This is a genomic window from Photobacterium marinum (assembly GCF_000331515.1).
GTDB classification, from domain to species: domain Bacteria; phylum Pseudomonadota; class Gammaproteobacteria; order Enterobacterales; family Vibrionaceae; genus Photobacterium; species Photobacterium marinum.
The window spans coordinates 57672-115342 of record NZ_AMZO01000002.1 but is presented as its reverse complement, the minus strand read 5'-3'; the positions used below and the strand labels follow the sequence as shown (position 1 = coordinate 115342).

The window sequence follows — 57671 nt, the reverse complement described above, 5'->3', positions numbered from 1 at the left end:
ACTGCCAACAACCTGAGGCTCAATACACATGCCGGTAAGAACAGGGAGAACACAAGAGCTATGAAAATCGCACAATCTGTCATAGTGATCACTGCCGCCGGCAGCCCGATTGGCAAAGCCATATCACTTCATTTTGCATCGTTGGGTGCAAGCCTGGCTTTAATCGATATTGAACAGGAACGATTACAGGAAACCCATAAAGCCTGCCTAAAAACAGGCGGTAACTCTCAACCATTCTTCCTGGACAGCCAGAATGAAGCTGCAATTTCGCATATCATTCAGGATGTACATAACCATTATGGCGCAATAGATATTCTGATTAACTACTGGCTGGGTTCTGATTTACCAAGATTATTAAGTCCGGCTTCCGTTGATAAGTTCTACCGTTCAATGGCTGAAGGCGCGACCCCCTTCTTCACGTTTGGCAAACAGGCGGCAAACTATATGCGGGAACATAATCACACAGGGTTAATCATCAACCTTGCCGCTAATCAGGCCAATCCTCATCAATTTATCAATAACGGTGCCAAAGCCATGCTCGCCGGATTAACCAAAAGCTGGGCCAAAGAACTGGCTGAGTTCGGAATCCGGGTTGGCGGCATAGTCCCACTTGCCATTGATTATGATGATGACCAGGAATCCCACACCACGTTTAGCCAAACCTTACTCTATGAAATAGTCCGTAGCGCAGAATATATCATTAGCAATGATACCTTTAACGGGAGAATGATAGAGGCGGAAGTGGAATAGAGCTTAAAAGTTCGAAAAGAATAACTCGTAATAGCAATGAGTTCATACAAAGAAAAAGCCCGCCAAATTGGCGGGCTTAATAATTTACTTCGAAAGAAGTGCGCTAGCTATAACAATGATTATGCTTTAGCTGTTTCTTTCTTAGCTTTAGGCGCTTCTTTAGCTGCTACCTGGTCAGCTTTCTTCTTGATTACAGTAGTACCTTCGAAAGTTTCACCTTCAACGAAAGCTTTACCGTAGTATGAAGCAATCAGAACTTCTTTCAGCTCAGAGATTAGTGGGTAGCGTGGGTTCGCACCAGTACACTGGTCATCGAACGCTTCTACAGACAGCTCATCAAGTTGAGCCATGAAGTCCGCTTCAGCAACACCTGCAGCCTGGATAGACATTGGGATATCAAGGTCTTTCTTCAGCTCATCCATCCATGCTAGAAGACGTTCAATCTTCTGAGCAGTACGGTCACCTGGCTGAGACAGACCTAGGTGGTCAGCAACTTCAGCGTAACGACGACGAGCCTGTGGACGGTCGTACTGAGAGAATGCAGTCTGCTTAGTTGGGTTGTCGTTAGCGTTGTAACGAACAACGTTAGAGATTAGCAGTGCGTTCGCCAGGCCGTGTGGCAGGTGGAAAGCGTTACCAATCTTGTGCGCAATTGAGTGACACACACCCAGGAATGCGTTAGCAAATGCAACACCAGCGATAGTAGCTGCGTTGTGTACTTTCTCACGAGCGATAGGGTCGTTAGCACCATTTGCGTAGCTTGAAGGTAGGTATTCTTTCAGCATCTTAAGAGCTTGCAGAGCCTGACCGTCAGAGTATTCGTTCGCAAGAACAGATACGTAAGCTTCCAGTGCGTGAGTTACTGCGTCGTAACCACCGAATGCTGTCAGCGACTTAGGCATGTTCATAACCAGGTTCGCATCTACGATAGCCATGTTTGGCGTCAGCTCGTAGTCAGCTAGTGGGTATTTAGCGCCAGTAGTGTCGTCGGTAACAACCGCAAACGGAGTAACTTCAGAACCAGTACCAGAAGTAGTTGTGATACATACAAGCTCAGCTTTCTGACCCATTTTAGGGAACTTGTAGATACGCTTACGGATGTCCATAAAGCGCATAGCCAGCTCAGAGAATTCTGTTTCCGGGTGCTCGTACATAACCCACATAATCTTCGCAGCATCCATTGGTGAACCACCACCAAGAGCCAGGATTACATCAGGCTGGAAGCTGTTCATTGCAGCCGCACCTTTCTCAACTACAGACAGTGTTGGGTCTGCTTCTACGTCAAAGAAAGTCTGAACTTCCATGCCCTGCTCTTTCAGCAGACGAACGATTTCATCAGCGTAACCGTTGTTGAATAGGAAACGGTCAGTTACAAGGAACGCACGCTTCTTACCTTCAAGGTCGCCAAGAGCAACTGGAAGGCTACCACGACGGAAGTAGATTGATTTAGGTAGTTTGTGCCACAACATATTTTCAGCTCGCTTCGCTACTGTCTTCTTGTTGATCAGGTGCTTAGGACCTACGTTCTCAGAGATAGAGTTACCACCCCAAGAACCACAACCAAGAGTCAGAGAAGGTGCTACGTTGAAGTTGTAAAGGTCACCGATACCACCGTGAGTAGTAGGGATGTTTACAAGGATACGAGCAGTCTTCAGTTTGTCACCAAAGTACTTGATACGGTCTTGGTTAACGTCCTGGTTTGTGTACAGACCAGATGTGTGGCCGATACCACCGATTTCAACCATGCGTACAGCCTGGTCTACAGCGTTTTCGAAAGAAGACGCACGGAACATACCAAGAGTTGGAGATAGTTTCTCATGAGCGAACTCATCATCGTAAGAAACTTCACCCAGACCTTCACCAACAAGGATCTTAGTATCAGCAGGAACTTTAACACCCGCCATTTCAGCAATAGCTGTAGCTGGCTGACCAACGATCTTCGCGTTCAAGTTGCCGTCGATAAGCAGTACTTTACGTACTTTATCTGCTTCAGCTTTGCTTAGTACGTAGCCTTTGTGAGAAGCAAAACGCTCTTTAACTTCGTCGTAAACTTCGTCTACTACGATAACTGCCTGCTCAGAAGCACAAACTACACCGTTATCGAAAGTCTTAGACATCAGAACAGAAGCAACTGCACGCTTAACATCAGCAGTTTCATCGATAACTACAGGAACGTTACCTGCACCTACACCGATAGCTGGCTTACCAGAAGAGTATGCCGCTTTAACCATGCCTGGACCACCAGTTGCAAGGATAAGAGCGATACCTTCGTGCTTCATCAGCGCGTTAGACAGTTCAACTGAAGGCTCATCGATCCAACCGATGATATCTTTTGGTGCACCAGCTGCGATAGCTGCGTCAAGAACCAGTTTAGCTGCATCGTTAGTTGAGTTCTTCGCACGTGGGTGTGGCGAGAAGATGATACCGTTACGAGTCTTCAGAGAGATCAGAGATTTGAAGATTGCAGTAGAAGTTGGGTTAGTGGTTGGTACGATACCACAGATGATACCTACAGGTTCTGCGATAGTCATCGTACCCATGCTGTCATCTTCTTCCAAGATGCCGCAAGTTTGCTCATCTTTGTACTTGTTGTAGATGTACTCAGATGCGAAGTGGTTTTTGATTACCTTATCTTCCACAATGCCCATGCCAGATTCCGCTACCGCTTGCTGCGCTAGAGGGATACGAGCCTGGTTAGCTGCCAGAGATGCTGCTCGGAAAATTTTGTCTACTTGTTCCTGAGAAAAAGTAGCAAACTCTTCTTGTGCTTTCTTAACACGAGCAACCAGAGCATCCAGTTCAGCCAAATTAGTTACAGGCATAGTTAACTCCTAACTTAATATTGAAAACTTTTTAGTAAGAATATGTCTTCAATCCTTACTGTTACTGTTATTGAGCAATCCCACTCTTACATTCCAGTAACACACACACTTAGTAAATTGCTTTCAAAACTGATTATATTATTTCACAGCCTGAAAAAAATTGATTTAGATCACCTGTACCACTTTAGTAGTGTTTTTTGTCAATTTTAGATCTCTGACATGTAAAAACAAAAACTTACAAGCGCATTTTGTGACCAGAGCGATTGAATCAGCTCCACAAAACCAAGTTTTGTCATACTCAACGGCATTGAATTTTACGTAATAAACCTACACATTTAATCACATTAAGCATCAAATGTGACAGTGATCACGAAAAATCTTTCATCAATAATCGGTTTTGTTGCATATTATGAGGCACATTAATTACTCCTAAAGAGTAAACTAAAACCTGAGACCTTTACAGCAACATAACAAATGTTTAATGGATAACTAGAAATATCATTAGCGATAATATTTTTTAATTGGTGCATTCATCTTCTTTGGCTTAAAGTAACGCCGATTAACAAATAGTTATATTAAATCTGACACTACCCCTCCCCCATGCAACCGCTGCCTTCGGCTCCGGACGCTGCTTATGCTCAGAAATGTCACTGCTGTTTGTTAACCCAAGGAGGAAGCCTGCTTCCAGTTGTTCACCTAATACTTAGATGACTCTGAAATGCCACCAATTGAATTTGCTATTTTCTTACAATTCTTTGTCGGTTTGATTGCGGCCGTCAACCCAATAGGCATCATGCCTATTTTCGTTTCACTCACCGGGCACATGACGATTGAGGAAAGGAATAAAACGGCTTATACCGCGGCCATTGCAGTCGCAGTTATACTGACAGTCTCGCTACTTGCCGGCCAGTTCTTGCTGGATATGTTCAGTATCTCACTGGATTCATTCCGTGTCGCAGGCGGCTTACTACTACTGACTATCGCCTTTTCTATGATGGGCGGTAAACTGGGTGAAGATAAACAGAACAAACAGGAAGAGTCAGAATCCATCAGCCGTGAGCAAATCGGCGTTGTGCCACTAGCTATGCCGTTAATGGCGGGTCCGGGTGCGATAAGTTCCACTATTGTCTATGGCTCCCGTTACCCTGGCATGCACAGCACTTTGGGGATTGCCGCAACAATTGCTATCTTCGCCCTGTTTTGTTGGACGCTGTTCCGCGTAGCGCCAATCATCGTGCGTTTTCTGGGCCAAACAGGCATCAACGTCATCACCCGTATCATGGGTCTGATCCTGGGTGCCCTTGGTATCGAGTTCATTGCTAACGGTCTGAGAGTGCTGTTCCCAGGCCTTGCCTGATTCACACCCCTCATAATATTTTTGACGGGTAACACGCTTGTTACCCGTCAACTGGCATCACCGTCCTTACTCCACTATCCTATCTGCCAAATTATCTATTATTAAATTCAGGAAGTTATGGCCAAACTATCAACACGGCAACGGCTATATCAGGTTATATTCGGAACAGATACCAAAGCCGGGCAATATTTTGATATAGCCCTTATCATCACTATTCTTTGCTCCGAACTAGTTCTTATTATTTCTTCAATCAAGAGCTACGAACTTCAATACTCCCGTATATTCTTCTTGCTGGAATGGGGATTTACCCTACTCTTCACCGTTGAATACATTGTCAGGCTTTACTGTTCTCCCCGCCCCATGGCATACGCACGTAGCTTCTATGGAATAATCGACCTGATTGCTGTTTTACCCAGCTACATCTCTTTCCTATTTCCGGGAACTCAATACCTGCTTATCGTACGACTACTGCGAGTCATGCGTATCTTCCGGATCCTGAAACTGGCAAAATTTCTTAAAGACTCCAACATCCTGTTACGCTCACTACTGATGGCTCAAGGAAAAATCCTGGTATTTTTCAGCACGGTAGCCATTCTGGTCACCGTTCTTGGTTCTCTGCTATTTGTAATAGAAGGGCCGGACAACGGCTTTACCAGTATTCCGGCCAGCATCTACTGGGCAATCGTCACGATCACAACAGTGGGTTATGGCGATATCGTTCCCCAAACCGATCTCGGCAAAGCACTGGCAGCCTTTACCATGTTGCTGGGCTACTCAATTCTGGCAGTACCCACAGGCATTATTACTGCAGAGCTAAGCCGTGAAATGAAGACACAACGAGAACTGGTCCGCTGCCCGAACTGCTCTGCCAGCGGCCATGAAACCGATGCCAGTTACTGCAGAAAATGCGGCGCAGCTCTGCCTGAAAACCTGTGAGCCAAACTTTATTTTCTTCCTTGTGTCTCGCTAATTCTGTGTAAACCAGATTCTGTAAAGACAAACAAAAACGGCACCTGATCTGGTGCCGTCTTTATTAGCAGATAAGTTCTGGTTATTTCTTATTGTGCAAGAAATTTACTGCGCGATCCGGGAAGTCAGTGAAGACACCGTCGACATTCGCAGTGTTGTAGAAAATATCCAGCATGTCATTAAAGTCATTAGCATAAGCCGGAATACGACCAGTATCAGCTCGGAATGTGTATGGATGAACCTGCATACCTTGCGCATGAGCAGCATTTACCAGACCTGTCAGCTTGATATTGCCTTTAGTTGATTCATCAGAAACCACCATTGGTTTCCATGGACCGATACCATCAGCATACTTCGCGACTTTTTCCATACCGCCCTTAGCAAACATCCAATCATAGCTGTATGGCTGAGCCTGTCCCTTACTGTCGTAAACCATAGTTTCGTTCCAGTCGGTATAAGCCATCAACTGAACCAGTTTCACATCCATGCTCATTGCCGGCATCAGCTCGTCATGAATGCGCTTCAACTCATTGAAGTCAAATGTCTGAAGGAAAACTTTGCTCGCCTTATCGGTATAACCATAGTTTTTCAGGACCTTAAGCACAGCTTTACTGATGTCCTTACCTTCATGGCGGTGGAACCAAGGTGCTTTAATCTCTGGGTAAATACCGATGTCATAACCTAAGGTTTTATTCATACCCTGGATCATTTCAATTTCTTCTTCGAAAGTAGGCACTTTGAAGTCTGACGTCCACATAGGATAACGCTCAGGGAATCCCTGAACCTGTTTACCATCTTTGATATTGAAACCTTCAGTGACGCTCAGCTGTTTGATTTCATCCAAGGTAAAGTCAATCGCATAGTAACGACCGTCTTTGCGCGCACGATCCGGGAACACTTCAGCGACATTGGTGACACGATCCAGATAATGGTCATGCAGAACCACCAGCTTATCATCCTTGGTCATCACCACATCCTGCTCAATAAAGTCAGGTCTCATGGCATAAGCCATCGCCTTGGCAGGTAAGGTATGTTCAGGAAGGTAAGCTGAAGCACCACGGTGGGCGACTACAATTTTACTGTTATCGGGAGCTGATTGCGCAAATGCAGAAGATGCTAGCAGTGTGCTGCCAATGGCAGCGGCAAGCCATAGTTTTTTCATTATTATCATCCTTAACAATCAGTGCTTTAGTTGGGGAACGAAGCACTGCTGGTTTATACATCAGGAAGCATAATAATCAGTATCTGTTACACATTTTTGATTTATTACTCTAAATGTGATCGTTTTCGTTCGATATGGAAATATTCGTTTTCGAATAGTGACAGGCAGTCCATTTTTAATTTGTGGTAAAAACATTCCGGCAGATAACTCCAAATATAAAAAAACCGGAGCAATTGCTCCGGTTTCTCTGTAATACAGGAAGTCTTACTTACGACGCCAGGTTGTACCCTGCGGGCCGTCTTCCAGAATGATGTCCATAGCCATCAGCTTATCACGAGCAGCATCAGCAGCAGCCCAGTCTTTCGCGGCACGCGCATCCAAACGCTGCTGAATCAGTGCTTCAATTTCAGCCACATCATCTGCTTCACCGGCACCGCCCTGCAGGAAGGCTTCTGGCTCCTGAGTCAACAGGCCAAGAACATCAGCCAGTTCACGCATACGTGCACCCAGAGCTGAAGCTGTCGCCAGATCATCAGTTTTCAGACGATTGATCTCACGCGCCATATCAAACAGTACAGAGTATGCTTCCGGCGTATTGAAATCATCGTTCATCGCATCTTTAAAGCGAGTTGTGAACTCTTCGCCGCCTTCCGCTTTCGCTTCAACATTAAGACCACGTAGTGAAGTGTACAGGCGCTCAAGAGCAGAACGAGCCTGCTTCAGGTTGTCTTCGCTGTAGTTCAGCTGGCTACGGTAGTGACCAGACATTAGGAAGTAGCGAACTGTTTCGGCATCGTAATGCTCAAGTACGTCACGGATAGTAAAGAAGTTACCCAGAGACTTAGACATCTTCTCACGGTCAACCATCACCATACCGCTATGCATCCAAGTATTTACGTACTGGGAACCAGTTGCACAGCAAGACTGAGCGATTTCGTTTTCGTGGTGCGGGAACTGAAGATCCGAACCACCACCGTGGATATCAAAGTGGTCACCCAGAATCGCAGAGTTCATTGCAGAACATTCAATGTGCCAACCCGGACGGCCAGGACCCCATGGTGATTCCCAAGTCGGTTCGCCCGGCTTGGACATTTTCCACAGAACGAAATCCAATGGGCTGCGTTTTGCTGTTTCAATATCAACACGTGCACCGGCCTGAAGCTGCTCAAGGTCCTGCTTAGACAGCTTACCGTATTCATCGAATTTGCTAACTTCGAACATCACGTCGCCGTTGTCAGCAACATACGCAAAGCCGCGCTCAATCAAACGCTCACACATCGCGATAATTTCAGCAATGTAAGCTGTCGCACGAGGCTCGATGTCCGGACGCTTCATACCCAGCGCATCAAAGTCAGCATACATTTCCTGAATCAGACGCTCAGTCAGCGCTTCACAGCTTTCGCCGTTTTCCGCAGCACGCTTAATAATTTTATCGTCGATGTCTGTGATGTTACGTACGAAAGTCAGGTCATAACCCAGGTAGCGCAGGTAACGAGAAACCACATCGAACGATACGAATGTACGACCGTGGCCAATGTGACATAAATCGTAGATGGTAACCCCACAGACGTACATGCCTACTTTACCAGGCTGGATGGGTTTGAATTCCTCTTTCTGTCTAGTGAGTGAGTTATAGATCTTTAACATGTCTCGTATTTACTCATTTTATGGGGTTACGTTTAAGAGGTTAATTACACCTCTTATGACTATTGAAGGCAAGGAAAAATACGTGATTTCACGGGTTCCGAAGCTCATCATCAGCATAATTCCCTGCTGACATAGTAAAAGCATCATCCCGTTAGTGCAGCCATTCCCTTTTCCTCCTCTATTAACCTATAGTTATACCTGACAGAACCGGATAGGTTTAATGGCAAAACAGGCTAAATAACACGCTTATTCCAACTTAGGCTGATTATGACTGGGAATCATGTTGACGCCTTGCCTTAGTAAGATAAAATCCAACGTTTAAAGCAATATACATCCATTAAAGGACAAGCTCATGGTAACGCTTCACACAACTTTTGGTGATATCAAAATCCAACTAAACACAGAACAAGCGCCTGAAACATGTGCAAACTTCCTACAGTACTGCCGTGATGGTTTCTACAACGGCACTCTGTTCCACCGTGTTATCGACGGTTTCATGATCCAGGGCGGTGGCATGGCTTCCGGCATGGTTGAGAAAGAAACTCGCGCGCCAATCAAAAATGAAGCGAACAACGGCCTAAGCAATAAAGTAGGTACTCTTGCTATGGCTCGTACTATGGAACCGCACTCTGCAAGTTCTCAGTTCTTCATCAACGTTAACGACAACAAATTCCTGGACTTCAAATCAGAAACACCTGACGGCTGGGGTTACTGTGTATTCGCTGAAGTTGTTGAAGGCATGGACGTAGTTAACAAGATCAAAGGCGTTTCTACTGGTAACTGGGGTTACGTACACCAGGACGTGCCAGTTGAAGAAGTTGTGATCAACGACGTAACTATCGAAGAGTAATCACTACTCTTAAGGGTGGCCGACAAGCCACCCTTTCTTTTCTTTATGACAACACTTTTTATTTCTGACTTGCACCTGAGTGCCGACCGCCCGGATATCACCGACTGTTTTCTTACTTTTATGAAAGAGGACACCAAAGGGATTGATGCCCTGTATGTACTGGGTGATCTGTTTGAAATGTGGATTGGCGATGATGACGATTCCCCCTTCCATCAGCAAATCAAGACGGCCTTCCGGCAACTGACCGACTCGGGGATCCCCTGCTATTTCATTCACGGCAATCGCGACTTTTTAGTTGGCAAACGCTTCAGTGATGAAACTGGCGTCCAGTTATTGCCGGAACATACGGTCATCGATTTGTACGGCAAGCCGACCTTAATCCTGCATGGCGATACCCTTTGTACCCTCGATGAAGCCTACCAGCGTTATCGGAAAAAAGTGCATAACCGCTTTATTCAGTGGTTGTTCTTCCGCCTGCCGCTGGCTTGGCGCCAGAACATAGGTGAAAAGCTTCGCAGCAACAGCGGAATGGCTAACCAGGCTAAACGGGAAGATGTCATGGATGTCACCCCTGATGAAGTAGTGAAAATCATGGCACAGTTTGGGGTGAGAGCAATGATCCACGGTCATACTCATCGACCGGCTATTCACGACTTATCGGTGGAAAATCAACCGGCTGTCCGCACTGTTTTAGGCGACTGGTATGATCATGGTTCGGTACTGGTATGTAATCCAGATGGTAACCAATTGGAAACCAGGAACTTTGCCGAATCATACCGAACATAACATCCCATAAAAAAAGGTATGCCAAGGCATACCTTTTTCATCTCGTCATTTTATTGATGGACTATAGTGTCGCATTCACCAGCTCTAGCTCGCGTCGTTCACTAGCCCAGGAGCGATACATGGTTACGGATGTATAGAACACCACACCAATTACCAACCAAGCCAATAATTGCAGATCCAGAGACTTCACCAGATAAGCCGCAATCACAACACCAATCGGACCGGTAATTGCCACTACCAATGCAGCACGGCTGTTAATACGGTTTTTACGGATAAAACTGCCTGCTGAAAAGAAGCTCAAAAATGCGCACGAGCACATCATGATAGGAAACGCCGCCAGCGGGTGCATACCCAGCAGATACACTAAAGTCATGCATGGGGCGTAAAGGCCAATACCAATCGTCATCAAAGCACCGAACAGGAAGTTACCGGCAATACCGGCCGCTAATTTCCAGCCGCTAAGACCCAGCGCTTCACCACCCAGCGGGAACAACTTCAACTGGCCTGCCAGCATCAATCCGGCCACCACCAGCAAAGCACCGCACATCACCAGACGAATCAACTGACGATCCCAACCGGAAACCAGACGCGCTCCAACTGTTGCACCAAAGCAAGCAGCCAGAACCATGCTTACCAAAGTCACCGGATCGACATCAACCGCAGTCAGGAAAATCAACGACTGGACAGCCGTAGACATCACCGCCTGACAGTTCAGGGTGCCGGGTAAGAGCTGGTCATCAATTAGTTTAAGTTGCTTATAGCCTGCAGTTTTAATTGCAAAGCTCCCTACACCAAGAGTGTCGCAGAAGTTGGCAAAGCCCCCGATAAGACCAATAGGTAAGATTTTTGTTTGCGCTTCCTGCGAGCGATTTTTACGCCATGAATTGAAAAGCATGGCAATAAATACGCCTCCTCCTACAAGCAATCCGGCTTGTATGACTGTAAAGACCGTCATTTGTTACATAAAAATTTCATCAAAGGGGGACTATTGTCCACGAACTTAGAGAATGATTCTATCTTTTTGGCGATTGTCTAAATTTGCTATTACCATCACGTTGTGGAACCATATTTCTTTGTAATACTCGGCGTAAGTCGCGCCATTGATAAAACAATCACTAATATAACACGTACCTTATGGCGCACATTGTCGCCTTTTAATAATAATATCATTAGCTTACGTTAGAGCCCATGCAGTCATATCTTGCTCGACAACCTGTTTTAAACCAAGACAAGGCAACCGTTGGATACGAATTGCTATTTCGTGACGGTCCTGATAATTGCTTTCCTGACGTGGAAGATGAGCAGGCGACAAATCGCCTGCTTGCTGATAATTTCTTCACATCTAACGCGAACCACCTTACTTCTGGGAAAAAAGCCTTTGTCAATTTTCCCCATAACAGCCTGGTTCAACGAATTCCGCTGATGTTTTCCAAGCAGAGTTTTGTTATTGAAATACTGGAAAGCTGCAAACCTGATGACGAACTGCTTGAAGCGGTTATTGAACTGCACCAAAAAGGGTACACCCTGGCACTGGATGACTTTGTTCCTCATACAGCCTGGAATCGCTTCCTGCCATATATCCATATTATTAAGTTTGATATTCGTGCTACACCAATAGCCAAAGCCAGCTTTTTTATTCGCCACCAAAAAACCAAATACAGCAAAATGCAGTTTCTGGCGGAAAAAGTCGAAAACCATGAAGAATTCATTGCAGCTCGCGAAGCCGGATTCGATTTATTTCAGGGCTTCTTCTTCAGCCGGCCGGAAATGATCCAGAACAAGGCGCTCACCCCTTCAGCCCTGACCACGCTAAGACTGTTTCAGGAAATCAGCCAGGAAGACGTCAATTTCAAGCAGGTTGAGAGCATTATCGCGACAGATGTATCTCTGTCTTATAAACTGCTGCGCCATGTCAACAACATGACCTCTTCCCGGTCCAAACCCATTACCTCATTTAAACAGGCTCTGGTGTATCTGGGGGAAGAACGCTTAAGACGCTTTATTACTTTCATTGCCACTTCCCATGCGATGGAAAAGAAACCGGCGGCACTCTATAGCTTGTCCCTTCAGCGAGCTCATTTATGTGAACGACTGGGTAAACTGGTTACGCCTAGAATCGCAGGCAACCAGGCATTTCTGACCGGCCTGTTCTCGTTACTCGATTCGATCCTCGACAAACCGATCGAAGAACTCATTGAACAGTTACCTCTCAGTGAAGAAATTAAGCTGGCACTGGTTAACCAGGAAGGAACTCTCGGGCAGATCCTTCGGTTGATGGAGGCTTATGACGCCGCAGAATGGGATAAAGTGAGCCAATTTTGCCAAGAACTGGTCATTAACGAATCCAACGTTGCAGATCTTTATCTGGAATCAGTAAAATGGGCCACTCTTTTTGAAAAACAGCAACAACAGAGTTATTAATGTCTACGCCAGCCCAATTATGCCCATGCGGCAGTAAAAAAATACTGACGGCCTGCTGCCAGCCGATCCATCAAGATCCATCACAAGCCGAGCAGCCGGAACAACTTATGCGCGCTCGCTACAGCGCTCACGTTCTAGGGCTGGTAGATTTTGTCGTTGATACTTACCACCCAAGCTGCGAGGCCGAACAACATCGTGAAGCCATTGCTGACTCAGTCAATACAGAATGGCTGGAGCTGGAAGTAATCAGCAATGAAATAGCCGCCAACGGTGAAGGCTTCGTTGAATTTAAAGCCTTCTACCGTGATGGTAAGGATGAATACTGTCTTCATGAAAAATCACGCTTCCTCCGCGAACCTCATGGCGAATCAACCCAGTGGTTCTACATTGACGGTATTTACCCAGAGACTATCGAAGAGCAATCAGTTGAAACAACTGCGCCACAGCAACCGATAACCAACGATAAAGTCGGCCGCAATGATCCCTGCCCTTGCGGAAGCGGCAAAAAATTCAAAAAATGCTGCGGCTAAATCACAAGATTTGTCACAGTGATTATTTATGGCAATCACTAAATCGTGACTTAAGCTAATTTGCTAGCACAAAAACAGGAGCTTTCCAGTAAAGCTCCTGTTTTTGCATTAATTTCATCTTTTTTTCCTATCCAGCTCTCACCTCGAAACAAAACCTTAAAACAGCGTACAAAAAACACTCAATAGCATCATTGCATTGTCGATAAATTAATCAGGACTCAACTGTGTAGCGAGACAATGACATGATCAACCCAAACAACAATCTGCCGTTGACTGCTCAGAAACAGCTGAAGAAAGTCACACAGGCATCTCTTATCGATGAGCGTAAGCAAAAAGTCGAAGCCAAAACAAATGAGGAGAAAAAAGAACAACCAAGAAAACATGCAAAAAAGCGTCGCAGGAAAGGACTGCTTGACGTGTATGTCTGAGCACTCAAATGGTTAATAAAAAGTTACCGCAACTAAAGCACTTTCAAGTTCGAACCTTAAAAGTGCTTATTTCTCACCCCGTTCCATCCCACTTCGAATACTCTGCATTCTTGATTTTTTGTTAAGTTAATTTAAATTTAAATTTCCTGTTGCAAAATCAAATAAGCTTGGTTAGTGTGAATAACAAGCAATGAGTAAATAATGATTTCATCAGAGTAAATAATTATGCGTATCCTTATGGCAAATCTACATCACCATCATCATCCTGATTAGTCTTTCAGGAGGATACGCCTCACTCTGGAAGACGCAAAATCACTCTTCCAGCGGTCAATTGCAGTAACAGATCTCAGACCCTCGGAAGAGCTTTCTTCCGAGGGTTTTTTCGTTTTCAGGCATAAAATTTATCGAATACAGGGAACATACCGATGCAGACAGAACGACTAAGAATTGCCATTCAGAAAAAAGGACGCCTGAGCAAAGAGTGCCAGGACCTGTTAAAACGCTGCGGCGTTAAATTCAACATGATGGGTGAACGCCTGGTGGTTCATTCTGAAAATATGCCCATCGATCTGTTACTGGTTCGTGATGATGATATTCCCGGTCTGATCATGGATGGCGTAGTTGACCTTGGTGTAATCGGCGAAAACGAGCTGGAAGAAGTAGGCCTGGAGCGCGCCGCCCGTGGAGAACCATCAGAGTATGTCAAACTGCGTCGCCTTGACTTTGGTGGCTGCCGCCTTTCCATCGCCATCGACAAAGACGCCGACTACGCCGGCCCGCAGGATCTTCAGGGCAAACGTATTGCGACAACTTATCCTCAACTGGTTAAGCGCTACATGGATGAACAGGGGGTTCAATTCAGCACCTGTATGTTGAACGGCTCCGTTGAAGTTGCTCCCCGAGCAGGCCTTGCCGATGCCATTTGTGATCTGGTTTCAACAGGTGCCACTCTTGAAGCAAACGGCCTGAAAGAAGTCGAAGTTATCCTGCGTTCTAAAGCCGTTCTCATCCAGCGCACCGGCGATTTCAACCAAGACAAGACTGAACTGATTGAGCGTCTGCTGACCCGCATGCAAGGTGTCATCCAGGCCAAAGAGTCCAAGTACATCATGCTTCACGCCCCGACTGAATGCCTTGAGCAAATCAAAGCCCTGCTACCGGGAGCCGAAGATCCGACCATCATTCCATTAGCGACGGACAAAAGCCGTGTCGCTATTCACCTGGTCAGCTCCGAGAACCTGTTCTGGGAAACAATGGAAGAACTCAAAGGGCTGGGAGCCAGCTCAATCCTTGTCCTGCCAATTGAGAAAATGATGGAGTAAGGCAATGAAAACCGTTGTATGGCAATCATTAAGCGAAACCCAACAGGAATACGTTCTGCAGCGCCCGGCCATTACTGAAGGGGCTAACATCTCTGCCATCGTTTCCGAAGTGATCGATAGTGTCCGCCAACGTGGCGATGATGCCTTGCTGGAGCTGACCGAGAAATTCGACAAAGTTAGCCCGGAAAGTATCAAGGTCGGTACCGAAGAAGTAAACGCCGCTGCAGATCGCCTGAGCGAAAACATGAAGCAAGCTCTTCAACAGGCTTATGACAATATCGCAATCTTCCACAAAGCACAGAAGCAAAAGCCTCTGCGGGTGGAAACGCAGCCGGGTGTCGTTTGCGAACAAGTGACACGCCCAATAAACTCTGTCGGTTTATACATTCCCGGCGGTAGCGCCCCGCTGCCATCTACCGTCCTGATGCTGGGTGTTCCCGCACAAATCGCTGGTTGCCGCCAGATTGTCCTGTGTTCACCGCCACCAATTGCCGATGAGATTCTCTATGTCGCCAAACTGTGTGGTATCGACAACATTTACAATGTCGGCGGCGCACAGGCTGTCGCCGCCATGGCCTACGGCACCGAATCTGTCATCAAAGTCGATAAAATTTTCGGCCCGGGCAATGCATTCGTAACCGAAGCCAAGCGTCAGGTCAGTAACGACTACCGTGGCGCTGCCATCGACATGCCGGCAGGTCCGTCAGAAGTTCTGGTAATCGCCGATTCCACTGCCGAGCCGGACTTTATCGCAGCCGATCTTCTCAGTCAGGCTGAACACGGTCCTGACTCTCAGGTTGTCCTGGTAACACCAGAACCGAGCCTTGCCGAGCGAGTGGCAGATGCAATCCAGAAACAACTTGCCGAACTGGCACGTGCGGATATTGCCCGTCAGGCACTGGGATCAAGCCTGATTATCGTTGCCGATACCCTGATGCAATGCGTTTCAATATCCAATCACTACGGTCCGGAGCACCTGATTGTTCAGACCAGGGATCCGCGTAGCCTGGTTTCGCAGCTTGATAATGCCGGTTCCATTTTCCTTGGCAACTGGTCACCAGAGTCTGTCGGGGACTATGCTTCGGGTACGAACCATGTTCTGCCGACGTATGGCTATACCCGCACCTACTCTAGCCTGGGTCTGGCGGATTTCACCAAACGGATGACAGTTCAGGAACTTAATGCAGACGGTTTGCAACAGCTGGCTCCAACTGTCGTCACCATGGCCGAAGCCGAAGGATTGGATGCCCACAAACGGGCTGTCACTATCCGCATTGAAAAACTACAGGCGCAACAAAACAGAGCTGTGGCCAACAAGGAGGTTCAATAATGACAATCGCTCAACTGGCCCGCAAAACAGTTCGCGAATTAACGCCCTACCAGTCAGCTAGGCGCATTGGCGGTAGCGGAGATATCTGGCTGAACGCCAACGAATCACCGTTTGCCAACGAATACACCATCAAATGTGACCGCCTGAACCGCTACAGTTCCTGCCAACCGGAAGAACTGCTCCAGGCCTATGCCGACTACGCCAGTGTAAAGAAAGAACAGGTACTCACCTCCCGAGGTGCCGATGAAGGAATCGAACTGCTGATACGGGCATTCTGTGAACCAAATCAGGACAGTATCCTTTACTGCCCGCCGACATATGGCATGTACGCGATAAGCGCTGAAACCTTCGATGTTCAAACCAAGACCGTTCCGCTGACAGCAGAATGGCAACTGAATTTACCCGAGATAGAAACCTGTCTTGACGGAGTTAAACTGATCTTTGTCTGCAGCCCGAATAACCCGACCGGTAACTTAATCAATCGCCGGGACATTGAAGCATTGCTTGATATGACTGCAGGCAAGGCTCTGGTTGTTGTCGACGAGGCCTATATCGACTTTTGCCCTGAAGCCTCAACCGTTGATCTGCTTGATCAGTATCCAAACCTGGTGATCCTGCGAACCCTGTCAAAGGCCTTCGCCCTCGCCGGTTTACGCTGCGGCTTTACCCTGGCAAATTCAGAGGTAATTGAACTGCTGCTCAAAGTGATCGCCCCTTATCCGGTTCCGGTGCCGGTTACCGACATCGCCGTACAAGCACTGTCTCCGTCAGGGCTGGCAAAAACCAAATTCCAGGTTCTCGACATTCACGCTAACCGCGCATATCTGCAAGCGGGCCTGGGTATGCTTCCGGATGTCACTGTCTTTGACGGCTACGGAAACTACTTATTAGTGAAATTCCCTAATGCCGATGCGCTGTTTAATGCTTTATGGGAGCACGGCATTATTCTTCGCCGCTCTCCGATTGAAAACTGCATCCGCATCAGTATCGGCAGCCGTGATGAGTGTGAGAAAACCCTGGCCTTCATCCGAGAACAACTTGAGCAGAAACCAGCATAAAGGATTGATATTGTGAGCAAGGAAAAGATTTTATTTATCGACCGGGACGGCACACTGATTGTTGAGCCACCCGTTGATTTTCAGGTCGACCGACTGGACAAACTCAAGCTGGAACCATTAGTGATCCCGTCGCTGTTAAAGCTGCAGGATGCCGGTTACAAACTGGTGATGGTCACCAATCAGGACGGCCTCGGCACAGAAAGCTATCCACAAGAAGACTTTGATGCTCCGCATCAGATGATGATGGAAATCTTCGAATCTCAGGGCGTTAAGTTTGCTGATACCCTGATCTGCCCACACTTTGAAGAAGACAATTGTACCTGCCGCAAGCCTAAGCTGGGCATGGTAAAAGACTACCTGCGCGGAGGCCGCGTCGACTTCGAGCACTCAGTCGTGATCGGCGATCGTCCGACCGATCTCGAACTGGCAGAAAATATGGCTATCCGCGGCATTCGCTATAATCCGCAGCCGAGTGATGACACCACGATGAACTGGCCACAGATCGTCAAAGATCTTACTACGTCGCCAAGGATCGCAGAGGTGGTACGCACTACCAAAGAAACCAATATCCGGGTTAAGGTCAACCTGGACGAATCCGGCGGCAATATCATCAAAACCGGGCTGGGTTTCTTTGATCATATGCTGGATCAAATCGCCACCCACGGCGGGTTCCGCCTCGTACTCACCGTTGACGGCGACCTGCACATCGACGATCACCACAGTGTCGAAGATACCGCGCTAGCACTGGGTGAAGCGTTGAAAAAAGCCCTTGGCGACAAACGCGGCATCGGCCGTTTCGGCTTCAGCCTGCCAATGGATGAGTGCCTGGCGCAGTGCGCACTGGATCTGTCCGGCCGTCCGTATCTGAAGTTTGATGCTAAATTTAGCCGAGATCAGGTCGGCGATCTTTCAACCGAGATGGTATCGCATTTCTTCCGCTCGCTGACCGATACCCTGGCCTGCACCCTGCACCTGTCATCAAGCGGTGACAACGACCACCATATTGTCGAGAGTCTGTTCAAGGCCTTTGGACGCACCCTGCGCCAGGCAATCCGGGTTGAAGGCAACGAGTTACCAAGCAGTAAAGGAGTACTGTAATGGCAAAAGAAAACCAGCAAGTCGTCATCATTGATACTGGCTGTGCGAATGTCTCATCGGTACGTTTTGCAATTGAGCGTGAAGGTTACAAGGTGACGGTCAGTAAAGAGCCAGGAGTCGTACTTACTGCCGACAAGCTGTTTCTACCCGGTGTCGGAACCGCCAGTGAAGCGATGAAAAACCTGCAGGAACGTAACCTGATTGAGCTGGTAAAAAAAGTCGATAAGCCGCTTCTCGGTATTTGCCTTGGCATGCAGCTGCTCGGTGAGCTATCAGAAGAACAGGGACAAAGCGGTACAGAGCAGGTTCCCTGCCTTAACCTTTGTGCAGCACCGGTAACAAAATTAGAGACCGGAGAGTTGCCTCTGCCGCACATGGGCTGGAACACCATCACCCCGCAGCAGGATCATCCGTTGTTTAAAGATATCCCGGCAGGCAGCTATTTTTATTTTGTTCACAGTTACGCGATGCCTGTTTTTGACAAAGCAGACGGTGGCAAAACCATTGCCAGTTGCGAATACGGAAATGCTTTTTCGGCGGCTGTTCAGAACGGAAACTATTTCGGTGTCCAGTTCCACCCAGAGCGTTCAGGCAAGGCCGGGGCACAACTAATCAGAAACTTTCTTGAAATGTAACGACGGCAAAAGGACTTGATATGATTATTCCCGCACTTGATTTAATTGACGGTCAGGTTGTTCGTCTTTTTCAGGGTGACTACGGTCAGGTAACCGAATATAAGGTTGATCCGGCCGAACAATTTGCCCTTTACAACCAAGCAGGTGCCGACTGGCTGCACTTGGTTGATCTTACCGGAGCCAAAGATACTTCAGCCCGTCAACTTCAGCTTATCGGCAAACTGCTGGCCAGCACCCCGGCTAATATCCAAATCGGTGGCGGTGTCCGCAGCGAACAAGATGTCAACGACTTGCTGGAAGCTGGGGCACAACGCGTGGTCGTCGGCTCCACCGCGGTAAAACAGCCAGAATTAGTGAAGGGCTGGATGGAGAAATACGGCCCGGAATGCATTGTGCTCGCCCTTGATGTCAACATTGATGACAACGGCAACCGAAAAGTCGCTATTTCCGGCTGGCAGGAAGACTCAGGAGTCAGCATTGAAGATCTGCTGGATGATTACTTGACTGTCGGCCTTCGCCACGTACTTTGTACCGATATTTCCCGCGACGGCACCTTAAGTGGCTCGAATGTAGAACTCTACCGGGATCTGTGCGCCAGTTACCCGCAAGTTCAGTTTCAGTCTTCGGGTGGCATTGGCTCCCTGGATGATATTGCGGCGCTGAAGGGTTCCGGTGTTGCCGGCGTGATTGTCGGCCGGGCCCTTCTCGACGGTAAATTCACCGCAGAAGAAGCATTTACCTGTTGGAACAGCTAACCGGACAAGGAGAAAAACATGTTAGCAAGACGAATTATCCCTTGTCTTGATGTCCGCGACGGACAAGTAGTCAAGGGCGTGCAGTTCCGTAACCACGAAATCATCGGTGATATCGTCCCGCTTGCCAAACGCTATGCCGAGGAAGGGGCTGATGAACTGGTGTTTTACGATATTACCGCTTCCAGTGATGGCCGCGTCGTCGACAAAAGCTGGGTTGCCCGGGTTGCGGAAGTGATTGATATCCCGTTCTGTGTTGCCGGCGGAATCAAGTCCGCTGAAGATGCCAGCCGCATCCTGCAATTTGGTGCCGATAAAGTGTCCATCAACTCACCGGCGTTAGCTAATCCGGCGCTGATCACCGAATTAGCGGATAAGTTCGGTGTGCAATGTATTGTGGTCGGCATCGACTCTTACTTTGATGCTGAAACCGAAAAATACCAGGTTTACCAATTCACCGGTGATGAAAGCCGCACCAAAGTCACCCAGTGGGAAACCCGGGACTGGGTTCAGGAAGTACAAAAACGCGGTGCCGGGGAAATCGTACTAAACATGATGAACCAGGATGGTGTCCGGCAAGGTTACGATCTCAAGCAACTGAATATGGTTCGCGAAGTCTGCCATGTTCCGCTGATTGCCTCGGGCGGAGCCGGAGAAATGCTCCATTTCGCCAATGCCTTTAATAAAGCCAATGTAGACGGCGCATTGGCAGCTTCTGTTTTCCATAAACGGATCATCAATATCGGCAAATTAAAGCAGTACCTGAAACAGCAAGATGTGGAGATAAGACTATGAGCCTGGCAGCAAATATTAACTGGGAAAAAGTAGACGGCCTGGTTCCGGCCATCGTGCAGGACAACACCAGCGGCCAGGTGCTGATGCTGGGCTATATGAATGAAGCCGCGCTGGACAAAACACTGGCGAGTAAAAAAGTCACCTTCTGGTCTCGCAGCAAGCAACGCCTTTGGACCAAGGGCGAAACCTCTGGCAATGTCCTGAATCTTAAGAGCATCAAACTCGATTGTGATGAGGATACCCTGCTGGTTAAAGTCGATCCTGTCGGCCCGACCTGTCACCTCAATACCACAACCTGCTTTGACAGTAACACAGCCCAGGAAGGACTGGTTGAACAACCGGCACTGGTGTTCCTTCATCAACTGGAACAGCTGCTGGCTGAACGTAAAGATGCCGATCCAACCTCTTCCTACACCGCCAGTCTCTACGCCCGCGGTACCAAGCGTATTTCGCAAAAAGTGGGCGAAGAAGGCGTTGAAGTCGCGCTTGCGGCAACGTCGGGCGATAAGAAGGAGCTGATCTGTGAATCTGCCGATTTGCTCTACCACCTGATAGTTTTATTACAAGATCAGGGGCTTTCCCTGTCAGATGTCACAGCAAAACTTCAGGAACGTCATAATAAATAATTTGCTTAATAAGCAGAGCATCTATTTTAGAAACGAACTAAAAATAAAAGCCCGGGAATATCAACCCGGGCTTTCTTATTTTCAATTAAGCGCTGAGTGCAATTAATTACTTACCCAACGCTTCTTTATAATGTTTGCGGCAAACAGATACGTAACGATCATTACCGCCAATCACAACCTGATCACCGTCTGCAATTGCGCGACCAGTTTCATCCATACGGATCACCATATTTGCTTTGCGACCACAATGACAGATTGTTTTCAGCTCCACCAGCTTATCAGCCCAGGACAACAAATAACGACTGCCTTCAAAAAGTTCTCCGCGGAAATCAGTACGCAAGCCGTAACACAAAACAGGAATGTGCATCTTGTCGACAATTTCCGTCAGCTGATAAACCTGCTCTTTAGTCAGGAACTGGCATTCATCAATCAGCACACAATCAATTTTTGTGTTCGCTGACATATCCTGAAGCTTTTGATATAAATCGTCTTGCGCACCAAACAGCTCAGCTTCTTCCTGCAGACCAATACGCGAGCTCACCTTACCGACACCGAAACGATCATCAATAGCCGCCGTAAAGATCACCGGCGTCATGCCGCGTTCACGATAGTTAAAAGATGACTGCAATAAGGTCGTCGACTTACCCGCATTCATTGCCGAGTAATAGAAATACATCTGGGCCATGTGGCTCCCCGTCAAAGCGCAAAAAAACTGCCGAAATGCTACAGAAAAGAGGTAAGAATTAAAAGCGCGTGACCGCACGAAAGCACAAAATATCACGCATTATTTAATGATAAAAAGCCTGCAATTTAGTTGCAGGCTTTCATTAATGTCTAACAGTTTGATGCCTAATCAGCTTTTACATTTTAGCCGCAGCAACAGCCGGACGGCGAGCCATCCACATCAGTGCTACACAAACCAGAATGAAGCTAATTACTGCTGCCATAAAGGCTACCGGCATTGAACCTGTCATACCCAGTACCAGGAAGCCAATGGTTGAAACCAAAGCAACAGACAGAGCGTAAGGCAGCTGCGTTGATACGTGATCAATGTGATGACAGCGCGCACCGGTTGAAGACAGAATCGTCGTATCTGAAATCGGAGAACAGTGGTCACCAAATACAGAACCAGCCAGAACCGCACCCAGCATTGGCAGCATCAGCGCAATATCAGAAGCTGCAGCCAAATCACCTGCGATTGGCAGCATGATACCGAACGTACCCCATGATGTACCCGTTGAGAACGCCATCAGGCCAGCCAACAGGAACAGAATTGCAGGTAGCAGTGCCGGGCTGATATTACCTTGAACCAGTGTTGACAGGTACTTACCGGTTTCCATATCACCGATCACGCTACCAATACTCCATGCAAACAGCAGGATAAGGATAGCGCCGAACATTGATTTCGCACCAATCCACAGTGTAGATGCCACATCAGACATTGGCAGACGCTGGCGAATTACCGGGATCATTGCAGCTACAAGACCAACCAGACCACCGTAAACCAGAGACATACCTACATCAGTATTCTCGAACGCACCCAAGATATTAAACGCAATACCATCAGCAGCCAGAGCCTGGTAACCGGTATAAATCATAAAGAAGAAAGTAGCGAAGATAAGAGCAACGATTGGCATTACCAAATCAGCCACACGACCATTTTCACTTTCTTCAATTTCCAGCTCGTCGTTCAGATCTTTTGCCTGGGAGTCGTCACCACCTTCATCAAAGCCGTGACCATGGCTTGCCTGCATTTCATGCTGCTTCATTGCGCCGATATCCAGTTGGAACCAGGCAACAACAAATACCATTAATAAAGCAAACACCGCGTAAAAGTTCATTGGTGCAAGTTGAATGAATGCGCTCAGTGCAGAATATTCTGTCACACCGTGTGATACCAAAATGCCACCGATAAGCGTGATAATATAAGCACCCCAGCTTGACGCAGGCATCAACACACACATTGGTGCAGCGGTTGAATCCAGAATGTAAGCTAGTTTGGCACGTGAAACGTAAAAACGATCGGTAACAGGACGAGAAATAGAACCTACCGCCAGACTATTAAAATAGTCATCGACGAAAATAAAGACCCCTAAAAAAGCAGCAAGCAGTTTTGCACCGCGCTTAGATTTAATTTTTGTCTGTGCCCATTCAGCAAAAGCACGAGTACCACCAGAAAGGGTTAGCAGTGCTGTCGTCATACCCAGCAAAATAAGGAAAGCGACAATACTCATGTTCCAGCTATTAATAGCACCATCATCAATGAACAAACCTTTAACGGTAGTACCCACATATTCTGCAGTCATACCCAGAGAAAAATCTGTCAGCAATAAAGCGCCAAGAACAATACCAACACCTAGAGAAACCAAAACGCGACGTGTCAGAATCGCAAGGCCCAACGCCACTAATGGCGGTAACAATGAAATGGATGAATGGGAAAAATCTACAATATTCATGATCTCAACTACAACCGATACCTGGTTGGAGATCTACTGCTGAGCACGACATAAGTCGTTAAAGAGAAGAGTATAAAGGAAAGCAAGTCCCCTATTCCGACCCCACAGTAGCGCTCCATAGTTAATGTAATTATATACTATGGCAGTGTTGCCCCTATTCGGTGACAACCCCAGCAAGCAGGCTTGATGACCTGTCTCACTTCGGCATCGGCTCCTTTCTCTGGCTATCATCGGAATCACCCTACTGCCAGTTACTTATAGACAATGCGCCTCTACCCTTAGTCAAGGAAGATTTCATTGTACGGAATCATGAACCATTTGCAACAACATAAGATGAAAAAATTAACACATATAGTGAATAATTTTTCCGCAGCGATGAAAAAACGCACAATTGAAGCTTCTATGTATTCCTTAGCACCATTAAATCATATGAAATTACGGACATTCAATTTCCTCAAAGTCTCGATTAATTTCACACTCAACATCATCCTAAAATATAAAAAATGAGATTTTCATCAGCCTAATTCAAAAAAAACTAAAACCAGACCAGATATTTTATTTGGCATCACAGGATTAAACGTATTATTATTGCCAATATAGATTTGAGACTGCTATTATTTATTAAAACAGTTTAAAGCCAACAGGAAATATAAAATGTCTGATGCAATGAAAGCGCTGTTTAACCTTCGTAGCCTTCGTGCTCTTTCGCGTGAATATACTCTGGAACAACTTCAGGAAGCTCTGGAGAAACTACAAACAGTTGTTAGCGAGCGTGAAGAAGCAGAAGCAGAAGAAATAGCTAAAGAAAAAGAACGTAGCGAAAAACTTGCTCAATACCGTGAAATGCTTCTGGCTGACGGTATCGACCCTGAAGAATTACTAGCGAGCCTGAATAAAGCACCTAAAGCAAAACGTGCTGCTCGTCCTGCTAAATACCGTTTCATTGATGAAAATGGTGAAGAAAAAACCTGGACAGGCCAAGGCCGTACTCCAAGCGCACTGAAGAAAGCACTTGATGAAGGTAAATCTCTAGAAGATTTCGAAATCTAATTAAAGCTGAATATAAGCTGAACAAAAGCCCGGAACTTCCGGGCTTTTTTATATTCATATTCCTGCTTATCCATACAAAAAAACGTTCGTGTTTAAAGTCAGCACAGTGAAATTATGTTCATTAAACTCACAATAATTCTCGGTACGACTACAACTAATTTGCATAACGATAATATCGTGTCCACAGATATAATTAGAATTAATACTCTATAACGTCTGCTTTTCTTTGAAAGGTCTTACAGAAGGAAAATTACAACTCCTTACTTTTCTACTCCAGCACTATATCTCCACCCCATGAGGTAACGACATTCAATTACGGGCGATTTCAATACATCAACCACTCGATAGCGAGGGCTAAGACGGAAAAGCTCACTATATGCCCATCATGCGGCTTCTCTCTAGGTGATTAACTTCGTACTTTTCATGGAACAAACAAATATAGCCAAGTACCTTAGGTATACTTGTTCAGCGAAAATTAACTAATACTTGGACCAAACTTTGATTTGATAACATAGTTACTCTAAGTTAAAAATCAGCATCTCAACGTCAAGCTAATAATCTCCCTTTCCATTTTGAAAGACAGGGTCTTACAGCGACTTAGGTATGATAAATAAGATCGCGCTGATGTATAGAAATACGCACAAAAAAGCCAGACATGAATGTCTGGCTTTGTATCATGGATAATTATCGAATCCTGTCAGCAAGATGGCTAACTGCTAATGCAAAATAATGAGAGCGATTCCACTTCAATAATGTCAGGTAGTTACCATATACTAAATACGCCCTTCCATGATTATCATCGGGTTGAATAAGCCAAGCTTGAATATCAACTTTCGGCAAAGCTTTACCATTGATTCTTCTTACCCCAAGCTTCTGCCATTCAGCTAAAGAACGACTTTTATCCTTCTCTACACCAAACAGCTTATCATTTATACCTTTAGGTAATTTAACCTGACGTCCCCATGTATATTCATCATCCCAACCAGACTTCTTAAGATAATTGGCAGCAGATGCAAACACATCCGCTTCAGTCTGCCAAATATCAATCCGGCCATCATTATTACCATCAACAGCAAAAGTTAAAAAAGATGTCGGCATGAACTGCGGCTGGCCCATTGCCCCGGCCCATGACCCCTTCATCTCTTTTGGCGAAATATGTCCTTGATCGAGAATTTGCAGCGCTGCCATTACCTGATTACGGAAAAAAGCTTCTCGTCGACCTTCATAAGCAAGTGTTGAAAGCGCTTCAACAACATTGTAATTCCCCATCAGACGACCAAAATTACTTTCTACGCCCCACAGAGCAACAATAAACCTTGGCTGAACACCATATTGTCGCCCGATTTTATCCAATGTCTTTTTATGCTTACGATAAAGCTCATTTGCCTGTTTTACTTTCCAGTCAGGCACAGCCCGAGGAAGGTATTCATCCAGTGTCAATTTCTTCTCTGGCTGATTTTTGTCAGCTTTAACCGCTCGCTCAACAAATGTAATACCGTCAAAAGCAGAGTTGATGATCGACTCTGAAATTCCTTTTTCACGGGCTTCAACCTTCAGCCCGAGTACATATTCGTCAAATCCTTTGTCTGCATCTGCAGCCATAGCTACAGATGAGAATCCTAATCCCAAGGCCACCAGGGCCGATATCAATCGCTTATGCATACTTACCCTTTATGAATTATTTCCGGCCATTGAAGCCTTATACTCATCAAGTAAATTAGTCACCGGAGGTGGTACCTGCAAATAAAAACCGGCTGTTGCCAATGCGTCTTTTACTTTATCCACATCTGCCAGCGCTAATTTACGTCCGTTATCCAGGTTCAACACCATAACAAACTGAGGAGTACCAAAAGTCGCCATCAGGCTTTTCGGTACCTGTGAAAAATCATCTTTATTGTTGATATATAGATACGTGTTTTCTTTTTTAGGGCTTTTATAAATTGCACAAAACATCAAAAGTAGCCTGTCAGTTGAATCTGTCACCTAATTCAGACCGCAATAATGCAGAATCATTCCCTCTGAGTACCACCAAATGGGCGTTCAGATGAGATGCTTGTCTGAATTTCCAACGCTAAAGCAAGGATAGCTTGCTGTCATACCCTTAGGAATATAACATGCAAGTACCTATGTGATAACGTACCTGAACGGCTAATTTAGCGACAGTCATTGAGTTGAGTATGGCAAATACAGCAGAACTTAAAGGGGGCTCATTTACGCTCTCAGCCCTGCACCTCGTAGACGGGGATATTGAAAAGGCAGCCGACTTTCTGAAAGAGAAAGTTGACCAGGCGCCGAATTTTTTTGCCTCTGCCCCTGTTGTCATCGACATCAGTCAGACAGATGACCAAATTGATTTCGCACAGCTGAAAACAGCGGTGCAAAAAGCCGGTATGATACCTGTCGGGATCAGTGGTTGTAAAAATGCCCGATACCAGAGCCAGGCTAAAGAGGCCGGCTTTGCTATCATGAATGCCGCTCGACAGGCAAAAGCTGCTGAGCCAGTGATGGTTCCGACTAAAATCATCCGTACCCCGGTCCGTTCCGGGCAGCAAATCTACGCCAAAAACAGTGATTTAATTATTATGAACCACGTCAGTGCCGGTGCAGAAGTCATTGCTGACGGTTGTATCCATATCTATGGAACCATGCGTGGACGAGCTATTGCCGGCGCCAACGGACAACAGGAAGCCAGAATTTTTTGTCATAACTTGCAATCTGAACTAATTTCCATTGCAGGTAACTACTGGCTCAGTGATAAAATTCAGGACGAATTCTGGGGTAAAGGTGTCGTTATCTCACTAGCTGAAAATAATTTAAACATAGAGCATCTGGCTCTATAGAGTTTGATAAGGAATTAATTGATGGCACGTATTATCGTTGTTACCTCGGGCAAAGGTGGCGTTGGTAAAACAACTTCCAGTGCAGCTATCGCATCGGGCCTGGCGCTAAGCGGCAAAAAAACAGCAGTTATTGATTTTGATATCGGCCTGCGTAACCTTGACCTGATTATGGGTTGCGAACGCCGTGTCGTATATGATTTTGTTAATGTTATCAACGGTGAAGCAAATCTTAATCAGGCTTTGATTAAAGACAAGCGCGTTGATAACCTTTTTGTTCTTCCTGCTTCACAGACTCGTGATAAAGATGCACTGACTCGTGAGGGCGTTGAGCAAGTACTGAAAGACATGGATGAAATGGGCTTTGAGTTCATTATCTGTGATTCTCCGGCCGGCATTGAAACCGGTGCCCTGATGGCACTGTATTTTGCCGATGAAGCCATTGTTACAACAAATCCTGAAGTCTCTTCAGTACGTGACTCTGACCGTATTCTTGGCATTTTAGATTCAAAGTCGCGTCGTGCAGAAGACGGTGCCGATCCGGTCAAAACTCACCTGCTACTTACCCGCTATAACCCGGCGCGTGTAACGCTGGGCGAAATGCTGAGTGTGGTTGATGTTGAAGAGATCCTGCACATTCCGCTTCTGGGTGTGATTCCTGAAAGCCAGGCAGTATTGAATGCATCTAACAAAGGTGAACCTGTCATTTTCGATAAAGGTTCTGACGCAGGTATGGCTTACGAAGATACAGTAGGTCGTTTACTGGGCGAGGAGCGCCCATTCCGTTTCTTAGAGGAAGAGAAAAAAGGCTTCCTGAAACGTCTATTTGGAGGCTAATTCAACTATGGCTTTGCTAGAATTCTTCCGTCCCAAAAAACCAACATCTGCGAGTCTGGCAAAAGAAAGGCTTCAGATTATCGTTGCGGAAAGACGCTCCGCAGGCCAGGGTGAACCAAGCTACCTGCCACAACTTAAGCAGGATATCCTGGAAGTGATTCGCAAATATGTCGAAATCACTCCTGACCAGGTGAGCGTAAACCTGGATCAGAAAGAAGAAGATCTTTCTGTTCTGGAACTGAACGTTACCCTGCCTGAAGAAGAAGGCAGCCGCTAATCGGCTGATGCGATTAAAAAGCCCCGGCAGTGCCGGGGCTTTATTATATAGAGCAAAAATAATAGGAAACTGAAACGCTTTCTATCGCTTCAATAGTGGCATTACACGTTCTTCAAACAAGGCTTTGCGCCAGGTTTTCATCATGTCCGGCAGGTCATCCGCTGGCATTTGTTTTTTCCATGCCCATGAGATCAACTGGTTAACCTGTTTTTTCGATGCCAAAAACTCAGGAGCCAAACCTGTTTCTGCTTCCACTTTCGTGACTTCATCTTTGATGCGCTTTACCAGTTGCTTGTAGCCAGGTAAATCAACAAGGCGAACAATCTTTTCTGGGTAATCCAACGGTGACATCTTGTCTACATCGTAAACCATTTTAAGCAAACGACCGGCATGGCGCTGGATTTCCATACTATCAAAGCCTTCCTTTGCCATTACCGCTTTGGATTTAATATTGAAACGCGCCAACTTCCACAAGTGCAGCTCTTTCACGATAAAGTTCAGTGCCAAATCGCGCTTACGTGCTTCCAGCATTCGCCACTTAGCCGCCTTCTGCAAAATCGCCAACTGTTTCGGATCTAACTGCCAGGCATTTTTAATATCCAGGTAAGCTTTTTCCGGATCGGCCTGCTTCATACGCTTTAGCATCAAAGAAGAACATTCCTGCTTCAGCGCATCCAGCCAACCTTTAGCTTCAACCTGCTCATATAACTTTTCATATAGAGGTAAAAGGTAAAATACATCCGCTGCCGCATAATCAAGCTGCTTAGTGGTCAGGGGACGTGCCAACCAGTTAGTACGAGCTTCACCCTTATCCAGCTCAATACCAAGAAAATCATTAACCAGAGTTCCGAAACCGGCAGAAACACCGTAACCAAGGAAAGATGCCATCACCTGTGTATCCAGCATAGGTACTGGCAGACAACCGGCATAATGCTGGAACACTTCCAGATCTTCACCGCAGGCATGAAGCACTTTGATGACCGACTGATCACGCAGCAGAGCCCATAAAGGTTCAAGATCGTCGATAGCCAGCGGATCAATCAATACCAGGCTGTCACCATCAAACAGCTGGATCAGTCCCAATTTCGGGTACAGTGTCCTGGTACGGACAAATTCAGTATCAAGCATCACTGCCGATTTCGTTCGGGCATGCTCACATACGACATCCAGTCGCTCGGTTGTTGTTACGATTTCAAAATTCACAGCAAACCTTTTATTTGGACGACCTGACCGGTCGAAACAAAGTGCCGGCATAACGCCGGCACTCATTATTCACCACATTGTAACCTGATTTAACAGGTTATGCTTGTTGAGCCACCTTATCTGACTCTTCACGCAACGCTCGGCGCAAAATTTTACCAACATTGGTCTTTGGCAACTCGTCACGGAACTCCACAACCTTTGGCACTTTATAGCCGGTCAGGTGTTCACGACAGTGCATGATCAGCTCTTCGCGGGTCAGACTAGGGTCGCTCTTCACTACGCAAACCTTCACCACTTCACCTGAAACTTCATGTGGTTGACCGATAGCAGCAACTTCCAACACTTTGTTATGAAGAGCAACAACATCTTCGATCTCGTTCGGGTACACGTTGAAGCCTGAAACCAGGATCATGTCTTTCTTACGATCGACAATGTGCAGGAAGCCCTCATCATCGAAGCAGACAATATCACCGGTTGACAGCCAGCCATCATCGGTCAGTACTTCTTTTGTCGCTTCCGGACGCTGCCAGTATCCCTTCATAACCTGAGGACCACGAACCTGAAGTTCACCGGTTTGATCATTTGCCAGCACGTTGCCTTCGTCATCAACGATGCGTACTTCTGTAGAAGGAACAGGCAGGCCGATAGAACCATTGTAATCCACCAGATCATACGGGTACGCCGCCACCAGCGGCGAACATTCTGTCAGGCCGTAACCTTCCAGCAGGTAATTACCGGTAATTTGTTTCCACTTCTCAGCAACGGCACGCTGTACCGCCATACCACCGCCAACAGATAGGTGCAGGTTGCTGAAATCCAGCTCGTGGAAATCTTCATTGTTCACCAGGGCATTGAACAGGGTGTTTACCCCGGTCAGCGCGGTAAACGGATAACGCTGCAGCTCTTTTATAAAAGTAGGGATATCACGCGGGTTGGTGATAAGCAGGTTGCGACCACCCATTTCAATGAACAGCAGGCAGTTCACCGTTAGGGCAAACACGTGATACAGTGGCAATGCAGTCACAATCAGCTCACGACCTTCAGTCAGAACCGGACTATAAGCTCCTTTGGCCTGAATCACATTAGCCAGCATATTTCGATGAGTCAGTTCAGCACCTTTTGCCACACCAGTTGTACCACCGGTGTACTGCAGGAATGCCGTGTCATCTCCGGACATAAACGGTTTAACGTATTGCATTCGACGGCCTTTGCGTAGCGCTGAACGCATAGAGGTCGCGTGAGGAAGGTGGTACTTCGGCACCATCTTCTTAATATATTTGACAACAAAGTTAACCAGTGTGCCTTTCGGGCGGGTAAGCTGATCACCCAGGCGAGTAAGAACAACATGCTCAACACAGGTATTCTTAACGATAGATTCCAGAGTATGGGCAAAGTTGGACACGATCACGATTGCTTTAGCGCCGGAGTCATTCAACTGATGTTCCAGTTCACGCGGGGTATATAGCGGGTTAACGTTAACCACCACACAACCGGCACGAAGGATACCGAACAGAGCAATCGGGTATTGCAGCAGGTTAGGCATCATCACCGCAACGCGGTCACCTTTTTGCAGCTTAAGCTCATTTTGCAGATAAGCAGCAAATGCACGGCTACGCTCTTCCAGTTTGCGGAAGGTCATCACCTGCCCCATATTGATAAATGCTGTCTGATCTGCATATTTCTGTACAGATTGCTCGAACATTTCAACCAGCGACGGATATTGATCCGGGTTGATTTCTGCCGGTACATCTTCCGGATAGCGGTTAAGCCAAACCTTATCCACTTTGCACTCTCCTTCTTTTTCTGACCTAAGGTCAGTAATTACTGCTTTGGGGTACAACTAACGTTTGCCGCCGCCACTAAAGCACAGTTAACAAACATAAATAACGAATTTGAACCGTTATTTAAATTCAGAGCCGAACACAATAATGTGCTCGCACACAGCACTCGGGCTCTCGATATGGCAGTGATGGCCACCATCGACTTCAACCTGAGTGCTGTCATGCAACCAGAGACGCCCGGCCTCGGGTTGCTTAAGTTCTTTAAATCCGCAATTTCCCACTATCGATAGCACCGGACACTGAATTTCAGTCATTAATGCCCTAGCATGATCATGAGCTATACGATAGAGAGAATCACAACGCAGCCTGTTATCATGACGCCAGTACCATTGCTGGCCATCCTGATAAGTCGCACGTTCAACCAGAGGCGTCAATTGCTCCGGTGATAAACGGTTAACAGCACAACGCAACTCCAGAGCTTCCTGAAAAGACTGCATATACCTTGCTGCCCGCAGCTCAGCACGCTGGCGATAACGCTGCCGGCTGCCAATACCATCACGCAATCTTTTAGCGACATTTTCCGCAGATTCATGAAGAGGAGCCAAACCTTCTATCATGACCAGCCCTTTAACCTTTTCCGGAAAAGCTGCAGCATAACTGCCGGCAACCAGAGCCCCTAGCGAGTGGCCGACAAGCAACACCTCATCGGCAGGAAGCATCGCAATCAACTGATTGAGGTCATCGACATAATCAAAGAAGTAATAGTAATTATCTCTTCCCCTCGGCTGAGAAAGACCATGGCCCGGCCAGTCAATCGCAATCAGGTGATAGTACTTAGCTAATAGCGGAAAAAGCCCGTCAAAGCTGGCCGCATTATCCTGCCAGCCATGCAGAAAGACTAAAAAAGGCTTGGTTGCTTGCAAATAAGACAAAGGCGCAGATGGCTTTACCACCCCGCCCTGATGCTGAAATGAACACAGACCAGCCAACTTTATTTCCGCCAGCTGGAAATAGGTGTTGTACATTACGCCCGACACAGAACTCTCTCGCTCGATATAGAACTACAAGTTTATTTGGTTACCCGCTGGGTAACTTCTCCGCGAGTAAAGCCAATGCCGTAACTGCTTACCGGACAACGAAGACCGACACAGTTAAAGTTTCGTTCGAAATCATCGAGCCAGATTTCCTGCTTGATCTGCCAAAGCAGATCACCGGATACCTTAATAACCGGGAACTGGTATTTAAATTCACCGACAGTTCCCTGCTCACTACCGCTTACCCGTCCAACCACAGTCAGCAAACGACCTGGCCGGTACTCCATCGGTTCAAGAAAACCGTCAATGTAACCGACAAAGCGTCCCTGTGGTTTCTTATCAAGAATCGGCCTGCCATCTTTGGTTAAAGGCAAACTGACAACCTCAATCCGGGTACGATCTTCAAGGTTAGTAACAGCAGCAATAATGCCCCCAACCCGAACTTCCTGCCCCTGTACCTGTTTGGTCTCAGTAGCAATTTTTCGATAGTCGGTTATTGGTTTTTCAGACTGGGTTTGCAGGCTTTCTGGCACGTTAGCGCAGCCTACCACAAAGACAGCAACCAGCCCAAGGAATAGCGTCCTAAACATCAGATACTCCTGAACAATTGCTCAATATACGCACAAAGGCTCAGCCAAAGCGAAGGTCAGAAAGGCAATCAGACGTAAACATCCACACCGACCAGGGAAGACAGCTCTTCCTTGCGAGCGTGATGCATGACTCCCATGTAGGAATCGACAGCCTGACGGCTTTTACCCTCAGGCTGGTCATATTGAATCTGAGAGTGGGCTTCTTTGATAACTTCCGGATCCCGGACAGTACTAGCCACAGCCTTTGCCACCACGGTCGGCTGCGGCGTAACCGGCGTCGCCTCTGGTTTTTGAACCCGAGGTTTCGGCGATGACGATTGTATCGATGAAGGTAAGCGCTGAATCGAAACCATACTCAAATACCTGTCAGGGCGAAAAACACCAACTTACTATTTATCAAAAACGAACTATTTATCAAAAACTAACTATCGTTCAAGAATAAATTCTTAATAACCACTCTCTGATAGCAAGACTACTCTCGGCCCGGCAGCTTTTTCCAGGTTACCGTGTCGCGCAGATAAACCGGGCTGGCTTGTTCTGCCTCAATCGCTTCACCACGAGCGAAAGCATACTTGGCCAGATGAACCATATCCTGAGAATCCGGATACAAAACAGTCCCTTTTTCCATTTTGACCTTTAGCTGAGCTAGAGGTTCAGCATAACTTTCCCATCCTGTACCGGCAGTTAACCAAAGACCACTATCAGTAGCCTCAAACTGGCTAACCAGAGATTCTGGCTGAATCACCTGCTCACCACCGATAACCTGCCAGTCACCGTTAGCTTTGCGCTGGTATTGACCCCAGTAAACTTCACCCATGCGAGCATCAATAGCAGTCAACACCTGTTCTGCCTGGTGGGTACGGTAAGTTCCCTGTGCCATAGCAGCCAACGTTGACACGCCGAGCATTGGCAAATCAGCGCCAAACGCCAGCCCCTGCGCAATACCAATACCGATACGAACACCGGTAAAGCTGCCCGGACCACGGCCGAATGCCAATGCATCAAGCTGGTTCAGTTTCAGGCCGCCTTCTGCCAGAACGGTATCAACCATAGGCAAAATTTTAGTTGTGTGTTCACGCGGCGCGTACTCACAACGGGAAATCACTTCATCGCCTACCAATAAGGCAACAGAACAGTTCTCGGTTGCAGTATCAACTGCAAGAATTTTGGTGCTCATTCAAGCCTCTGAATGCTGGTCATCACTGTGAACCGGCTCTTGTTTGCCGTTCACCGCAGACAAAAACTGCCCGACACCAATTAAATCCCTTGTTCTCGGGATCGGTGGCAGGCTTCTTAAAAATACAGCGCCATAGTGGCGCGTAACCAAACGATTATCGCAAATTACCAGAACCCCTTTATCCTGCTTATCGCGGATAAGGCGGCCAACCCCCTGCTTCAGGGTGATCACCGCATCAGGTATCTGAACTTGCGAAAACGGATCGCCACCACGCAGGCGGCAATCTTCAATTCGTGCTTTTAGCAACGGATCATCCGGTGCAGTAAAAGGTAATTTATCGATAATAACACAGCTCAGTGCCTGTCCTCTAACATCGACGCCTTCCCAGAACGCACCTGTTGCAATAAGCAGCGCATTACCTCGCTCAAGGTATTCTGCCAGCAGCTTCTGTTTGGTGGTTTCCCCCTGCACCAATACTGGTAAATCAAGTTTGGCCCGGAAGCCTTCAGCAAGATCACGCACCATCTGATGAGAAGTACACAGGAAGAAACAGCGGCCGTTGTTGCCTTCAATAACCGATGCCAGCATATCAACCAGTCGGTCAGCCGTCCCGAAACTGTTTGGCTCAGGCAAAAAACGGGGAACACACAGCAAAGCCTGCTGCTGATAATCGAAAGGACTTTCCAGCGAGAACTGTCGCTTAGGCTCAAGTCCCAGGCGATTACTGAAGTGGCTGAAATCATCATCAACAGCCAGTGTCGCAGAGGTGAAAATCCAAGCTCCCTGCTGCTGTTGGATCTGCTCACGAAATTTCTCCGCCACAGAAAGAGGAGTTATATGCAAGCCGAAATGGCGTGGCGTACATTCATACCAGTATGAATAACCGGTGATCGACGTATCACACAGCCGTTCCAATCGGGCTCTGAGCAGCGTCGTTCGCTCAAAAGCGCTATCGAGTAACTGACTGCGACCAAGTGCCAGTTTAAGTACCTCATGTGCTAAATCGAAAGCATCATTGAGGCGGGTCAGTTCGCGCTCAATCGCCGGACTCTTGATGGCCTCCCGCCAATTACCACGAAAACCGGGCTCGCCCATTACAATCCGTAAATCAGAAGCAGCCTGGGATAACCTGTCGGCAGTTTTCTGAAGCTGACGCATATCCTTCGCTTCAGTGCGATAACCAATCTCGATATCTTTTGCCAATTCCTGGATCTGACGGCTGGTCAGGCTCTGTCCGAAATACTGACTGGCAATATCTGGCATCTGGTGGGCTTCATCGAAGACAAATACTTCAGCTTCCGGGATCAACTCCCCAAAACCAGTTTCCTTAATCGCTAAATCAGCCAGGAAAAGGTGATGGTTAACGACAACTACATCCGCTTCCATCGCTTTGCGACGGGCTTTGACAACAAAACAATCTTCGTATGACGGGCAATCTTTGCCCATACAGTTGTCGTTCGTTGAAGTGATCGTCGGGATCACCGGGCTGTCCTCAGCGATCTCATCACATTCACCGAGATCTCCGGTTCGGGTGGAAGAAGACCAGCTACGGATCTTCACTAGCTGGCTCAATAATGTCGGATCGACATGTGTACCATGACTTTCAGTGATCTGACGACTCAGACGATCAAGGCAAAGGTAGTTAGCCCGTCCCTTCAGCAGAGCGACACGCCCGGTAAAACCCAGCGCATCCATCATCAACGGCAAATCCCGATGATAGAGCTGCTCCTGCAAGTTTTTCGAACCAGTACTGATAATGGTCTTCTTGCCACTGACCAACGCCGGCACCAAATAAGCAAATGTCTTACCGGTACCAGTGCCCGCCTCAACCACCAACTGGGTCTCCGTATTAATCGCATCAAAAACAGCCTCAGCCATTTCAATCTGCGGCTGTCGGGCCTGAAATCCGGGTATGGCTTTCTCAAGCGCGCCACCGGCGGCAAAAAACTTGGCTATCATCCGAAGGAACTATTGTTTATTTATACAGTAAAAGGCTGACTATTATGCCAAGTTTGCCCGGCGGCGACCACGATTAATTAATCATTCACCTGCACACCACGCATCTGAATTCGAAGTTTATTTACTCATCACGATATCTGCTTGGGTGCTGTCGACAATGTCCATCAGTTCCTGCTGTTCCTTACCCGGAATTTCGTATTTATCAAATACCCCTTTCAGCAACACAACCATCTGCTCCCATTCTTTCTGTGTAATATTCAGGTGAGCATGCGCGGCTTTCATCGTGCGCCCATGATACTGGCAAGGACCACCTGTCGCCTGACAAACCATCGCTGTTACATGATATTTCAGGTATGGTGCCGGTACTACTTTACGGGCAGCGTCTATTGCCGGGTTTGCATTGAGTAACTCATCCACCACGATGACATCAATAAAGTCATTCACGACCATAGAAATGGGAGCCAAACCGCCAAGCCGACTGTACAAAGAGTTGGCATCATCTTCCTTTTCCTGAGCTGATGCATTGTTCAATCCGACCAACCAAATCGCCGCCAACATTGCATATAAAAAAGAGTTCAATTGTAGAGACCACATAAGCTTTCTCCTAAATTTCATTGATGAAACCAGCAGCTCATGACCACCTAAAAGAAATGATGGTTTTATAATTATGTTTTGACCCTGAAATAAATACGCGGTAAATAAAAGAGATTGGAATTAAGTTTAGTTCAAGGATGAGTATGGAAACTAAAACCCTCCTGACCGATTGCCCGGATGCAATGGGTCTGATTTCGAAAATCACCAACATTTGTTACAAGCATCAGCTCAACATTGTCCATAATAATGAGTTTGTTGATCACGCCCATGACCAGTTTTTCATGCGCACTGAACTTGAAGGGGTATTCAATGACGAAACCTTCCTGTTTGATCTCGACCGTGCGCTACCGAAAGGCAGTCACCGCCGATTAATCAGTTCGGAACGAAAGCGCATTGTGATCATGGTGACCAAGGAAGCACATTGCCTGGGTGATATCCTGGTCAAAGCGTTCGACGGCACGCTGAATGTAGAGATTGCCGCAGTAGTGGGTAACTACGATGTACTGGCCGATCTGGTCGAAAAGTTCGGTATTCCATACCACCATATCAGCCATGAAGGCCTCAGCCGTGAAGAACATGAAGCTAAAATGATTGCCACGGTCGAACAGTATTCCCCTGATTATGTGGTGCTGGCCAAATATATGCGGATCCTGACGCCAGACTTTGTTGCCCGATTCGCAAACCAAATTATCAATATCCACCACAGCTTCCTGCCGGCCTTTATTGGTGCCAAACCTTATCACCAGGCTTTCGAGCGCGGGGTAAAAATTATTGGTGCAACGGCCCACTTTGTGACCAACGATTTGGATGAAGGCCCGATCATCACTCAGAACGTCATTCATGTTGACCACAATTTCAGTGCGGCCGACATGGCTCGTTCCGGCCGTGATGTTGAAAAATCGGCATTAAGTAAGGCGTTAGGTTTAGTGCTCGATGACAGGGTATTTGTTTATCAGAACAGAACCGTGATCCTGTAATATCTTATACCGGGCTGCGGGATATCCAATGTACCTCGCAGCCTATAATCATATTTCGTTATTCTTCTTCGCTCTCAATCACGGCTTTCAGCGAACAAGGATGCAACTTAATACAGACTCCGTCTTTTTTAAATGCATAAGTCGGATTCGGCAAACGCTCTTTTTCACCGGAAGGTGAACTGGCTTTCAGCTTAATTCCTTTCTCTGCTAATTCATCCCACGCCAGCTCTGGCAAAACCTCGTCCAGCACAACTTTTAGCTCATCGGTATTATTCGCCTCAGCCGGAATAACGAATTCTATATGTTCCCAGCCTTCGTGCGGGTAAGACTTCGCGCCCGGATAAGGCAGCTCCAGCGCTTCAACTGTCCAGTTACCCAACTTCAGAGGCTCATGAAAACCAATCACAATGATCGGACGACCATTGATTTCATTGTTTGACCACTCTTCACCATAAGCCAGCCAGGCCTGATGTAATGCTTCCGCCATCGTCCAATCATTAACTCTCAGAGCTATATGATCAGCCTGGTACGATTCAAGAGAGACGTTCATCTCCTTTGCCAATGCTTCAATGCGGGTTAGAAACGCCGGCAAACTTGCCAGCATTTGTTCAGGATGAAGACCGGCATCAGTCAGCTTCTGCATGTTTTTTCTCCAGTTATTTTTGCGACGGATAGCAAACGCATAATTATCCACAGTTTCGTGTTTTCCGTAACCCTGAAAAGTGTAACGACAAGCCTTGTTGCTCCTTGATTTGTGCATAATTTTCACGTTCTATCCAAACCGAAAAAAAAATCGCAAACAATGACGTTTTCGGGTTGCAAAAAGGCCTAATTTTGTGGGTATTATTAAGGCAATACAACGCACGTATTCGAGATAATCCCTCTTTTCTCTAGAGGATGCCCCGTCAAAAATACTCACGTAATCCTTTTCCGCGTTAATTTTACCTAAATTACCGCTGCCAATGTTCGTGATTATTTTTGACGGTTTTTGCTCCCAGCAACTGTTGAATACCGTGACGTTATTGCCTCGCTAGTGCGTCAAGCTCAAAGCGTAACAAATGATTTGAAGGATAAGCGTGTGAACATTCAAGCACTAATTAACGATAAAGTATCTCAGGCTCTAGAAGCCGCAGGCGCACCAGCAGGTAGTCCAGCAGCAGTTCGACAGTCTGCGAAAGCGCAGTTTGGTGACTACCAGGCTAACGGTGTTATGGGCGTTGCTAAGAAACTGGGCACCAATCCTCGCGAGTTCGCACAGAAAGTGATCGACGTTCTTGATCTGGACGGTATCGCGGAAAAAGTTGAAATCGCGGGCCCTGGTTTCATCAATATCTTCCTGAGCAAAACATGGCTGGCAGAGCGCGCTGAAGCAGCACTGGCTGACGAGCGTCTGGGCGTAGCTAAAGAAGAGCAGAAGACAATCGTTGTTGACTACTCTGCACCAAACGTGGCAAAAGAAATGCACGTAGGCCACCTGCGTTCAACTATTATCGGTGATGCTGTTGTTCGCACCCTTGAGCACCTAGGCCACAAAGTTGTTCGTGCTAACCACATCGGTGACTGGGGTACTCAGTTCGGTATGCTGATTGCCAACCTTGAGCGCGTTCAGAAAGAATCTGGCGAAGTTTCTATGGAACTGTCAGATCTTGAAGCTTTCTACCGTGAATCTAAGAAACTTTACGACGAAGATGCAGAGTTCGCAGAACATGCTCGTAACTACGTAGTTAAGCTGCAGGGCGGTGACGAATACTGCGCTGAAATGTGGAAGAAGCTGGTTGATGTCACTATGATCCAGAACCAGCGTAACTACGATCGCCTGAACGTATCACTGACACGTGATAACGTAATGGGTGAATCTATGTACAACGACATGCTGCCAGGCATCGTTGCTGACCTGAAAGAAAAAGGTCTGGCTGTAGAAGATGACGGCGCACAGGTTGTATTCCTGGACGAGTACAAGAACAAAGACGGCGAACCTATGGGTGTAATTATCCAGAAGCGTGACGGCGGCTTCCTGTACACCACCACTGACATCGCTTGTGCTAAGTACCGTTACGAAGAACTGGGCGCAGACCGCGTACTTTACTTCATCGACTCACGTCAGCACCAGCACCTGATGCAAGCATGGACTATCGTTCGCAAAGCGGATTACGTGCCTGAAGAAGTAACTCTGGAACACCACGCATTCGGTATGATGCTGGGTAAAGACGGGCGTCCATTCAAGACCCGTGCGGGTGGCACTGTTCGCCTTGCTGATCTGCTGGACGAAGCAGAAGAGCGCGCAGCTAAGCTGATCGAGCAGAAGAACCCTGAGCTGGATGCAGAAGAAAAAGCAAACATTGCGAAAACTGTAGCAATGGCAGCTGTTAAGTACGCTGACCTGTCTAAGCACCGTACTACCGACTACATCTTCGACTGGGACAACATGCTGGCATTCGAAGGTAACACTGCACCATACATGCAGTACGCTTACACTCGTGTAGCTTCTATCTTCAAGCGTGCTGGCGTTGAGCAAGCAGACCTGACTCACCCAGTTGTAATCAACGAAGAGAAAGAACAAGCACTGCTTTCTACCCTGCTTCAGTTCGAAGAAGCGGTACAGACTGTTGCTCGCGAAGGCCACCCACACGTTATGTGTAGCTACCTATTCGAGCTGGCTGGTAAGTTCTCAAGCTTCTACGAAGCATGCCCAATCCTGAACGCAGAAGAAGAAGTGAAGCAAAGCCGTCTGAAACTGGCTCTGCTGACTGCGAAGACTATCAAACAAGGTCTTGATCTGCTGGGTATCGAAACACTTGAGCGTATGTAATTTTTATTTCATTTAATGAAATAAGCTAATTACGGGCTAATAATTTAAAGCCTTCTAGGGTATCCTTAGAAGGCTTTTTTATTCGCCATGATCTGTGAAGTCTGGTAGTAGATACCTGAGAACAAGCCAACCATTTCATCTAATCCTGCTGAAGATAACTGTTAATATGGCTTTATTCGCTCAATAACCAGCGCTTTGTCTGGTTGTTATTAATTTGCTTAGGTATTTGTGGCAATTAATGGAATACGACATATGAGCAAAGACAACTTTGTGGAATCAACGGAAACGTTGAAGAAAACCGTACCTTTGATGATTAAGCACAAAGTACCGACAACTCCTACTAATTATGCACTGTGGTATACCTACGCCACTCAGCAATACCCTGAACTCAATCTGGCTATTGATAAACATATCGACGCCGTCGGGCACTGCACGCCAACCATGTGCGAGCAACTGTATCAGGAACACCTGGCCAGCCAGACAGATAAAGATATGACACAGCTCAAGCAAAGCCTGACCGCAATGATGCAGGAGTTGTCCCACTCAATGACAGATACGCTGTCTGAGACAGAAACCTTTCAGGGTGCGCTGGACAATACCTTTGCCAAGCTGGAATCGGCTGAAAAAGAGGGCCTGTCTATCACTGATACCATGGTGCTGGTTCGTGAACTGATCAAAGAATCCAGCCAGATCCGCCTGTCGACCGGTTCATTAAAAAATCAATTAACCAATGCGCAGGATGAAATCATGGCTCTGCGCGAAGCCTTGAGCGAGAGCCAAAAAGCGGCCAATGAAGACGCAGTAACCAAACTACTTAATCGTCGCGCCTTCGAGCGGGATATCCTCGGTTATCAACGTAACAATATCCCTTATAGCCTGATTATCCTAGATATCGATAAATTCAAGAATTTCAATGATACCTATGGCCACCTGCTCGGCGATCAGGTACTGAAAATTGTTGCTAACCGCCTCAATGCTTTTTGTCAGGACAATGCCCAGGCATACCGCTTCGGTGGCGAAGAATTTATTATTATCCTGCCAGGAAAAATGTTGGCATCAGCACGTCACCAGGCAGAGACGCTGCGACGCAGCATCGAAAAAATTTCAGTTCTCGATAAAAAATCAGGTCAGCGAATCAACTCAGTCACCGCCTCATTCGGTGTTGCAGAACGGCAAGTCAAAGAGTCATATGAAGAAGTTATTGAACGAGCTGACAGCTACCTGAACAAAGCCAAGCAGTTAGGCCGCAACAGGGTTCTTCCTCTCAATTAAGTCCTGTGACCAGAAATATTAAAAGGGTATGTGATAAACTACACCTAACCCAAAAAGCAGATCTAAAAAGCCACCATACAAAAATGTATAAGGTGGCTTTTTCTTTTATAAACTATTGGCAGCTAGTTATTCATTGCCCGAAACGTTCACCGCCGCTTTGCAACCAATCAAGCTCTTCTTTGGTCGACAACCGACCATGTACTGCATTGCGGTGAGGAAACCTACCGAAACGCTTCACCACGTTATGATGCCTGACCGCATACTGGTAAAATCCTTCAAAAATAATCGCATGAGCTGGCGATACAGACTGGCGCAGCTGATCAAAACGAAAGACACACTCTTCCTGATCCTCAACCGCTTCTGAATGCTCCAGTGGCAGAAAGAAAAACACCCGCTCAATCGGGCTAAGTTTTTCATCCTGATTAGCGGCCAACCCTTTCTTGCAAATAGCCAGAGCTAATGAATCATAACGAAATGCCGCACTAAGCCCCCGATAAATATTACGGGTGAATTGATCGAGCAGAATAATCAATGCCAATGATCCCTTAGGTTCTTTTGCCCAATGGCTCAATTCACCTCGGCCAGCCTGGCTGACCAAAGCCTGAAAACGTTCAGCAATGAGTTTATCGGTCGCTTCGCCGCCCTGAAACCACAACACATTCCTGTCTGTAGTTGTCACCTCTTCACCAAGCTCGCCAAACCAAAAATCCAAAACTTCCTGATACTCTGCAACCATATCTTTCCCCTTCACACGCTTACCGCTGATCCAGCTTCCTCTCGATAATCCAACGCAACCGAATAGAATAATGAATGCCTGATAATCCGGCCCTGATGCTGTAATCTCTACTGGCCTTTATTGGAATTGGTATTACCATGACAGGATCCCAATGCTGATCCTACTGTGATAAGACCAGCATAACCCAGCCCTCACAGTTCATAACGGTCAATGTTCCAGCCTGTGAGCCGCACTATACATTTAAGGAATACAGCTATGCCGTTTACACTCCATCCGAGATTGGCAGCAGACACAACAGTACTCGGAGACCTACCTCTATGCCGGGTACTGCTTTCCAAAGAAGCTCTGGGGCCATGGTTAATTTTAGTCCCGCGCAAAGATAACCTGACTGAAATCCACCACCTGCCGGAAGATGAGCAATTCCAGTTAATGCGAGAATCCAGTGCTGTTGCCACTCTGCTGGAAAACGACTATCAGGCTGACAAAATCAATGTCGGTGCACTGGGTAACCTTGTTCCTCAACTTCATGTTCACCATATTGCAAGATTCAAAGATGATGTCGCTTGGCCGGGACCGATCTGGGGCAACACGGACGGCACTCAGCGCGAAGAAGCGGTTCAGCAAGCACTGGCTGAAGATTTACGGGAAGAACTCAGCAGTCTGGATGGTTTTGTGACTGTCGAGTAAAAGCTGACATCAAAACCGTCACCAACAAACAAGCATAAAAAAAGAGGCAACCTTTGGGCTGCCTCTCTTATTTAGCTTCATCAGCGAATCACAGTAATTGATAGCTCATCGGTTTTTAACCAGCGATACCAGACTTCGTCAGCACTCTGGCAACAAGTCTCTTTACCGCAACCAACCAACTCTCTGCCCAGTGCACCTTTTCGCACCCAGACATCCAGCATAGCGTCAACACCGTCTTCACTCATACCAAAGTGGTGAGCAAGACTTTTTCGGCTGACACGCCCTTGCTGCTCAATATACTGCTTTAGCTGCTGAAGAATCATAGTGCCAACACCTCTTGAGCTTGCTTCTTACCTTCGCGCTTAAAGGCAATAAACAGAGCGGCATTAATCAGAGCAAAGAAGCCAATCCACATCATGCTGGTTACCGGATGTGCAGTAAAGAATGCCACCTGATAAACCAGAGTTGCGAATGTGTAAGCAAGCAACATAGTCCAACCGGCAATAAACACAGAGAACTTCTGGCCAAACTCACGCACGTAAGCACCCATTGCCGCCGCACAAGGTGTGTACAGCAGAATAAATACAAGGTACGCCATCGCTGCTGCAGAACTTACAAAGTGCGCCTGGATATTACTGAATACAGATGTATCGACTTCCTGAACTTCAGCTACTGCATCAAGGTCAGTCAGCTCACCCACTTCGATACCAAGTGGATCTGAGTAGCTTAAATCAGCCAGGTTCGCAGGAATACTTTCCACCGCTTCCTGCAGGCTTGCCATCAGATCATATTCACCGCCATCTTCACCTTCAGAAGGTGCATACAGGCTGTTCAGCGTACCCACTACGGCTTCTTTCGCAAAGATACCAGTGATAATACCTACAGTCGCCGGCCAGTTATCTTCTTTCACACCGATAGGAGCCAGAACCGGGGTCACAACCTGAGCAGCTTTTGACAGAACAGAATTTTCAGTGTCTTCGTTACCGAATGAACCATCCGCACCCAGCGAGTTCAGGAAGCTCAGGCAGGCAACAACCACAACGATGGTTTTACCGGCACCCAGAACAAACTTCTTAAGCTTCTGCCATGTCTTGATACCAACGTTGCGCATTGTCGGCAGTTCATAGTCAGGCATTTCCATGATGAAACTGTCGCTTGAACCCGGGTACAGGGTGTTGCGTAGAATAAGACCTGTCATAACCGCCGCGAAAATACCCAGCAGGTACAGAGCAAATACGACATTCTGGCCACTTTCAGGGAAAAACGCAGCTGCAAACAATGCGTATACAGGCAAACGAGCACCACAAGACATAAACGGCGCCATCGCTGCAGCCAACTTACGCTCACGCTCTTGTTCAAGAGTACGAGTCGCCATGATTGAAGGTACATTACAGCCAAAGCCAAGAACCAAAGGAACAAAAGCTTTACCTGGCAGACCCACTTTCTGCATCACTTTATCAAGCACAAAAGCGGCACGGGCCATATAGCCTGAGCTTTCCAGCATTGCCAGAAACAGGTACAGACAAGCAATAACAGGAATAAATGTCGCAACAGTCTGGATACCACCGCCGATACCATCAGCAATCACAGTCACAAGCCATACAGGCAGATGATCATCCAGCAGGTAATGACCGCCGTCTACTAGCAGAGCGCCAACACTGATATCGAAAAAGTCGATGAATGCACTACCGATGTTAATGGAGAACATGAACATCAAGTACATAACGATGAAAAAGAACGGGATACCAAAAGCACGGTGTAGTAGTACACGGTCAATCTTATCACTCAGGCTACGGCTTAGTTTGCCTTCCTGGCGACGCACTTTCTGACACAACTGATGCAGGAAGGTATAGCGAACATCGGCAACCTGAACATCAGGGTCAATATCAACCATCAGTTTATTACGGATATTGCAGGCTTTGTTTTTATCACTCTCGTTCAGGCTGTTGATAACCAGTGTGTCATTTTCCAACACACGGATAGCCTGAGCACGAACATTCAGTGTTTCGCTGCTAAACATTGCCTGAAGCTCAGAAATGGCTGCTTCAAACTTACCACCGTAATTCAGCGTCAGATCTTTTACTGCTACACCCTGAGCAAGCATTTTATGAAGCTGAGACTTGAAATCCTGTACTTGCTTGATGTTATTTGCTGACAGCGTTACCACAGGGCAACCCAGTGCTTTTTCCAGTGCTTTCACATCCAGCACCTGGCGCTGACGCTGCAAGGCATCCATCTTGTTCAGAACAACAATCATCGGACGGCCAAGTTCGCGCAACTGAAGAGTCATATACAGGCTACGCTCAAGGCAAGTAGCATCAACAACGTTGATGATCACATCCGCAGGCATAGTCAGAATGGCACGAGATGCAATTGTCTCATCAAGGCTGTTTGCGTCGTTTGCACTGTCAAGGTTGTAGATACCAGGTAAGTCTGTCAGGGCAAAATTATCACCGGCACACTGGTAGTGACCTGTTTTCTTTTCAACCGTTACACCAGCCCAGTTACCAACTTGTTGTTTAGCGCCAGTCAGACCGTTAAATAGGGTTGTTTTACCGCTGTTAGGGTTACCAACAGTAAGAATGTTGTATTCCATTAACGAGTCTCCACTTCAATATTGGCAGCAATTTGTTTACGCAACGCAATATCAACACCACGTACACGCACCTGAAGCGGATCACCAAGAGGAGCAACACGAATAACGGTTACCTCAGTATTAGGTAACAATCCCATAACCATTAACTTCTTCCGTGTCGCTGACGGAAGGGCTGACATTTCGGTAACAATACCGTTGGCACCGCACGACAAATCAGACAATTTCATCTCAAATTGATACCTTAATAATAATAATTTGCATTCACGCTCGCAATCTTACACCTTGAAACACAATAGATCTTGCTTTAAATCAATTTTCACGCGCGTTTAATGAGCAAACGATCAATTTTTTCGTATCAATCTGTTAATCATCTGTTTGTTTTACCACCAGCCTAAATGACTGCAAGATGAAATCACCTCTCTCGATACATTTCCCCTATTGATTCCCAAGCAGCAAGAAATAAGTCAAAAGCAGCAACTGGTAATAAAATTCAGATATAAAAAAAGCGCACTTCCGTGCGCTTTTTCTTTACAGATATGTTAACCCGGCATAACCGCTAGCAATTTCTGCCTCTCATCTCTGGCCAGTTTCACAAACTTGCCTCGCTGAGAAGAGGAAACAGGTTCAGCCTGAGGCAGCGGTACTTTCATCGCATTGACCGGGCGGTTTTTCTTAATCAGTTCATAATGAAGGTGCGGTCCGGTCGAACGGCCGGTATTACCACTCAGAGCAATACGCTGCCCCATCTTCACCTTATCACCCACCTTAACCAGTAGGCGATGCAAATGCAGGTAGCGGGTCATGTACTCACGACCATGCTTAATCACAATATAGTTACCAGCTAACCGGTGCTTACGAGCTTTAACTACTACTCCGTCACCAGCTGCCAGTACCGGCGTACCGATTGGTGTCGCAAAGTCAGTTCCGTTGTGCGGCGAAATGCGCCTGGTGATCGGGTGCTTACGATTTGGATTAAACGAAGAGCTGATACGATAGCGTTTCGCCAGAGGGATCCGGCGTAACGCACGGTTCAAACTTTTACCTTCGGCGTCATAAAACTGTCCGTCTTCATTGCGCATCACAAACACTTCACGATTACCGCTAATATAGTAAAGCGCTTTCACTTCGCCGCGATTGACGGCCTTACCATCAATAAACTCTCGTTCCACAGTAACAGCAAAGCGATCTCCCTTACGGGCTTCACGGCCGAAATCAAAACGCCATTGCAGTGCCTGAACCAGAGTTTGAATCTGATTTGGAGACAAACCAGCAGAACGAGCTGACTGATAGAAACTGCCTGAAATGCGCCCGGTTAGCATAACCGGTTTAATCTCGCCATTCTCTTCTTGAGCTTTATACTTATAGCCCTGTGGCGTTAGTGTATAAACGTCTGTTCTCTTTGCGCTACGCTTGATACTCAGCGATTCAACGTGCCCTTCATCATTTAACGCCCACTCCAGCATCTGGCCAACGCCAAGGTTCTGAATCGATTTATTCACATCAATCAGGCGATACATATCTGAAAGTGGAAGCGCATACTGAGAAAAGATTACCCCCAGCGTTTCACCAGAAGCAACCTTATGGCTGTGAGCTTCAGGAACAACATTTTCCAGTTGCTGTTCAAGCTCATCTTTCGGGGCAAGGAATTCAGGATCATGAGGGTCAAGAACAACCCCCATAGGCTCACTGTGCTGATCAGACAGCACTTCCAAATCATCTACAGCAATATCAACTTCAACCCGCCCGTCAGATGAAAACGATGAAGACTTATTGAACGGGGATGACGGCTGCCACATCACTGCAGCCGCCACAATTAATGAAGTTGAGACTAAAGCAATCCTGTGCTGTCGAGGAAGTTGTTTTAAAGATAAAACCGCAACCTTAAATTTTTTCATTATTGTTTAAGACACTTAATATAACTTTGTCCCAGTTCATGCAGGAATCGAATATAACCACCTTTCCCCTCAGCAATCTCCGTTGCCATAGGATCAAGGGTTCCTACATTAACATGAGTTCCACTTACTACACTTTTAACAACAGACGGAGAGAACTGCGGCTCACTGAATACACACTGTGCCTGCTTGTTCTGCAATGACCGTCGAATAGTCACCAGGGTTTTCGCGCCCGGACGGCGATCCGGATCGACAGTAAAATGCCCCAGGTTATTTAATTTAAACTGTTCTTCAAAATAGCCGTAAGCATCGTGGAAAACGTAATAGCCACGATCTGCTAACGGTTTGAGTTCCGCATTGAGTTCATCAACTGCTTTTTCCACATTTGAAGCGAACTGTGAAAGGTTATCTTTATATCGATTTTTATTCAATGGATCCAGCTGAATCAAGGCTTCCGTGATCACCTGCGCAACTTGGACCGATTGCTTTGGACCCAGCCAAAAGTGTGGATCAACGCCATCATGGCTGTGAGTATGGTCACCGTGGTGGATCTCCGCACCATGCTCATAATGGCGGAAATCAATGGCGTGCTGCTTCGTTATAGCTAGACTGTTTTTCTTATTTTCCAGAATCTTAGTAAGGAACATTTCTAGCTCAGGGCCGCCCCAAACAACCAGATCTGCATCACGTAGCTTTTTGACATCTGACGGACGAAGCGCATAATCATGCGGAGATGTCCCTGGTGGCAACAAATATTCAGTCTGAGCGATACCGTCAGTCAGCTCCTGAACAATTAAATTCAGTGGTTTTACTGTTGTAACCACGTTTAACTCGCTGGCTGAAAGATAAGATGAAAAAAGTAAAGCTAAAGAGCTGCAACAAAGAAACAATCGGCGCATAATATTTTCCGAAATAATAATTAATTACAAAACCGGGCTGAGAATGTTATATTATAACATCTCAGTTTGGCAAATACCTTAAGCACTTTTTTATGACAACCCTAGTTGAACTACAAACTGTTACCGTTACCTTCGGGGAGCGTCACGTGCTCGATCAAGTATCAATAAAGCTTGAACGAGGCCAAATCACGACTTTGATTGGTCCAAACGGCGCGGGTAAATCAACACTGGTAAAAGTAATTACCGGTCTTCGCAAACCAACATCAGGGAAGGTTATTCGCCAGAAAGGAGTCCGGATCGGTTATGTTCCGCAGAAGCTCCAGTTGAACTCAGCGTTACCGCTCACGGTTGATCGCTTCTTACGACTGGCTGGCCGTTATTCTGAAAGCGACAGAACTAACGCTTTAAATCTGGTAGGTGGCGCACACCTGCATCACAGCAACATGCACTCGCTGTCCGGCGGGGAAATGCAGCGTGTACTGCTGGCTCGGGCTCTGCTTCAATCTCCGGATGTACTGGTGCTTGATGAGCCAGTTCAGGGTGTCGATGTGAATGGCCAGCTTGAACTCTACAGCCTGATCCAATCGCTTCGCGATAAGCTGAATTGCGCAATTTTGATGGTTTCACACGATCTGCACTTAGTCATGGCCAAAACCGATCATGTCATTTGCCTGCACCATCATGTTTGCTGCTCAGGCGAGCCGGAAACAATTACCAGTCATCCGTCTTATGTCGCTCTATTTGGTCAACAACAAAGTGAGCAGCTGGCACTATATCACCACCATCATAATCACGAACACAACCTGGCAGGCAACCCGGTAGGTCCTTGCCAACACCACCAGGAAAAATAACAAATCATGCTTGAATTTATTCTTCCGGCCCTGATTGCCGGTATTGGTATTGCAGCGCTGGCAGGACCGCTTGGCTCTTTTATTGTCTGGCGTAAAATGGCGTATTTCGGCGATACCCTCTCCCATGCTTCCCTGCTGGGTATTGCGTTGGGCTTTCTGTTTAACATTAACCTGAATCTGGCTTTAATTATCTGCTGCCTGTCTATTGCCGTGATTCTGGTCAGCCTGCAAAAGCAAAAATACATCGCCACAGATACGCTACTAGGCATACTGTCACATAGTGCCCTTTCACTGGGTATGGTTGCCGTCAGTTTCCTCGATAATGTCCGTATTGATTTGATGGCCTATTTGTTCGGTGATCTGCTGGCAGTTACTACTCAGGACATCATGTGGATTTATGGAGGCGGGTTTATTGTTCTTGCGCTGCTGGTCGCTCTGTGGCGTCCGTTACTGTCGATGACAATCAATGAAGAACTGGCTCAAGTTGAGGGAGTGAACGTTGAATTTATGCGTTTGATCCTAATGCTGATGGTCGGCCTGGTGATTGCTGTCGCAATGAAGTTTGTCGGTGCCCTTATCATTACCTCACTGCTGATTATCCCGGCAGCAACAGCACGACGCTTCTCTCAAAGTCCGGAATTCATGGCAGGCCTTGCATCTGTCATTGGCGCAATTGCCGTTATGCTCGGCCTTGCAATGTCGTGGCATTACGACACCCCAGCAGGCCCTTCTGTGGTCGTTTCGGCAGCTGCTATCTTTATGCTCAGCCAGCTCAAGCGAGCTGAAAGCTAAATAATCACTGCACGGACAAACTAAGACACAAAGAAAACCCGCCTTCATATACAGTATATAAAGGCGGGTTTTTAATACTTAAATCAACCTTCTCAGGTCGGTATTACCAACCGGTCACTTCGCGCAAAGCTTTACCAATTTCAGCCAAGCTCTTGACGGTTCTCACACCTGCCGCTTCCAGAGCTGCAAACTTATCTTCTGCAGTACCTTTACCACCAGAGATAATAGCGCCGGCATGGCCCATGCGCTTACCCGGAGGAGCTGTAACACCGGCAATATAAGAAACCACCGGCTTAGTGACATGCTCTTTGATATAAGCCGCTGCTTCTTCTTCCGCCGTACCGCCAATCTCACCGATCATCACAATCGCTTCCGTAGCGGGATCATTTTCGAACATTGCCAGAACATCGATAAAGTTTGAACCAGGGATCGGGTCACCACCAATACCAACACAAGTTGACTGACCAAAGCCTTCATCCGTGGTCTGTTTCACCGCTTCATAAGTCAGCGTACCTGAACGGGAAACAATACCGACTTTACCCGGACGGTGAATATGACCTGGCATAATACCGATCTTACATTCATCTGGCGTGATCACACCCGGACAGTTAGGGCCGATCATGCGAACACCGGTTTCATCCAGGCGGATTTTCACTTCCAGCATATCCAGTGTCGGAATACCTTCGGTGATGGTGACGATGAGCTCAATACCTGCATCAATAGCTTCCAGGATGGCATCCTTACAAAAAGGTGCCGGAACATAGATCACAGTCGCTGTCGCACCAGTTGCTTCAACGGCTTCGCGAACGGTGTTAAACACAGGCAAACCAAGATGTGTCGTTCCGCCTTTACCCGGAGACACACCGCCGACCATTTGTGTACCGTACTCAATGGCCTGCTCGGAATGGAAAGTACCCTGACCGCCGGTGAATCCCTGGCAAATGACTTTAGTATCTTTATTAATTAGAACAGACATTATTTACCCTCCGCTGCAGCAACCACTTTTTCCGCTGCTTCAGTCAGGGAAGTCGCAGCAATGATATTCAGACCACTCTTCGCCAGAGTTTCTGCCCCCAGCACTGCGTTGTTACCTTCGAGACGAACAACAACCGGCACTTCAACGCCAACTTCTTCAACCGCACCGATAATACCTTCAGCAATTAAATCACAACGCACGATACCGCCGAAAATATTGACCAGCACAGCTTTAACATTGCTGTCTGACAGAATGATCTTAAATGCTTCGGTGACACGCTCTTTGGTTGCACCACCACCGACATCGAGGAAATTAGCAGGCTGACCACCATAAAGGTTAACGATGTCCATTGTGCCCATCGCCAAACCGGCACCGTTGACCATACAACCGATACTGCCGTCCAGCGCAACATAGTTAAGTTCCCACTGGGCAGCATGCGCTTCACGCTCATCTTCCTGTGAAGGGTCGTGCATTTCACGCAATTTCGGTTGGCGGTACAAGGCATTGGAGTCAATATTAATCTTACCGTCCAGGCACAGCAGGTTACCGTCACCTGTGATCACCAACGGATTGATTTCAAGCAAGGCAAGATCATAATCACTGAACATGGTGCCAAGCCCCAGGAATATTTTGGTGAACTGCTTGATCTGCTCGCCTTCCAGCCCCAGTTTAAAGGCCAGTTCACGCCCCTGATAAGGCTGAGGCCCCACCAGCGGATCAATCGCGGCTTTATGGATAAGCTCAGGTGTCTCTTCAGCCACCTTCTCAATTTCAACACCGCCTTCGGTTGAAGCCATGAAAACAATACGTCGAGATGCACGGTCTACAACCGCACCCAGATAGAGTTCGTTGGCGATGTTTGACGCTTCTTCAACAAGAATTTTCGCAACAGGCTGACCGTTGGCATCAGTCTGATAAGTCACCAGGTTTTTACCCAGCCACTTCTGCGCAAATTCTTTGATTCCTTCCTTTGTATCATGCAGCTCAACACCACCCGCTTTACCACGGCCACCGGCGTGAACCTGACATTTTACAACCCACTTATCACTACCAATTTTCCCTGCGGCTTCAGCCGCTTCTTGTGGGGTATCACAAGCGTAGCCTTCCGGAACTGGCAAACCGTATTCAGCAAATAGCTGTTTTGCCTGATATTCGTGCAGATTCATTATGTTCCATCCGTTCTCATATCCCTTGGGGACTTGTTATCCATCTGAAATACTATGGTATTTCCGCATCAGTGAAAGTCGGAACCAATTTATGCCGGGCCGAGCCAGCCCGGCTTGGCCCGAAATTAAACGTCCAGTAACAGACGAGTAGGATCTTCAAGAAGTTCTTTGATGGTGACCAGGTAGCCCACTGACTCACGACCATCAACCAAGCGGTGGTCATAAGACAGGGCCAGGTACATCATCGGCAGGATTTCAACTTTACCGTCAACCGCCATCGGACGGTCCTGGATCTTATGCATGCCCAGAATAGCCGACTGAGGTGGATTGATGATTGGAGTAGACATCAGAGAGCCAAACACACCACCATTGGTAATGGTGAAGTTACCGCCGGTCAGCTCATCGACAGTCAGCTTGCCATCACGTCCTTTAATCGCAAGATCCCGAATACCTTTCTCGATTTCAGCCAGGCTCAACTTGTCGCAATCACGCAGAACCGGAGTAACCAAGCCGCGTGGTGTCGATACAGCAATACTGACATCGAAGAAGTTGTGGTAAACGATATCATCGCCATCAATTGACGCATTAACTTCAGGGTAGCGTTTCAGCGCTTCAACCACAGCTTTAACGTAGAAAGACATAAAGCCAAGGCGGATTCCGTGGCGCTCTTCAAAGATGTCTTTGTACTGCTTACGAAGATCCATGATTGGCTTCATGTTCACTTCGTTAAACGTTGTCAGCATAGCTGTGCTGTTTTTCGCTTCCAGCAGTCGCTCAGCTACACGCTTACGCAGGCGGGTCATAGGAACACGCTTCTGGCTACGATGAGCAAGCGGCACTTCAACTTTGGCTTCCGCAACAGGGGCAGGCGCTTCCGGTGCTTTTGTCTTCACTTCTTTCAGGTAAGCTTCAACGTCTTCGCGTGTAATGCGGCCACCAACACCCGTACCTTTCACATCTGAAGGGCTGATGCTGTGCTCACCCAGCAGGCGACGTACAGCAGGACTCAGAGCCTCACTGGTCTCTTCACTTAGAGAAGCAGTTGTGCGCTTAGTTGGCGATGCCTCAGCTTCAGCAGGCACGTCAGCTGTCGGCTCACCGGCAACGGCACCAGTCTTGATCTTACCAATAAGCTGCTTAGTTAAAACCGTTGTACCTTCATCCTCGAGGATAGACTCAAGAATACCATCTTCCGGTGCAGGTACTTCCAGCACCACTTTGTCTGTTTCGATATCAACCAGAACTTCATCACGTGTAACGGTATCACCTGGCTGTTTGTGCCAAGTAGCCACTGTCGCATCAGCAACTGATTCAGGTAAATCGGGAACCAGAATTTCGATCGTCATATCGGCTTTGTCCTTTTTGTTCCAGTTCTTATTAATCTATTGTAAGCGCAGCATCGACAAGCGCTTTCTGTTGTTTCAAGTGAACCGACATGTAACCTACAGCCGGTGATGCAGATGCCGGACGCCCCGCATAATTTAACTCAGCGCCTTTAGGCAACGCAGCACGGAAGTTGTGCTGACTTGAATACCAGGCTCCCTGGTTTTGCGGTTCTTCCTGACACCAGACGAAATCAGAAACGTGCTGATAATTCGCTAATGCGGCTTCAACATCTTCTTTAGGGAATGGGTAAATCTGTTCAATACGAACAATGGCCACATCAACCTGCTCATTCTTACGGCGCTGCTCCAGCAAATCGTAGTAGACTTTACCTGAACACAGCACGACGCGTTTGACCTGTTTCGAGTCAAGATCATCAATCTCACCGATAGCTGGCTGGAAGTTGCCGTCTGACAGTTCATCCATTGTTGATACACATAACGGATGACGCAGCAACGACTTCGGTGACATAACAATCAATGGACGACGCATCGGACGCATTACCTGACGACGCAGCATGTGATAAACCTGAGCCGGAGTCGATGGGATCACCACCTGCATGTTCTGCTCGGCACAAAGCTGAAGATAACGCTCAAGGCGAGCTGATGAGTGTTCCGGTCCCTGACCTTCATAGCCATGTGGCAGCAGCATTGTCAGACCACACATACGGCCCCACTTCTGCTCACCAGAACTAATGAACTGGTCAATCACCACCTGGGCACCATTGGCGAAATCACCGAACTGGGCTTCCCAAACCGTCAGACCGCCCGGCTCTGCAGTTGCATAACCGTATTCAAAAGCAAGCACCGCTTCTTCAGATAGTACCGAGTCAAAGACCTGGAATGAGCCCTGCTTATCATGGATGTTCGCCAGCGGTACATAGGTGCTGGCATCGGCCTGATTATGCAGGACCGCATGACGGTGGAAGAAAGTACCACGACCTGAATCCTGACCTGTAATTCGGATACGCTTGTTTTCATCAACCAATGTCGCGTAAGCCAGTATTTCGGCCATACCCCAGTCAACAGGCTTATCACCGACAATCATCGCCTGTCGATCGTTGTACAGCTTCTGAACACGACTTTGCAGTTTATGGCTGTCCGGATGCTGGCAAACTCGCTGTGCCAGTTCAAGCAGACGAGGCTGCTCAATCGTGTTCGGCCACTCTTCATTCCAGTCGTGCCCCAAGTATGGTGCCCAGTCGACGGAGTGAAGCTTCATCGGACGCCACTCTTTGACCACACATTCACCATGATCCAAAGCATCACGGTATTCGTTGATCAGGCCTGTTGCGGTTTCCAGATCGACAGTACCTTCATCAGTCAGGGCATCAGCATACAGCTTACGCGGTGTCGGATGCTTCTTGATTTTCTGGTACATCAGCGGCTGAGTCGCATTCGGCTCATCCGCTTCGTTGTGCCCATGACGACGGTAACACACCAGATCAATAACAACGTCGCGCTTAAATGTATTGCGGAAATCCATCGCAATGCGAGTAACGAAAGCAACTGCTTCCGGATCATCAGCATTAACATGGAAGATTGGTGCCTGAACCATTTTCGCGATATCAGTACAGTACTGAGTAGAACGAGTATCGTTCGGGTTAGATGTCGTGAAACCAATCTGGTTGTTCACCACAATGCGGACTGTACCGCCGACACGATAACCTCGCGCCTGCGACATGTTAAAGGTTTCTGCGACAACCCCCTGGCCCGCCACCGCCGAATCACCATGAATGGTGATCGGTAATACTAGAGAACCGTCTTTATCTCCCAGACGGTCTTGGCGGGCGCGGACCGAGCCCATAACCACCGGGTTTACAATCTCAAGGTGTGATGGGTTGAATGCCAACGCCAAATGCACATCACCACCTGGTGTCGCAAAGTCTGCCGAGAAGCCCTGGTGATATTTCACGTCACCGGTGCCCCAGGTTTCGTCATGCTTACCAGCAAACTCATCAAACAGATCCTGCGGTTTCTTGCCGAGCACGTTAACCAGCATATTCAAGCGACCGCGGTGTGCCATACCGACAACCACTTCACGGACACCGTTCGTACCGGCGTGACGTATCAACTCTTTAACCATAGGAATGAGCGCATCGCCGCCTTCGAGAGAGAAGCGCTTGGCACCGGGGAATTTTGCGCCAAGATAACGTTCAAGGCCTTCGGCCGCTGTTAGCTCATCAAGAAAGTTGATCTTTTCTTCTTTAGTAAACGTTCCTTTACCGACAACTGATTCAAGACGCTGTTGAATCCAACGCTTCTCATCAGTGTCAGTTATGTGCATATACTCCGCACCGATAGAACCACAGTAGGTTTTTTTCAGTGCATTGAAGATTTCAGAGAGCTTCATGGTTTCCTGGCCAATGGCAAAAGAACCCACATTGAAGTCCTGATCGAAATCATCTGCTGTCAGGTTATGGAACTCAGGATCGAGATCAGATACTCGGTCCTGCTGCCACAACCCCAGCGGATCTAGATTTGCATGTTGATGACCTCGGAAACGGTATGCGTTAATAAGCTGCAATACCTTAACCTGCTTGGCATCAACATCCGGGTCGCTGACGGTAGCACTTAGATGGGTTGTTTCTTTTGCGAGCCGACGGAAATAGTCACGTACACGCGAGTGTGGCTGCTCAACAACAGCTTCGCTCACGACAGGCAGGTCATCAAATACATGACGCCACTCTTCGTTAACTAATTCTGGGTCGCTAAGATACAACTCGTAGAGATCCTCTACATAAGTTGCATTGGCGCCAGCCAGGTGTGAAGACTCAAGCCATGCCTTCATAACGCCGTTCTGCATTGTTTTCCCTTAACCACTAGTTATCGCCATTTGCACCGATCATCTGACGACCGGCCATTGAGGCTGACTCCGGTTGCGAGCCTGGAGCCAGCATATCGATAATTCTATTAATTATACTGCGCGCTTTAGCAACATTGACTTAATGTGACCAATCGCTTTTGTTGGATTTAACCCTTTAGGACAAACATTTACACAGTTCATGATGCCATGGCAACGAAAAACACTAAAAGCATCGTCGAGATCGGACAATCGTTCATCGGTTGCAGTATCACGACTGTCAATTAGCCAACGATACGCAGCTAACAAGCCAGCCGGACCAATGAATTTATCCGGGTTCCACCAGAATGACGGGCAGGACGTTGAGCAGCAAGCACACATAATACATTCGTACAGGCCATCCAAATGCGCTCGCTCTTCCGGCGACTGTAAGTTTTCACGCGCTGGCGGCTGAGCACCGTCGTTAATCAGGAACGGTTTTACTTTGGCATAGTTGGCATAGAACTGTTCCATGTCGATGATCAAATCACGGATCACCGGCAGTCCGGGCAAAGGACGCAGTACAATGGTTTTCTCGCCGGTTAGGGCTGAAAGCGGTGTAATACACGCCAAACCATTTTTGCCATTCATATTGATACCGTCAGAACCACAAACACCTTCCCGGCATGAACGGCGAAATGCCAGACTCGGGTCCTGCTCT

Annotated in this window: 54 protein-coding genes, 1 riboswitch and 1 other annotated feature (1 of these 56 only partly in view); of the genes, 26 read left to right on the top strand and 28 right to left on the bottom strand. The window is 47.2% G+C overall.

Annotated features, from left to right (window positions below):
• Nucleotides 1–60: 60 nt before the first annotated feature.
• A complete protein-coding gene (locus C942_RS01905; protein ID WP_007461842.1) occupies nucleotides 61–750 on the top strand; it encodes an SDR family oxidoreductase in 690 nt (229 codons plus the stop codon).
• Nucleotides 751–869: 119 nt separating this feature from the next.
• Here the strand turns inward: C942_RS01905 and adhE are convergent, their stop codons facing one another.
• Nucleotides 870–3572, bottom strand: coding sequence for a bifunctional acetaldehyde-CoA/alcohol dehydrogenase (adhE, locus tag C942_RS01900; protein WP_007461841.1), 2703 nt, complete (start codon nucleotides 3570–3572; stop codon nucleotides 870–872).
• 718 nt (nucleotides 3573–4290) lie between these two features.
• On the opposite strand from adhE, the gene C942_RS01895 reads away from it, so the two are divergent.
• Together C942_RS01895 and C942_RS01890 are read left to right on the top strand one after the other, a co-directional pair.
• On the top strand, nucleotides 4291–4929 hold the full coding sequence (locus tag C942_RS01895) for a YchE family NAAT transporter (protein ID WP_007461840.1): 639 nt from the start codon (nucleotides 4291–4293) through the stop codon (nucleotides 4927–4929).
• 117 nt (nucleotides 4930–5046) lie between these two features.
• The gene (locus tag C942_RS01890; protein ID WP_007461838.1) at nucleotides 5047–5865 is read left to right on the top strand and encodes an ion transporter; all 819 of its coding nucleotides are present in this window, start codon (nucleotides 5047–5049) and stop codon (nucleotides 5863–5865) included.
• Nucleotides 5866–5980: 115 nt separating this feature from the next.
• Here C942_RS01890 and glpQ read toward each other — a convergent pair whose 3' ends face one another.
• Both glpQ and cysS read right to left on the bottom strand, forming a co-directional pair.
• Nucleotides 5981–7060 (bottom strand): glycerophosphodiester phosphodiesterase, encoded by a 1080-nt coding sequence (gene glpQ, locus C942_RS01885; RefSeq protein ID WP_007461836.1) that lies wholly within the window; start codon nucleotides 7058–7060, stop codon nucleotides 5981–5983.
• A gap of 264 nt (nucleotides 7061–7324) precedes the next feature.
• Entirely contained in the window at nucleotides 7325–8707 is a 1383-nt protein-coding gene (gene cysS / locus C942_RS01880) for a cysteine--tRNA ligase (protein ID WP_036798360.1), read from the bottom strand.
• A gap of 352 nt (nucleotides 8708–9059) precedes the next feature.
• Between cysS and C942_RS01875 the strand changes: the two genes are divergently transcribed.
• Together C942_RS01875 and lpxH are read left to right on the top strand one after the other, a co-directional pair.
• A complete protein-coding gene (locus C942_RS01875) occupies nucleotides 9060–9557 on the top strand; it encodes a peptidylprolyl isomerase (protein ID WP_007461830.1) in 498 nt (165 codons plus the stop codon).
• A gap of 45 nt (nucleotides 9558–9602) precedes the next feature.
• Entirely contained in the window at nucleotides 9603–10343 is a 741-nt protein-coding gene (lpxH, locus tag C942_RS01870; RefSeq protein WP_007461829.1) for a UDP-2,3-diacylglucosamine diphosphatase, read from the top strand.
• Between the two features lie 61 nt (nucleotides 10344–10404).
• On the opposite strand, the gene C942_RS01865 is transcribed toward lpxH, so the two are convergent.
• Nucleotides 10405–11298 carry a sulfite exporter TauE/SafE family protein gene (locus C942_RS01865; protein ID WP_036798358.1) on the bottom strand — a complete coding sequence of 298 codons (894 nt, stop codon included), beginning with the start codon at nucleotides 11296–11298 and terminating at the stop codon, nucleotides 10405–10407.
• A gap of 233 nt (nucleotides 11299–11531) precedes the next feature.
• Here C942_RS01865 and C942_RS01860 point away from each other — a divergent pair, with 233 nt between their 5' ends.
• The 11 genes from C942_RS01860 to hisIE all read left to right on the top strand — a co-directional run bounded on the left by C942_RS01860 (nucleotide 11532) and on the right by hisIE (nucleotide 21338).
• A complete protein-coding gene (locus C942_RS01860; RefSeq protein WP_036798356.1) occupies nucleotides 11532–12764 on the top strand; it encodes an EAL and HDOD domain-containing protein in 1233 nt (410 codons plus the stop codon).
• Complete coding sequence (locus C942_RS01855; protein ID WP_083882288.1) at nucleotides 12764–13294, top strand: YchJ family metal-binding protein; 531 nt, start codon at nucleotides 12764–12766, stop codon at nucleotides 13292–13294. The genes C942_RS01860 and C942_RS01855 overlap by 1 nt, the downstream gene beginning before the upstream one ends.
• A 242-nt stretch (nucleotides 13295–13536) precedes the next feature.
• Complete coding sequence (locus tag C942_RS01850; RefSeq protein WP_007461822.1) at nucleotides 13537–13722, top strand: hypothetical protein; 186 nt, start codon at nucleotides 13537–13539, stop codon at nucleotides 13720–13722.
• A gap of 248 nt (nucleotides 13723–13970) precedes the next feature.
• Nucleotides 13971–14108: a sequence feature (His leader region), on the top strand.
• A 39-nt stretch (nucleotides 14109–14147) separates the two neighbouring features.
• Nucleotides 14148–15044 (top strand): ATP phosphoribosyltransferase, encoded by an 897-nt coding sequence (hisG, locus tag C942_RS01845; protein ID WP_007461820.1) that lies wholly within the window; start codon nucleotides 14148–14150, stop codon nucleotides 15042–15044.
• Between the two features lie 4 nt (nucleotides 15045–15048).
• The gene (gene hisD, locus C942_RS01840) at nucleotides 15049–16374 is read left to right on the top strand and encodes a histidinol dehydrogenase (protein ID WP_007461817.1); all 1326 of its coding nucleotides are present in this window, start codon (nucleotides 15049–15051) and stop codon (nucleotides 16372–16374) included.
• Between the two features lie 5 nt (nucleotides 16375–16379).
• Nucleotides 16380–17432 carry a histidinol-phosphate transaminase gene (hisC, locus tag C942_RS01835; RefSeq protein ID WP_198287461.1) on the top strand — a complete coding sequence of 351 codons (1053 nt, stop codon included), beginning with the start codon at nucleotides 16380–16382 and terminating at the stop codon, nucleotides 17430–17432.
• Between the two features lie 12 nt (nucleotides 17433–17444).
• Nucleotides 17445–18530, top strand: a complete 1086-nt coding sequence (gene hisB / locus C942_RS01830; RefSeq protein ID WP_007461812.1) for a bifunctional histidinol-phosphatase/imidazoleglycerol-phosphate dehydratase HisB — start codon at nucleotides 17445–17447, stop codon at nucleotides 18528–18530.
• Complete coding sequence (gene hisH, locus C942_RS01825) at nucleotides 18530–19165, top strand: imidazole glycerol phosphate synthase subunit HisH (protein WP_007461810.1); 636 nt, start codon at nucleotides 18530–18532, stop codon at nucleotides 19163–19165. Before hisB ends, hisH begins: the two co-directional genes overlap by 1 nt.
• 20 nt (nucleotides 19166–19185) lie before the next feature.
• Nucleotides 19186–19920, top strand: coding sequence for a 1-(5-phosphoribosyl)-5-[(5-phosphoribosylamino)methylideneamino]imidazole-4-carboxamide isomerase (gene hisA, locus C942_RS01820; protein ID WP_007461807.1), 735 nt, complete (start codon nucleotides 19186–19188; stop codon nucleotides 19918–19920).
• Between the two features lie 18 nt (nucleotides 19921–19938).
• Nucleotides 19939–20712, top strand: a complete 774-nt coding sequence (hisF, locus tag C942_RS01815; RefSeq protein WP_007461805.1) for an imidazole glycerol phosphate synthase subunit HisF — start codon at nucleotides 19939–19941, stop codon at nucleotides 20710–20712.
• Nucleotides 20709–21338 (top strand): bifunctional phosphoribosyl-AMP cyclohydrolase/phosphoribosyl-ATP diphosphatase HisIE, encoded by a 630-nt coding sequence (gene hisIE, locus C942_RS01810; RefSeq protein WP_007461803.1) that lies wholly within the window; start codon nucleotides 20709–20711, stop codon nucleotides 21336–21338. Before hisF ends, hisIE begins: the two co-directional genes overlap by 4 nt.
• A 106-nt stretch (nucleotides 21339–21444) precedes the next feature.
• Here the strand turns inward: hisIE and C942_RS01805 are convergent, their stop codons facing one another.
• Together C942_RS01805 and C942_RS01800 are read right to left on the bottom strand one after the other, a co-directional pair.
• Nucleotides 21445–22023 (bottom strand): thymidine kinase, encoded by a 579-nt coding sequence (locus C942_RS01805; protein WP_007461801.1) that lies wholly within the window; start codon nucleotides 22021–22023, stop codon nucleotides 21445–21447.
• 175 nt (nucleotides 22024–22198) lie between these two features.
• Nucleotides 22199–23794, bottom strand: a complete 1596-nt coding sequence (locus tag C942_RS01800) for a Na+/H+ antiporter NhaC family protein (RefSeq protein ID WP_007461799.1) — start codon at nucleotides 23792–23794, stop codon at nucleotides 22199–22201.
• Between the two features lie 100 nt (nucleotides 23795–23894).
• Nucleotides 23895–24077: riboswitch (Lysine riboswitch) on the bottom strand.
• Nucleotides 24078–24448: 371 nt separating this feature from the next.
• Here C942_RS01800 and C942_RS01790 point away from each other — a divergent pair.
• A complete protein-coding gene (locus C942_RS01790) occupies nucleotides 24449–24844 on the top strand; it encodes an H-NS family histone-like protein (protein ID WP_007461797.1) in 396 nt (131 codons plus the stop codon).
• Between the two features lie 684 nt (nucleotides 24845–25528).
• Here C942_RS01790 and C942_RS01785 read toward each other — a convergent pair.
• Entirely contained in the window at nucleotides 25529–26506 is a 978-nt protein-coding gene (locus C942_RS01785; RefSeq protein WP_007461795.1) for a lytic murein transglycosylase, read from the bottom strand.
• Nucleotides 26507–26515: 9 nt separating this feature from the next.
• A complete protein-coding gene (locus C942_RS01780) occupies nucleotides 26516–26797 on the bottom strand; it encodes a YcgL domain-containing protein (protein WP_007461793.1) in 282 nt (93 codons plus the stop codon).
• Between the two features lie 224 nt (nucleotides 26798–27021).
• Between C942_RS01780 and minC the strand changes: the two genes are divergently transcribed.
• Genes minC through minE form a run of 3 tightly spaced genes read left to right on the top strand, consistent with a single transcriptional unit; the run spans nucleotide 27022 to nucleotide 28795 of the window.
• Nucleotides 27022–27684 (top strand): septum site-determining protein MinC, encoded by a 663-nt coding sequence (minC, locus tag C942_RS01775; protein ID WP_007461791.1) that lies wholly within the window; start codon nucleotides 27022–27024, stop codon nucleotides 27682–27684.
• Between the two features lie 21 nt (nucleotides 27685–27705).
• Entirely contained in the window at nucleotides 27706–28518 is an 813-nt protein-coding gene (minD, locus tag C942_RS01770; protein WP_007461790.1) for a septum site-determining protein MinD, read from the top strand.
• A 7-nt stretch (nucleotides 28519–28525) separates the two neighbouring features.
• Nucleotides 28526–28795 (top strand): cell division topological specificity factor MinE, encoded by a 270-nt coding sequence (gene minE, locus C942_RS01765; RefSeq protein WP_007461788.1) that lies wholly within the window; start codon nucleotides 28526–28528, stop codon nucleotides 28793–28795.
• A gap of 81 nt (nucleotides 28796–28876) precedes the next feature.
• Here the strand turns inward: minE and rnd are convergent, their stop codons facing one another.
• The 8 genes from rnd to C942_RS01725 all read right to left on the bottom strand — a co-directional run bounded on the left by rnd (nucleotide 28877) and on the right by C942_RS01725 (nucleotide 37133).
• On the bottom strand, nucleotides 28877–29998 hold the full coding sequence (rnd, locus tag C942_RS01760; RefSeq protein WP_036798473.1) for a ribonuclease D: 1122 nt from the start codon (nucleotides 29996–29998) through the stop codon (nucleotides 28877–28879).
• A 97-nt stretch (nucleotides 29999–30095) separates the two neighbouring features.
• Nucleotides 30096–31781 carry a long-chain-fatty-acid--CoA ligase FadD gene (gene fadD / locus C942_RS01755; RefSeq protein ID WP_007461785.1) on the bottom strand — a complete coding sequence of 562 codons (1686 nt, stop codon included), beginning with the start codon at nucleotides 31779–31781 and terminating at the stop codon, nucleotides 30096–30098.
• 117 nt (nucleotides 31782–31898) lie between these two features.
• Nucleotides 31899–32816, bottom strand: a complete 918-nt coding sequence (locus C942_RS01750) for an alpha/beta fold hydrolase (RefSeq protein WP_232428121.1) — start codon at nucleotides 32814–32816, stop codon at nucleotides 31899–31901.
• 32 nt (nucleotides 32817–32848) lie between these two features.
• Nucleotides 32849–33403, bottom strand: coding sequence for a Slp family lipoprotein (locus tag C942_RS01745; protein WP_007461780.1), 555 nt, complete (start codon nucleotides 33401–33403; stop codon nucleotides 32849–32851).
• 68 nt (nucleotides 33404–33471) lie between these two features.
• Nucleotides 33472–33756, bottom strand: a complete 285-nt coding sequence (locus C942_RS01740; protein ID WP_007461778.1) for a hypothetical protein — start codon at nucleotides 33754–33756, stop codon at nucleotides 33472–33474.
• A 119-nt stretch (nucleotides 33757–33875) separates the two neighbouring features.
• Nucleotides 33876–34580 carry a tRNA (adenosine(37)-N6)-threonylcarbamoyltransferase complex dimerization subunit type 1 TsaB gene (gene tsaB / locus C942_RS01735; protein ID WP_007461774.1) on the bottom strand — a complete coding sequence of 235 codons (705 nt, stop codon included), beginning with the start codon at nucleotides 34578–34580 and terminating at the stop codon, nucleotides 33876–33878.
• The gene (locus C942_RS01730) at nucleotides 34581–36539 is read right to left on the bottom strand and encodes an ATP-dependent DNA helicase (RefSeq protein WP_007461773.1); all 1959 of its coding nucleotides are present in this window, start codon (nucleotides 36537–36539) and stop codon (nucleotides 34581–34583) included. It lies immediately after the preceding gene.
• 117 nt (nucleotides 36540–36656) lie between these two features.
• Nucleotides 36657–37133: a group I truncated hemoglobin gene (locus C942_RS01725; RefSeq protein ID WP_007461771.1), complete on the bottom strand. Its 477-nt coding sequence runs from the start codon at nucleotides 37131–37133 to the stop codon at nucleotides 36657–36659.
• Between the two features lie 137 nt (nucleotides 37134–37270).
• On the opposite strand from C942_RS01725, the gene purU reads away from it, so the two are divergent.
• Nucleotides 37271–38110, top strand: coding sequence for a formyltetrahydrofolate deformylase (purU, locus tag C942_RS01720; protein ID WP_198160094.1), 840 nt, complete (start codon nucleotides 37271–37273; stop codon nucleotides 38108–38110).
• Between the two features lie 58 nt (nucleotides 38111–38168).
• On the opposite strand, the gene C942_RS01715 is transcribed toward purU, so the two are convergent.
• Entirely contained in the window at nucleotides 38169–38753 is a 585-nt protein-coding gene (locus C942_RS01715) for a VOC family protein (RefSeq protein ID WP_036798471.1), read from the bottom strand.
• 435 nt (nucleotides 38754–39188) lie between these two features.
• Here C942_RS01715 and argS point away from each other — a divergent pair, with 435 nt between their 5' ends.
• Together argS and C942_RS01705 are read left to right on the top strand one after the other, a co-directional pair.
• Nucleotides 39189–40919: an arginine--tRNA ligase gene (argS, locus tag C942_RS01710; protein WP_007461765.1), complete on the top strand. Its 1731-nt coding sequence runs from the start codon at nucleotides 39189–39191 to the stop codon at nucleotides 40917–40919.
• A gap of 252 nt (nucleotides 40920–41171) precedes the next feature.
• On the top strand, nucleotides 41172–42191 hold the full coding sequence (locus C942_RS01705) for a GGDEF domain-containing protein (RefSeq protein WP_007461763.1): 1020 nt from the start codon (nucleotides 41172–41174) through the stop codon (nucleotides 42189–42191).
• A gap of 130 nt (nucleotides 42192–42321) precedes the next feature.
• On the opposite strand, the gene C942_RS01700 is transcribed toward C942_RS01705, so the two are convergent.
• A complete protein-coding gene (locus tag C942_RS01700) occupies nucleotides 42322–42927 on the bottom strand; it encodes a DUF924 family protein (protein WP_007461761.1) in 606 nt (201 codons plus the stop codon).
• Nucleotides 42928–43182: 255 nt separating this feature from the next.
• Here C942_RS01700 and C942_RS01695 point away from each other — a divergent pair, with 255 nt between their 5' ends.
• Nucleotides 43183–43614, top strand: coding sequence for an HIT domain-containing protein (locus C942_RS01695; protein ID WP_007461760.1), 432 nt, complete (start codon nucleotides 43183–43185; stop codon nucleotides 43612–43614).
• An 80-nt stretch (nucleotides 43615–43694) separates the two neighbouring features.
• Here C942_RS01695 and C942_RS01690 read toward each other — a convergent pair whose 3' ends face one another.
• The 5 genes from C942_RS01690 to znuA all read right to left on the bottom strand — a co-directional run bounded on the left by C942_RS01690 (nucleotide 43695) and on the right by znuA (nucleotide 49001).
• Complete coding sequence (locus C942_RS01690; RefSeq protein ID WP_007461758.1) at nucleotides 43695–43937, bottom strand: FeoC-like transcriptional regulator; 243 nt, start codon at nucleotides 43935–43937, stop codon at nucleotides 43695–43697.
• Nucleotides 43934–46210 carry a Fe(2+) transporter permease subunit FeoB gene (gene feoB, locus C942_RS01685; protein WP_007461756.1) on the bottom strand — a complete coding sequence of 759 codons (2277 nt, stop codon included), beginning with the start codon at nucleotides 46208–46210 and terminating at the stop codon, nucleotides 43934–43936. The genes C942_RS01690 and feoB overlap by 4 nt, the downstream gene beginning before the upstream one ends.
• The gene (locus C942_RS01680; RefSeq protein ID WP_007461754.1) at nucleotides 46210–46437 is read right to left on the bottom strand and encodes a FeoA family protein; all 228 of its coding nucleotides are present in this window, start codon (nucleotides 46435–46437) and stop codon (nucleotides 46210–46212) included. Before C942_RS01680 ends, feoB begins: the two co-directional genes overlap by 1 nt.
• 312 nt (nucleotides 46438–46749) lie before the next feature.
• Entirely contained in the window at nucleotides 46750–48105 is a 1356-nt protein-coding gene (gene mepM, locus C942_RS01675) for a murein DD-endopeptidase MepM (RefSeq protein ID WP_007461752.1), read from the bottom strand.
• Nucleotides 48105–49001 (bottom strand): zinc ABC transporter substrate-binding protein ZnuA, encoded by an 897-nt coding sequence (gene znuA / locus C942_RS01670; RefSeq protein ID WP_007461750.1) that lies wholly within the window; start codon nucleotides 48999–49001, stop codon nucleotides 48105–48107. The genes mepM and znuA overlap by 1 nt, the downstream gene beginning before the upstream one ends.
• A 92-nt stretch (nucleotides 49002–49093) precedes the next feature.
• Between znuA and znuC the strand changes: the two genes are divergently transcribed.
• Nucleotides 49094–49852, top strand: coding sequence for a zinc ABC transporter ATP-binding protein ZnuC (gene znuC / locus C942_RS01665; RefSeq protein ID WP_036798345.1), 759 nt, complete (start codon nucleotides 49094–49096; stop codon nucleotides 49850–49852).
• A 6-nt stretch (nucleotides 49853–49858) separates the two neighbouring features.
• Nucleotides 49859–50644: a zinc ABC transporter permease subunit ZnuB gene (znuB, locus tag C942_RS01660; RefSeq protein WP_007461746.1), complete on the top strand. Its 786-nt coding sequence runs from the start codon at nucleotides 49859–49861 to the stop codon at nucleotides 50642–50644.
• A 103-nt stretch (nucleotides 50645–50747) separates the two neighbouring features.
• Here znuB and sucD read toward each other — a convergent pair whose 3' ends face one another.
• The 5 genes from sucD to C942_RS01635 form a co-directional block, all read right to left on the bottom strand.
• Complete coding sequence (gene sucD, locus C942_RS01655) at nucleotides 50748–51620, bottom strand: succinate--CoA ligase subunit alpha (protein ID WP_007461744.1); 873 nt, start codon at nucleotides 51618–51620, stop codon at nucleotides 50748–50750.
• The gene (sucC, locus tag C942_RS01650) at nucleotides 51620–52786 is read right to left on the bottom strand and encodes an ADP-forming succinate--CoA ligase subunit beta (protein ID WP_007461742.1); all 1167 of its coding nucleotides are present in this window, start codon (nucleotides 52784–52786) and stop codon (nucleotides 51620–51622) included. Before sucC ends, sucD begins: the two co-directional genes overlap by 1 nt.
• A gap of 125 nt (nucleotides 52787–52911) precedes the next feature.
• Nucleotides 52912–54132: a 2-oxoglutarate dehydrogenase complex dihydrolipoyllysine-residue succinyltransferase gene (gene odhB / locus C942_RS01645; protein ID WP_007461740.1), complete on the bottom strand. Its 1221-nt coding sequence runs from the start codon at nucleotides 54130–54132 to the stop codon at nucleotides 52912–52914.
• A 31-nt stretch (nucleotides 54133–54163) separates the two neighbouring features.
• Nucleotides 54164–56974 carry a 2-oxoglutarate dehydrogenase E1 component gene (gene sucA, locus C942_RS01640; RefSeq protein WP_007461739.1) on the bottom strand — a complete coding sequence of 937 codons (2811 nt, stop codon included), beginning with the start codon at nucleotides 56972–56974 and terminating at the stop codon, nucleotides 54164–54166.
• Nucleotides 56975–57085: 111 nt separating this feature from the next.
• Nucleotides 57086–57671, bottom strand: the 3' portion of a protein-coding gene (locus tag C942_RS01635) for a succinate dehydrogenase iron-sulfur subunit (protein WP_007461737.1). It continues 128 nt past the right edge of the window; 586 of the gene's 714 nt are visible here — the last part of the coding sequence; its start codon lies beyond the right edge, outside the window; the stop codon is at nucleotides 57086–57088.

Coding starts and splice junctions, on each gene's coding strand:
- C942_RS01905 (WP_007461842.1), top strand. CDS start 61: ATGAAAATCGCACAATCTGTCATAGTGATCACTGCCGCCGGCAGCCCG.
- adhE (WP_007461841.1), bottom strand. CDS start 3,572: ATGCCTGTAACTAATTTGGCTGAACTGGATGCTCTGGTTGCTCGTGTT.
- C942_RS01895 (WP_007461840.1), top strand. CDS start 4,291: ATGCCACCAATTGAATTTGCTATTTTCTTACAATTCTTTGTCGGTTTG.
- C942_RS01890 (WP_007461838.1), top strand. CDS start 5,047: ATGGCCAAACTATCAACACGGCAACGGCTATATCAGGTTATATTCGGA.
- glpQ (WP_007461836.1), bottom strand. CDS start 7,060: ATGAAAAAACTATGGCTTGCCGCTGCCATTGGCAGCACACTGCTAGCA.
- cysS (WP_036798360.1), bottom strand. CDS start 8,707: ATGTTAAAGATCTATAACTCACTCACTAGACAGAAAGAGGAATTCAAA.
- C942_RS01875 (WP_007461830.1), top strand. CDS start 9,060: ATGGTAACGCTTCACACAACTTTTGGTGATATCAAAATCCAACTAAAC.
- lpxH (WP_007461829.1), top strand. CDS start 9,603: ATGACAACACTTTTTATTTCTGACTTGCACCTGAGTGCCGACCGCCCG.
- C942_RS01865 (WP_036798358.1), bottom strand. CDS start 11,298: ATGACGGTCTTTACAGTCATACAAGCCGGATTGCTTGTAGGAGGAGGC.
- C942_RS01860 (WP_036798356.1), top strand. CDS start 11,532: ATGCAGTCATATCTTGCTCGACAACCTGTTTTAAACCAAGACAAGGCA.
- C942_RS01855 (WP_083882288.1), top strand. CDS start 12,764: ATGTCTACGCCAGCCCAATTATGCCCATGCGGCAGTAAAAAAATACTG.
- C942_RS01850 (WP_007461822.1), top strand. CDS start 13,537: ATGATCAACCCAAACAACAATCTGCCGTTGACTGCTCAGAAACAGCTG.
- hisG (WP_007461820.1), top strand. CDS start 14,148: ATGCAGACAGAACGACTAAGAATTGCCATTCAGAAAAAAGGACGCCTG.
- hisD (WP_007461817.1), top strand. CDS start 15,049: ATGAAAACCGTTGTATGGCAATCATTAAGCGAAACCCAACAGGAATAC.
- hisH (WP_007461810.1), top strand. CDS start 18,530: ATGGCAAAAGAAAACCAGCAAGTCGTCATCATTGATACTGGCTGTGCG.
- hisA (WP_007461807.1), top strand. CDS start 19,186: ATGATTATTCCCGCACTTGATTTAATTGACGGTCAGGTTGTTCGTCTT.
- hisF (WP_007461805.1), top strand. CDS start 19,939: ATGTTAGCAAGACGAATTATCCCTTGTCTTGATGTCCGCGACGGACAA.
- hisIE (WP_007461803.1), top strand. CDS start 20,709: ATGAGCCTGGCAGCAAATATTAACTGGGAAAAAGTAGACGGCCTGGTT.
- C942_RS01805 (WP_007461801.1), bottom strand. CDS start 22,023: ATGGCCCAGATGTATTTCTATTACTCGGCAATGAATGCGGGTAAGTCG.
- C942_RS01800 (WP_007461799.1), bottom strand. CDS start 23,794: ATGAATATTGTAGATTTTTCCCATTCATCCATTTCATTGTTACCGCCA.
- C942_RS01790 (WP_007461797.1), top strand. CDS start 24,449: ATGTCTGATGCAATGAAAGCGCTGTTTAACCTTCGTAGCCTTCGTGCT.
- C942_RS01785 (WP_007461795.1), bottom strand. CDS start 26,506: ATGCATAAGCGATTGATATCGGCCCTGGTGGCCTTGGGATTAGGATTC.
- C942_RS01780 (WP_007461793.1), bottom strand. CDS start 26,797: ATGTTTTGTGCAATTTATAAAAGCCCTAAAAAAGAAAACACGTATCTA.
- minC (WP_007461791.1), top strand. CDS start 27,022: ATGGCAAATACAGCAGAACTTAAAGGGGGCTCATTTACGCTCTCAGCC.
- minD (WP_007461790.1), top strand. CDS start 27,706: ATGGCACGTATTATCGTTGTTACCTCGGGCAAAGGTGGCGTTGGTAAA.
- minE (WP_007461788.1), top strand. CDS start 28,526: ATGGCTTTGCTAGAATTCTTCCGTCCCAAAAAACCAACATCTGCGAGT.
- C942_RS01745 (WP_007461780.1), bottom strand. CDS start 33,403: ATGTTTAGGACGCTATTCCTTGGGCTGGTTGCTGTCTTTGTGGTAGGC.
- C942_RS01740 (WP_007461778.1), bottom strand. CDS start 33,756: ATGGTTTCGATTCAGCGCTTACCTTCATCGATACAATCGTCATCGCCG.
- tsaB (WP_007461774.1), bottom strand. CDS start 34,580: ATGAGCACCAAAATTCTTGCAGTTGATACTGCAACCGAGAACTGTTCT.
- C942_RS01730 (WP_007461773.1), bottom strand. CDS start 36,539: ATGATAGCCAAGTTTTTTGCCGCCGGTGGCGCGCTTGAGAAAGCCATA.
- C942_RS01725 (WP_007461771.1), bottom strand. CDS start 37,133: ATGTGGTCTCTACAATTGAACTCTTTTTTATATGCAATGTTGGCGGCG.
- purU (WP_198160094.1), top strand. CDS start 37,271: ATGAGTATGGAAACTAAAACCCTCCTGACCGATTGCCCGGATGCAATG.
- C942_RS01715 (WP_036798471.1), bottom strand. CDS start 38,753: ATGCAGAAGCTGACTGATGCCGGTCTTCATCCTGAACAAATGCTGGCA.
- C942_RS01705 (WP_007461763.1), top strand. CDS start 41,172: ATGAGCAAAGACAACTTTGTGGAATCAACGGAAACGTTGAAGAAAACC.
- C942_RS01700 (WP_007461761.1), bottom strand. CDS start 42,927: ATGGTTGCAGAGTATCAGGAAGTTTTGGATTTTTGGTTTGGCGAGCTT.
- C942_RS01695 (WP_007461760.1), top strand. CDS start 43,183: ATGCCGTTTACACTCCATCCGAGATTGGCAGCAGACACAACAGTACTC.
- C942_RS01690 (WP_007461758.1), bottom strand. CDS start 43,937: ATGATTCTTCAGCAGCTAAAGCAGTATATTGAGCAGCAAGGGCGTGTC.
- feoB (WP_007461756.1), bottom strand. CDS start 46,210: ATGGAATACAACATTCTTACTGTTGGTAACCCTAACAGCGGTAAAACA.
- C942_RS01680 (WP_007461754.1), bottom strand. CDS start 46,437: ATGAAATTGTCTGATTTGTCGTGCGGTGCCAACGGTATTGTTACCGAA.
- mepM (WP_007461752.1), bottom strand. CDS start 48,105: ATGAAAAAATTTAAGGTTGCGGTTTTATCTTTAAAACAACTTCCTCGA.
- znuA (WP_007461750.1), bottom strand. CDS start 49,001: ATGCGCCGATTGTTTCTTTGTTGCAGCTCTTTAGCTTTACTTTTTTCA.
- znuC (WP_036798345.1), top strand. CDS start 49,094: ATGACAACCCTAGTTGAACTACAAACTGTTACCGTTACCTTCGGGGAG.
- znuB (WP_007461746.1), top strand. CDS start 49,859: ATGCTTGAATTTATTCTTCCGGCCCTGATTGCCGGTATTGGTATTGCA.
- sucD (WP_007461744.1), bottom strand. CDS start 51,620: ATGTCTGTTCTAATTAATAAAGATACTAAAGTCATTTGCCAGGGATTC.
- sucC (WP_007461742.1), bottom strand. CDS start 52,786: ATGAATCTGCACGAATATCAGGCAAAACAGCTATTTGCTGAATACGGT.
- odhB (WP_007461740.1), bottom strand. CDS start 54,132: ATGACGATCGAAATTCTGGTTCCCGATTTACCTGAATCAGTTGCTGAT.
- sucA (WP_007461739.1), bottom strand. CDS start 56,974: ATGCAGAACGGCGTTATGAAGGCATGGCTTGAGTCTTCACACCTGGCT.